This is a genomic window from Caballeronia zhejiangensis, assembly GCF_000698575.1.
Lineage (GTDB): Bacteria > Pseudomonadota > Gammaproteobacteria > Burkholderiales > Burkholderiaceae > Caballeronia > Caballeronia zhejiangensis.
Map to the genome: position 1 here is coordinate 57,672 of NZ_JFHD01000008.1, position 55,876 is coordinate 113,547.

Sequence of the window (55,876 nt, forward strand, 5' to 3'; positions counted from 1 at the left end):
TGCCGCTCGGCACGCCCGCGCTCGACGGCTTCACGCCCGGCGCGCCCGTCGCGCTCGAATTCGCGCCCGAGCATCTGCGCGTGTTCGCCTGAACTTCCCAACCGTAGGTCCACTGACAAAACCAAGTCGAAGAAGAGAGGAAACCATCATGAAGAAGTTCGCTTTGTGTTCCATGGCGGCGGCGCTCGCATGCGCGTCGGCGATGTCGGGCGCGGCGGAAATCACCGTCGTCAACTTCGGCGGCGCGAACGGCGACGCGCAGAAAGTCGCGTTCAACCAGCCCTTCGAGCAGTCGTCGAAGAACAAGGTCACGGCCGTCGAATACAACGGCGAGCAGGCCAAGGTCAAGGCGATGGTCGAAGCGAAGCACGTCAACTGGGACGTCGTCGAAGTGGAATCCGGCGATCTCGGCCGCGGCTGCGACGAAGGTCTCTATGAAAAGCTCGACTGGTCGAAGATCGCGAAGAAATCCGATCTCGTGCCCGAATCGCCGCAAACCTGCGGCGTCGGCTTCTTCGTGTGGTCCACCGCGCTCGCCTACAACGGCGACAAGCTGAAGACCGCTCCGGCCGGCTGGGCGGACTTCTGGGACACGAAGAAATTCCCCGGCAAGCGTGGCATGCGCAAGGGCGCGCGCTACAACCTCGAATTCGCGCTGATGGCCGACGGCGTCGCGCCGAAGGACGTCTACAAGGTGCTCGGTACCAAGGCGGGCGCGGATCGCGCATTCAAGAAGCTCGACGAACTCAAGCCGTCGATTCAGTGGTGGGAAGCGGGCGCGCAGCCGCCGCAATTCCTCGTCGCGGGCGATGTCGTGATGTCCACCGCGTACAACGGCCGTATCGACGCTGCGCGCAAGGAAGGCAAGAACCTGAAGGTCGTCTGGAACGGCAGCATCTACGACCTCGACTACTGGGCGATTCCGAAGGGCTCGCCGAACAAGGACGTCGCGCAGCAGTTCATCGCGTATTCGGTGTCGCAGAAGCCGCAGGAAACCTATGCGAAGAACATCGCGTACGGCCCGGTGAACAAGGCCGCGATCGCCGCGCTCGACGCGAAGACCAAGGCCGACATGCCGAACTCGCCTGAGAACGCGAAGAACGCCGTGCTGCAGGACATGGCGTTCTGGACCGATCACGGGGACGAGCTCGAGCAGCGCTTTACCGCGTGGGCGTCGAAGTAAGCACTGGCTGGCGCGACGGTCGCGCGTCGCCAGGAGGCGCGACCGTCAAGAAGGAGACACAAGCGTGAACACCATGACGATCCCCGCGGAAGAATCGCGCGAATCGAGCGCGCGTCTGAAGCGCGAACTGAAGATCGCCGATGCGAAAAAGCGCGCGATGGCGCTCGCGCTGATCGCGCCGCTCGCCATCTTCCTGTTTCTGATTTTCGTCGTGCCGATCGGCGCGCTGCTCACACGCGCCATCGAAAATCCCGAAGTGGCCAATGCGCTGCCGCACACCGGCGCCGCGCTCGCGAAATGGGACCGCAAGACGCCGCCATCCGATGAAGCGTATGCCGCGCTCGCGCAGGATTTGACCGCGATTTCCGAAGGCGAATCGATGGGCGCCCTCGCCCGCCGGCTGAACACCGAGATTCCGGGCTACCGCTCGCTCGTCGCGAAGACCGCGCGCGCGATGCCGCTCACCGGCGACGACGGCAAGCCACTGCCCGCCGCGCAGATCAAGTCGAAGATCGTCGAACTCGACGAGCGCTGGAACGATCCCGCCTATTGGCAGGCGATCGCGAAGAACGCCGGCCGCTATTCGCCGTTCTATGTCCTCGCGTCGCTGGATCACAAGCAGGACGGCTTCGGCAATATCGTCCATGCGGACCCGGATCAATCGATCTATCTGAACGTATTCGGCCGCACGTTCGTGATCGGCGTCGGCGTGACGCTGTTTGCCTTGCTGCTCGGCTATCCGCTCGCGTACTGGATTTCGACGCTGCCCGAACGCCGCGCCAACCTCGTGATGGTGCTCGTGCTGATCCCGTTCTGGACGTCGGTACTGGTGCGTGTCGCCGCGTGGATCGTGCTGCTGCAAAGCGAGGGCCTCGTGAACACGGCGCTGATCGGCGCGGGACTGATCGGCTCGCCGCTCGCGCTGCTGTTCAATCGTGTCGGCGTGTATATCTCGATGACGCATATCCTGCTGCCGTTCATGATCCTGCCGCTCTACAGCGTCATGAAATCCGTGCCGCCGACGTATCAGCGCGCGGCCGTGTCGCTCGGCAGTCATCCGTTCGCCGCGTTCTGGCGCGTGTACGTGCCGCAGACGTATCCGGGCATCGGCGCGGGCGTGCTGCTCGTGTTCATTCTCGCCATCGGCTATTACATCACGCCGGCGCTCCTCGGCGGGCCGAACGATCAGATGGTCAGCTATTACATCGCCTACTTCACCAACGTGACGATCAACTGGGGCATGGCGTGCGCGCTCGGCGCGCTGCTGCTCGCCGCGACGCTGCTGCTCTACGTGGTCTACGGCCGCTTCACGCGCGCGAACGTGAGCCTGGGGTAAAGAAGATGAAACTCGCCAAACCGATGTTCGCGCCGCACACGTCCGCGATCGAGCGCATCTGGTATTTCGCGCTGCGCATCCTGTGCGTGCTGACGCTCCTGTATCTGATCCTGCCTGTGCTTGCAATCGTGCCGCTGTCGTTCTCGTCGAGCACGTTCCTCGTCTATCCGATTCCCGGCTGGTCGATGCGCTGGTATCACAACCTCGTCATGTCGCAGGAATGGCGCATGGCGGCGAAGAACAGCTTCATCGTTGCACCTTCGGCAACGCTCGTCGCGACGATCCTCGGCACGCTCGCCGCGGTCGGACTGACGAAGGCGAATTTCATCGGCAAGAGCGTGCTGATGGCCGTGCTCATCTCGCCGATGATCGTGCCGGTGATCGTCGTCGGCGTCGGCATGTATCTGTTTTTTGCACCGCTCGGCATCGCGAACACGTATTTCGGGCTGATTCTGGCGCACGCGGCGCTCGGCGTGCCCTTCGTCGTGACGACCGTCGGCGCGACGTTGCAGAACTTCAACCACAATCTCGTGCGCGCGAGTCAGTCGCTCGGCGCGAGCCCGCTCAAGACATTCTTCCGCGTGACGCTGCCGGTCATCGCGCCGGGCGTGATTTCGGGCGCGCTGTTCGCGTTCGCCACTTCGTTCGACGAAGTCGTGGTCACGCTCTTTCTCGCCGGCGCCGACCAGACGACGCTGCCACGGCAGATGTTCACCGGCATCCGCGAAAATATCAGCCCGACGATAGCGGCGCTCGCAACGATTCTCATCGTGTTCTCGACGAGCCTGCTGCTCGCGTTGGAGTGGCTGCGAGGCCGCGCGGCGGCGCGCGCCGTCGCGTAAATTGGCCGGTCCGCGACGCGCATCGAGGACTATGCGAAGGGCCCATCCCGCGAGGCTCCGATCGGGGCCTCGCTGTCGCTCTCGCATCCGCGCCAGGTGCTCTTGCCGTACAAATCGCGCAAAACGCTCGCGAACGAGGAAGATTCCGGTCGGTTTTTCGGTCTGCACCGGCCCGCGAGGGAGCTTACGAATCGCTTAAACGCCCGCCCACCAAGGCGCGACGAAGGGTCGCTTGTGTTGCCGCCCGATTATTCGCAGCAACGGGATAGTGTATTCACTGATGCGGTATTTATCGGAATATGCTTAATGACGTACGTTCTAGGTCGAGTCAAAGCCTGGAACAATGCCATGACAGCTTTTACGAAAAGAGCGGACCCGTGGTCACAGACGGTTCACCTGCTCGAGGCGATGCCCACGGATATCGCCCGCACCGCACCTTCCCAGAAATCCGCCCGCGCGGAGAGCGCGTTTCTCGAACGCCTGACGCGCGACTGGAATCGCACGCATCCGCATCATTCGGATGATCGGCTGCCGTTTCCGCAAGCCATCGTGCGCGTGATCGAGCGCCCGAGCAGCGCGACGGCGCTCGTGTACTGGTCCGATCCCGGTACGTGCCACTACGGCTATCAGGGCTGGCGCGCAACCACGGCGACGGCCGAAGGCGTGTGCTCGCTATCGGGAATGCCGATTCATCGCGGGGATCAGGTTTATCGGCCGTCGCAGCGCGATCCGAAGCCGCAAAACGCATCCGCGATGATTCTGGCCGCCGCGATGCCCAAAGACGCCGAGCAAATGGAAGTCGATTTGCACGGCTGACGGCGTTCAATATCCGATGGTGATGCGCTGTTTGATGTGCGATTCGCGTTCGAACTCGTTCAGAAACGCGATCGCGTAATCATCGAACGAAATCCAGCTACGGCCGCTGCCGTCGACGAGCAATTCGTCGACGCCGAGCCGGAATTTCTGCGTCCGCGGACCCGGTACGAATTCCGCCGACGGCGAGATGAACGTCCAGTCGACGTCGCGTTCGCGCCGCAACGCGTCGAGAAATGCCGCGCCCGCCGTAGCTTCCGGTTTGTACGCCGGGGGGAAATCGGGCAAATCGAGCACGCGCTGGCCGGGCGCCGCGTACAGGCTGCCCGCGCCGCCCACGACCAGCAGGCGCCGCACGCCCGCCCGCTTCACCGGCTCCACGATGGCCGGCTCGGAGACCGTGGCGAAGCGCGTCGCGCTGAACACGGCGTCGTGTCCGGCGAGCGCGGCGGCGAGCGCGTCGGCATCGAGGGCATCGACGTTCAGCGGAGTGAGGCCATCGCGCTGCGCGAGCCCGGACGTATCGCGCGCGATCGCCGTGACCGTGTGTCCGCGGCGCAACGATTCTTCCACCAGACGGCTGCCGACATTGCCCGTCGCCCCGATGATCGCGATTCTGCTCATTGCCACTTTCTCCTTTGCATGTGCGGCAGGCGCGCCGGCGTGATCCGACCGCGCGGTTGATGATAGAGCGAAATAACCGGCGCCACAGCCGACGCTTTCGATGGAGTTTGTTTCCGGAGAATACCGATTCGTAGAATCGAATAGCGTGCGGCGATGATTAAAAACTTACCTGATAAACATGGACTCATGCAATTTCCGGGCCGAATTCGCGAGGCGGGCGCAATATCGGCATGCGATCGTCATAATGAAACGGCGCTTTCGGAGGCGCGCCGCACCATTAAACTAGAGGCCCCGCACTCTTTCGAGATGCGCGACAGCGGCGATTACCGGCGCGCCGCCCGCAGCAGTTTCGGAGCGAGTTTCCAAATCGAAGTCGCCAAAATGTCATGACATTGGTTTATATTGCAGTTCCTCGCCGCTCCATTACCGGAAGGAGTTAACCGTGAAGAATCCGCAATTGCAGGGTGCCATCGAAGGACGCGACAATCCGGCAGGCGAAACCGCCTACGAACCGATTCCGGTTCACGCTGTCCCCAAGGAGTCCGCCGACGAACCCGGCTACTCCGATTCGCTGGACATCCCGCTCAATTACGGCATTGTGATGGACGCAGTCAGGGACGCCGTACGCGCGAATCCCTGAACGTTCTAAACGTCATACGAAACGCCCCATTCGGGGCGTTTTTTTTGGCCTTGCGAAACCCTTTGAAGCGGCGTTTCGATTGCCTGTCGGCCGTTGCCTGCGGGAGATAAATGCCCCGCAACGCGTCCGATTGCGTTTAGGCCGTTTAATCAGACAAAACAATGGCTTAGTTCACGCCGTGGCTGCGCCGTTTCGCGAAAAGTCAATCGGTGTGATTCAGAGCCAACGCTCTGATTTTGCTCATTAACGAGATGGTACACTTCCGCCGCCGTTGCGGGCGAGCCCGAATCCGACTTCGGAATAGCGCGCGTCTGTCGATATTTCGTCCATCCTCGCGAGGGCCGAACGCCCGAATTGGGTCGTCTGCTGCGTCCTGATCGCCCGATCCGACAAAAAATCCTCTGCTAGTGTTTCTACTGGCGAAAACAACTGCATTGAAGTAAGTTCAGACGTGTCATAGCGCCTGGACAAACGTCCGGATCCATCGTCGCGGTTCGGCAGTCCCCCGCGAGAACGCAAACAAGTCTGCAGGACCGATCAACCACGCGCGGCGGCTCACGCCCTGCCGAACAAAACATGGCCGCTATTTTCGATTATCTGTTGGACAGTCAGATTTCCAGACAATGGCGCGGCCTTTTGGCAGCGCTCGCGGAGGAGTTCGAAGCGCAGATCGGGCGCAACGAACTGCGTCAACTGATGCACAACGTCGGCAGCCGCTTCGCCGAAGCCCGGCCGCTGCCGCCCTGCGATTCCACGTCGGCGCTCGCCGACGCGCTCAACGCGCTGTGGCACGACACCGACTGGGGCTTCGTCGAGCTCTCCGACGAGCGCGACTATCTGAGCATCGTGCATTTCTGCGCGCCGCTGCCCGCCTTCGGCGAAAGCGCGCTCGCATGGACGCCCGCGTTCCTCGAAGGCGCGTATCAGCGATGGCTTGCCGGGCTCGGCGCACAAGGACTCGCGATCCGTCAGGCTAGCGACTTCGGCGACGACGCGGCCATCGAATTCAGGCTCGCGCGCGTCGCGGCCTGAAGCATCTTCAGCACATTGCGACCGCCGCCTCGACGCGGCGGCATCGACCGCCCCGAACGGGCGGCTAAAAACAGGCAGCACCGGCCAGGCATCAAGAACAGGCACGACGAGGAAGCGGCATCATGAATACTTCGCGCGATATCGAGAAGCTCTTCGATCATTTCGGCGGCAATGCAGGCGACTATCAGGAAATCGGCCGGGAGAAGGAGGCCACGACGGCCCGCACCCGCTGGCCGCTGCTTGCCACGCTCGACTTCGCGCAGCCGGCGATTCCGGAGATCGCGCCGCGCCACGACGTGCAGCCGAACGCCGCGCGGGCGCGCCCGGACGAAGCCGCCGCCCCGCCCGCCGCTCACCATGCCGACAAGCCGACGCCGATCCATCGCGGCAGGCAGCCTCTCTTCACGCGGCCGCATCGCCGCACGATTCCGGCCGTCAATCCGCCGGCGGCGGAGTCGTTGAGCGCGCTGCGCTTTTCGGTGCTCGGCGAATCGGCGCCGGCGCAAACGGAAACGATTCCAGATTCGGCGACCGTGTCCAAGACGAACGCAGCGCCGGTTCATACAATGGTCCCGCCGGTCGAATCGAACGCTACTGAACTCGCGCGCCCCGCCGCCTCGTTCGGAACGGACTTCGCGGCGCGCCGCACGCCTGCGCAAGTCGCGCCGGTGACAGCCGCTGCGCCCGCCGCGCCGCAATCGATCCTCGGCAAGCTCTTCAAGCCGCAAACGCAGAGCGCGCCGAGCGCGTCCGCGAACTCGCTCGACGCCATGTTCGAGCGCCTGCGCCACGCCCGTCCGCAGGGCGACGAATTCACGAACGCGCACGCTCGCGCGAGCCGCCTCTCACGCTCATGAAAGTCATCACGGTAGTTTCCGCGAAAGGCGGTGTCGGGAAGACGACGCTCGCCGCCAATCTGGCGTCGGTGCTCGCCGCGCGCAATCGTCGCGTGATCGTGCTCGATCTCGATCCGCAGAACGCGCTGCGCCTGCACTTCGGCATTCCGCTCGACAGCATCGACGGCATCTCGCGCGCGACGCTCAGCCGCGATCCCTGGCAGACGGTGATGTTCGATGGCGTCGACGGCGTGACCGTGCTGCCTTACGGCGCGGTGACCGAAGACGACCGCCGCCGCTTCGAGGCGCTCGTCGATAGCGATCCGGCGTGGCTCGCGCATGCGCTCGGTTCGCTCGCGCTCGACCCCAACGACATCGTGATCGTCGATACGCCGCCGGGCTCGTCCGTCTACACGCGCACCGCGCTGACGGCGGCGAACTTCGCGCTGAACGTCGTGCTGGCCGATGCCGCGTCCTACGCCGCGATCCCCGGCATGGAGCGCATGATCGACGCCTACGCTGCGCCGCGCGCCGATTTCGCGGGTCAGGGCTACGTCGTGAATCAGGTCGATCAGTCGCGTCAATTGAGCAAGGACGTGCTGAAGGTGCTGCGCAACATGCTCGGCACGAAGCTGTTTCCGGGCGTCATCCATCAGGACGAAGGCGTCTCCGAATCGCTCGCGTGCGACACGACGCTCATCCACTACGATCCGCTGTCGCAAGCCGCCGCCGATTTGCGCGCGTGCGGCGAGTGGCTCCTCTCGGCCGTCGATGCGATGGCCGCTTCGCCGAGGAAGCTCGCATGAGTTCCGCCAAGATCCCGTCGCCCGAGACCGAAGTGAGCGTCGCGACCTCGCGCCTCGAACGTTTCGTCGATGCAGGCATCTGGAGCAGCCGGATCGTCGTGATCCTGCTCACGCTCTTCGCCGCGTTCGCGCTTTACTTCGTCGTCACGGTGCCGCTCGCGTTCGGCCAGCAACTCGCGTTCGCGACGATCTGCTTCGTCTGCGCGCTCGGCTTTCGCCGCCTGCAAGGCCAGTACGCGACGCTCGTGATGATCATGCTGTCGATCGTCGCGTCGGGCCGCTACATGTTCTGGCGGCTCACGGAAACGACTTACTGGGAACGTCCGCTCGACGCCGCCTGGGGCATGTTGCTCGTCGCCGCCGAAGTCTACGCGACCCTCGTGCTCATGCTCGGCTACTTCCAGACCGCGTGGCCGCTGAAGAGAAAGCCCTTGCCGCTGCCGGCCGACCGCAGCCAGTGGCCGACCGTCGACGTATTCATCCCGACGTACAACGAGCCGCTTTCCGTCGTGAAGCCGACGATCTACGCGGCGCTCGCGCTCGACTATCCGTCGGACAAGCTCGCGATCCACGTACTCGACGACGGCCGTCGCCCCGAATTCAAGACGTTCTGCGAGGAAGTGGGCGTCAACTGGACGATCCGCACGCATAACCGTCACGCGAAGGCGGGGAACATCAACGAGGCGCTCAAGATCACGAAGGGCGAATTCCTCGCGATCTTCGATTGCGATCACATCCCGACGCGCTCCTTCCTGCAAATCTGCCTCGGCTGGTTCCTGCGCGACAAGCTGCTGTCGATGCTGCAGACGCCGCACCATTTCTTCTCGCCCGATCCGTTCGAACGCAATCTCGGCACGTTCCGCAAGGTGCCGAACGAAGGCGAACTGTTCTACGGTCTCGTGCAGGACGGCAACGATCTCTGGAACGCGACCTTCTTTTGCGGCTCCTGCGCCGTGCTGCGCCGTTCGATGGTCGAGGAAATCGGCGGCATCGCGGTCGAGACCGTGACCGAAGACGCGCATACGGCGCTCAAGCTGCATCGGCTCGGCTATACGACCGCGTACCTCGCGATTCCGCAGGCCGCCGGTCTTGCCACGGAAAGTCTTTCAGGGCATATCGGGCAGCGCATCCGCTGGGCGCGCGGCATGACGCAGATCTTCCGCATCGACAATCCGCTTACCGGCAAGGGCCTCAAGATCGGCCAGCGGCTGTGTTATCTCAACGGCATGCTGCACTTCTTCTACGGCGTGCCGCGTCTCGTGTTTCTTACCGCGCCGCTGTCGTATCTGTTCTTCGGCGCGCATGTGATCGAAGCGGCGGCGAGCACCATCGCGATCTTCGCGCTGCCGCACATGATGCACGCGAGCATCACCAATTCGCGCATGCAGCGCAGCTTCCGCCATTCGTTCTGGGCCGAAGTGTACGAATCGGTGCTCGCGTCGTACATCACCGCGCCGACGCTGCTCGCCGTCATCAACCCGAAGCTCGGCAAGTTCAACGTGACGGCCAAGGGCGGGCAGATCGCGAAGGATTACTTCGACTGGTCCATCTCGCGGCCGTATCTGTTCCTGCTGCTCCTCAATCTGCTCGGCTTCGTCGCGGGCATCGTGCATATCGCCATCAACTGGCATGTGCGCAGCGAAGTGAACACGACCATCCTCAACCTCTGCTGGACGGTCTACAACATGCTGATTCTCGGCGCATCGGTGGCGGCGGCGAGCGAGCGCAAGCAGGTCCGCGCGACGCATCGCGTCACGATGAAAATGCCCGTCATGCTCAAGTTCTCGACCGGCCGCACGCTCGCCTGCGAGACCATCGATTATTCGGAAGGCGGCGTCGGCGTCGCGTTGCCGAGCAAGATCGAAGTGCCGATGCACGAGCGCGTCACCGTCTCGCTCTTTCGCGGCGACGAGGAATACGCGTTTCCGGCGACGGTCGGCTATACGGAACCCGGACGCGTCGGCCTGCGCTTCTCGCAACTCACGCGCGAGCAGGAATACGACTTCGTGAAGACCACTTTCGCGCGCGCGGACGCCTGGACCGGATGGTCGGAGGGACGCCGTCCGGACACGCCGTTGCGCGGCCTGTCGCATGTGCTGCTCGTCGGCACGCGCGGCATCGCGGGACTGTTCGAGCACTTGTACAGCGACCTTCGAACCTGGATGAACAAGCGCCCGGTCGATGTGAAGAAGCTGAAAACCAAAGACCAATAAAAATGGGCATCGGTATGTCGAAGTTGCGCGTTGAAAAAGAAACGGGCGAGCGCGCGCCGCGTTTTTGCGAACGACCCTTTGCACGCGCGCTGGCCGTCTTCGTGGCCTTGCAGACGGCGTTCGCCGCGCCCTTCGCGTCCATCGCGGCGGCGGCCGAAAGCGCTGCGGCAACCGGCGGCGCGCAGCAGGCGACCGGCGTCGGCGCCGTGCCCGCGCCGAGTCCCGCCGTCGTCTACAACCCGGCGTCGATTCAGCAAGCGCCGCTCGCGATGCCCGTGCCCGCGTTTTCCGGCAAGCCCGAGAAGCCGCTCACGTCGCGCATTCCGACGACCGCCGATCCCGGCACGCTGGTTCCGGGCGGCCGCCGTCAGACGCTGACCTTCGCCGATTACGGCGCGCTCGATCCGCTGCAACTGCGCGGCACCGATGGCCAGAACGGCATCGCGTTTTCGGTGCGCGGCGACGAAGTCGTGACCGGCGCGATCCTGCATCTGATCTATAGCTATTCGCCGTCGCTGTTGCCGTCGATTTCGCAGTTGAAGGTGCTCATCAACGGCGAAGTGGCCGCGACGCTGCCGGTGCCGAAAGAACAGGCCGGCACGCTGGTCGCGCGCGACGTGGCGATCGATCCGCGCTTCATCACCGAGTTCAATCACCTCAACGTGCAGTTGATCGGCCACTACACGCAGCAGTGCGAGGATCCGTCGAACTCGACGCTCTGGGCGACCGTCAGCAACGCGAGTTCGCTCGATCTCACGTATGCGTCGATCGCGAACAAGCCCGATCTCGCCGCGCTGCCGACTCCGTTCTTCGACCGGCGCGACGTGCGCCGCCTCGAACTGCCTTTCGTGTTCGCGGGCAAGCCGAGCCTGCCGACGCTCGAAGCCGCCGGCATGGTCGCGTCGTACTTCGGCTCGCTCGCGGGCTATCGCGGCGCGATCTTTCCGGCGCAGACGGACAACGTGCCGCTGTCGGGCAATGCCGTGGTGTTCGCCATCGGCGATGCGAAGATCGCGGGCGTCGACATTCCTGCTGTCTCCGGTCCGACGATCGCGCTCGTCGAACGCGACGCGAACGCGCGCGGGCGTCTCTTGCTCGTGCTCGGCCGCGACGACAACGAGCTGAAGACCGCCGCGAAGGCCCTTGGCGTCGGACAGAACACGCTGTCCGGCACGAGCGCGACGATCACGCAGTTCAACGACCTTCAGCCGCGCCGCCCGTACGATGCCCCCAACTGGCTGCCGACCGACCGCCCGGTGCGCTTCGGCGAGCTCGCGGAAGCGCGCGACCTGACCGCCTACGGCTACGACGCCGATGCCGTGCGCGTGAATCTGCGCGTGCCGCCCGATCTCTTCATGTGGCAGACGAAGGGCGTGCCCGTCGATCTCGGCTATCGCTACACGGTGCGGCCCGCGCCGGATCGCTCGTCGCTCAATATCAGCGTCAACAATGGCTTCGTGCAGTCGCTGCGCATTCCGGCCGTATCCACATCGACGTTCGATCTCGGTCACTACTTCAGCCGCGTGATGCCGGACAAGACGGTCGCCGCGCGCCGCGAGATTTATCTGCCGCCGCTGCTCATCACGCCGCGCGCGCAACTGCGTCTGCATTTCTATTACGACATCCCGAAGACCGGCGAATGCCAGGGCCGCGTGCTCGATAACGTCGTCGGCGCGGTCGATCCGAATTCGACCATCGATCTCTCCGGTTTCCCGCACTACATGGCGCTGCCCGATCTGGCCGCGTTCGCCAACGGCGGCTTCCCGTTCACGCGCATGGCCGATCTTTCGCAGACGGCGGTCGTGCTGCCGAACGAGCCGAACTCGGCCGACTACAGCTTGTATCTGCTCGAAATGGGCCGCATGGGCGCATCGACGGGTTATCCGGTGACGGGCGTGACGGTCACGAGCGCGAACGACGTCGACCGCTTCGCCGACAAGGATCTGCTGATACTCGGTTCGCCCGGACGCCAGCCGCTGCTGCAACGCTGGGCGAAGCAGATGCCCTTTTCCGGCGACGGCGACGCGCGCACGTTCCAGCTTTCCGATGTCGCGTTCAAGCTCGTCGACTGGTGGCATGGCGAGCAAGGCCCGGAACGCTCGCCCGCACGCGCGGATTTGTCGCTCGTCAGCTCGAACGGCGATGCGCTTCTGACCGGCTTCGAATCGCCGCTCAAGAGCGGGCGCAGCGCGGTGGCGCTCATCAGCGCGGCGGGCCAGTCCGACGCCGATCTTTCCGCGGCGCTGCTCGACAACGACCTGCTGCCGTCGATTCAAGGCGCGATGGCCGTGATCCACGGCCGCACGGTGACGGTCACGTCGAACGGCGAGGCGTACTACGTCGGCCATCTTTCGCCGATGCACTACATGCGCTGGGCGCTGTCGTCGCATCCGATTCTGCTGGTGCTCGCCGGCGTGCTCGCCGCGCTCATCATCGCGGCCCTGTTCTACCGTACGCTGCGCTCGATCGCCGCGCGGCGCCTGAGGGACTGATATGCGGGTATCGACCGCCAAGATTTTCGCTGGTGCAACGATTGCCGCGTCCGTGACGGGCGCAAACGCGGCGCAGCAATGCGACTGGTCCGCGTATCGGCTGTTCGTGGAGCGCGTCGTTCAGGCCGATGGCCGCGTGATCGACCGTTCGACCGAAGCGCAGCAGACGACCTCCGAAGGCCAGTCCTACGCGCTGTTCTTCGCGCTCGTCGCCAACGACCGCGCGACCTTCGACCGGGTGCTCGGCTGGACGCGCACGAACTTGTCGGCCAATCAGTTCGATTCGAATAACGTGCGTCTGCCCGCATGGCAATGGGGCAAGAAACCGGACGGCTCGTTCGGCGTGATGGACCCGAATTCGGCGTCGGACTCGGATGTGTGGATCGCGTACGACCTCTTCCAGGCCGGTCGCCTGTGGAAGGAACCGGCGTACACGAAGCTCGGCTACGCGCTCGCGACGCAGATCGTGAAGCAGGAAACCGTCGACCTGCCCGGCCTCGGACCGATGCTTCTTCCCGGTCCGCAAGGCTTTCGCATCGGCGACGTGACGCGGCTGAATCCGAGCTATCTGCCGCTGCCGGTTTTGCGCGGGCTCGCGCACGACATGCCCGACGGCCCGTGGACGAAGCTCGCGCAGAGCGCCGCGAAAACGATCAAGGTGACGTCGCCGCGCGGCTACGCGCCGGACTGGGCCGCGTATCAGAACGGCCGGTTCGTCGTCGATCCGAAGAACGGCGATGTCGGCAGCTACGACGCGATCCGCGTCTATCTGTGGGCCGGCATGACGTCGCCGGGCGATCCGCTCGCGCGTCCGTGGCTCGATGCGCTCGGCGGCATGCGCCAGAGCGTCGCGCAGGCGGGCTTTCCGCCGGAAAAGGTCAACGTGACGACCGGCGCGGCGACGGGCGAAGGTCCGCTGTCTTACTGGGCCGCGCTCGCGCCGTACTTCAAGGCGCTCAACGACGACCGCGGCCTGGGCCTCGCGCGCGCGCATCTCGAAGCGCTGACCGCGCCGCCGGGCGCGGGACGCGAGCCGGTCTATTACGATCGCGTGCTCGGTCTCTTTGGCGGCGGTTTCATCGACGGTCGATATCGCTTCGATGAAAACGGCCGTCTCGTGCCGAACTGGAGAAGCGCATGCTGATCCAGACCAGAAAACGCGTGATCGCGGCGCTGATCTGCGCCGCACCGGCGATGGCCTTCGCGCAGGCCGCCGCCGATCCGCTGAACGTGCTCATCGATCAAGGCAAATACTGGCAGGCGCACAAGCGCGGCGATCTCGCGGAACAGGCGTGGCAGAAGGTGCTGCGCATCAATCCGAAGCAGCCCGATGCGCTTTTCGGCATGGGCATGGTGCTCGCCGATCGCAAGGACGGCAGCGGCGCGCAGCAGTATCTCGCGCAGTTGCGCCAGGTCGCGCCGAGTTATCCGAACATCGATGAACTCGGCCGGCGGCTTGGCGAAACCAGTTCGCGCGATCAGACCGTGAACGACGCGCGGCGTCTCGCGCAAAGCGGACAAAGCGCGTCGGCGGTGCAGGAATACAAGCGCGCGATCGACGGCAAGCCCGCGACGCCCGGACTTCAGCTGGAGTATTACCAGGCGCTCGCCGCCACGCCGCAAGGCTGGGACGAAGCGCGGCGCGGCCTCGAACAACTGGCGCGCGAGAATCCAGACGAGCCGCGCTATCAGCTCGCCTATGCGCAGCATCTGACGTATCGCGATACGACGCGGCGCGACGGCATCGCGCGGCTCGCGAAGCTGTCGGGCGACAGCGCTGTGGGCGCCGACGCGAAAAAAAGCTGGCGGCAGGCGCTCTTGTGGCTCGGCGCGCGCGCATCGGATGCGCCGCTTTATCAGGCGTATCTGCAAGTCGCGCCCGATGACGCCGCCGTCAAAGCGCGCTTCGATTCGATGGTGCAGCAGGACAAGTCGGCACGCGAGCGCTCGCAGGCCGACGCCGCCGTCGATGCGCGCGGACGGACCGTCGCGGAAGGTTTCACCGCGCTCGATCGCGGCGATCTCGTGACGGCGCGCGCGCGTTTTTCGTCGGTGCTGGCGAGCAATCCGAACGACGCCGATGCGCTCGGCGGCATGGGCGTCGCGTCGTTGAAGCAGGAGCGTTTTTCCGAAGCGCGCACGTATCTCGAACGCGCGTCGCGGGCCGGCAATGCGGCGCGCTGGAAAGACGCGCTCACGAGCGCGACCTACTGGACCTATACGAGCGATGCCATCGGCGCGCGCAGCAACGGCCAGATCGCGCAAGCGAAGGCGCTGTTCGAACGCGCGATCGCAACCGATCCGTCCGAAGTCACCGCGCAAGTGCTGCTCGGCGAAATGCTGCTCGCGAACGGCGACCCGCGCGGCGCGGAAGCGGCGTATCGCATGGCGCTGCGCCGCCAGGCCGACAATCCCGATGCGATTCGCGGACTCGTCGGCGCACTGGCCGCGCAAGGGCGCGGCGACGAAGCGCTCGAGTTCGCCAATCGGCTGAACACGGAACAGCAGGCGAAGGCCGGCGGCATCAACAAGCTGCGCGGCGAAGCGCAGGCGGCACAGGCGCGCGCGGCGGAAGCACGCGGCGATCTCGGTGCGGCGCGCAGTCTCTTCGAAGACGCGCTGCTCAACAATCCCGACGATCCGTGGCTGCGGCTCGATCTCGCGCGCATCTACGTCCGTCAGGGCGCGGTCGGCAATGCGCGCAGCATGATGGACGGCCTGCTCGCCACGCATCCCGACATGACCGACGCGCTCTACGCGAGCGCGCTGCTCTCCGCCGAAACGCAGGACTGGCCGGCCGGGCTCGCGCAACTCGACCGCATTCCGGCCGCGCAACGCACGCCGGCGATGACCGCGTTGCAACATCGCCTGTGGGTGCATCAGCAGGCCGATCTCGCGACGCGCGCCGCTACGTCCGGTCAGCGTCAGCAGGCGTTCGCGATTCTGCGCCGCGCGGAACCCGTTGCGGCGGGCAATGCGGAACTGATGGGCGCGGTGGCATCGGCCTACGTCAAGGCGGGCGATCCGGCGCGGGCGTTGTCGCTCGTGCGCGGCGCCATCGCCAATGCGCCGAACGATACCGGTCTTCTGCTGCAATACGCGGGCATTCTGTCGGCGACGCAGCAGGAAGCCGAGCTCGGCTCGGTGATGCGCCGTCTGCAATCGATGCCGCTCACGACGCAGCAGCGCGCGGACTTCAACAATCTGAACGTGGGCATCGTCATCGCGCGTGCGGATGTCGTGCGCCGGCAAGGCGATCTCGCCGCCGCCTACGACGTGATCGCGCCGTGGCTCGCCGCGATGCCCGACAACGCCGACCTGCAGGCGGCGCTCGGCCGCATGTACACATCGGCGGGCGATGACCGCAACGCGCTCTCGTGCTATCAAAAAGCGCTGTCGCGCCGTCCGGACGATATCGGCTTGCAGACGGCGGCGATGTCGGCGGCGAGCGGCGTGCGCGATTTCAAGCTCGCTCAGACCTACGCGAATCAGGCGTACGAAGCCGCGCCGAACGATCCGGGCGTGCTCGCCGCGATCGGCCGGATGTATCGCGCGCAAGGCAAGCTCGATCTCGCCGCGCAGTTCCTGCAACGCTCGCTCGTCGCCGCGAATACGCCCGCGCCGGCGGCGTCGGCGCAGGGACGCGGCAATGTCCCGCCCGGCTGGGAAACCGCGATGAGCCGTGTCGGCTTGAATCCGCTGCCCGGCACCAATCCGTTCGAAGGCAAGACGGCCGTCGATACGGCGTCGAACCCGGCGCTCGCATCGGACGCGTCTTATCGTCAGGCCCTTCCTCAAGGTTATTCGCAGCCCGTGCCGAACTATCTGCCGCCTCCTCAGCCCGCGCCGTATTCCGTGCCTTACGTCGCGCCGTCCTCCGCTCCGATGACGATGCCCAACGCCGCGCCGCGCCCGGTGCCGAGCGGCGGCTACGGACCCGACGCGTATGGCTCGGGTCAATCGGGCGCGCCGTTGCAGCCGTATCCGGGACAGGATGGCGGGTATCAGCCGGCTTATACGCAGCCGCAGCAGTATCAACCGCAGCCGTATCAGCAGCAGCCTTACGCCGCGCAGGATCCGTATGCCGAGCCCTGGCCGATGTCGCCCGGCGCGCGCGAGGCGCAAGCCAATGCGTACAACGCGCCGCTGCCCGCCAGCTCGAAGAAAAAGCCGGCGTCATCGCCCAAGACCGCGACGACGCGTCCCGCCGATCCGTACGCCTACGGCGCGCCGCCGCCGCAGCAGCAGCCTTATTACCAGCAGCCGCAACAGTACGCGCCGCAGCCATACGCGCCGCCGCAGTACGCGCAGCAGCAGTACATCCCGCAGCCGCCCGCGGGCTACGCGCAGCCTTATTACCCGTCGCAGGCGCAACCCGCGCAGCGCGCCGCCGCAGCCGCGACGATGAGCACGGGCGGCGTTCCCGCGCCGGTCGCGAATTCGCAGACGGCGGGCGTCGCGGAGGAACTCGCGCAGATCAATCGCGAGCAGGCGAGCACGATTTCCGGCGGCCTCATCTTCCGCAGCCGCGACGGCGAGGACGGCCTCTCGAACCTGACCGATATCGAAGCGCCCATCGAAGGCCGCATCAAGGCCGGCAACGGCCACGTCATCGTGCGCGCGACGCCCGTCACGCTCGACGCCGGCACCGCGAGCAGCGAGCCGAACACGCTCGCGCGCTTCGGCTCCGGCCTCGGCGCGACCGCCACGCCGCCGACCAACAACTACGGCTCGCAGACGGCGACGGGCGTCGGGCTCTCGCTCGGCTACGAGAACCGCAACTTCAAGGGCGATGTCGGCACGACGCCGCTCGGCTTTCGCGAGACCAATGTCGTCGGCGGATTGCAGTATCAGAACGCGATCACCGACAAGGTGTCGTATTCGCTCGCCGTCGCCCGCCGCGCCGTCACCGACAGCCTGCTTTCGTACGCCGGCGCGCGCGATCAGGGCGCGAACCTCGAATGGGGCGGCGTGACATCGACGGGCGCGCGCGCCGACCTCGGCTGGGACGACGGCACGAGCGGCGTCTACGTGAACGCGGCGTATCAGTTCCTCGACGGCAATCAGGTCGCGACCAACAACGCGGTGAAGGGCGGCGGCGGCATCTACACGCGTCTCATCAAGGATGCCGACCAGACGCTGACCGTCGGCGCCAACACCACGCTGATGCACTACGACAAGAACCTGTCGTACTTCACGTATGGCCAAGGCGGCTACTTCAGCCCGCAGCAGTACGTGATCCTGAACTTCCCGGTCGAATACATGGGACGCACGGGGCTTTTCACGTACGACCTGAAGGGTTCGATCGGCGTGCAGCATTATCGGCAGGACGCGTCGGACTATTTCCCGACGAACGGCACGTATCAGGCGCGAGCCGCGAGTTCCGGCGCGACGCCGGATGCGGGCGCGATCTATCCCGGCCAGAGCAAGACGGGCGTGTCGTATTCGCTCAGCGCGACGGGCGAATACCAGCTCGCGCCACAACTCGCGTTCGGCGCGACGGCATCGTTCGGCAACGCGTATCAGTATCGCGAGTGGCTCGCCGCCGTTTATGTGCGCTACAGCTTCACGCGTCAGGGCGGCGCGCAGCCGGTGTTTCCGCCGCAGGCGTTCAGCTCGCCGTATCTGTCGCTGTCGAACTGATGTTCTTGCGCGTGCGCCGCGCTTGCGGCTAGGCTTGATCCACTGCCGCAAGCGGGCCAACATCGTTCGAATGAAAACGCAAAGCGCGCTCGTCGCGAACAACGACCAATTCCTGCGCGACTTGCAGTTGTTCTGCATCGTCGCGCGGCGTTCGAGCTTCATCGCCGCCGCGACCGAGACCGGCATCTCGCCGGCGCACGTCAGCAAGCGCATTGCGATGCTGGAGACGAGTCTCGGCGTCAGGCTCTTCACGCGCACGACGCGCCGCGTGTCCATCACGAGCGACGGCGAAGCGGCGTTCCAATGGACGCAAAAGATTCTCGACGACGTCCAGGGCATGGCCGACGCCTTCGCCGGCCTCGACGATCCGCGCGGCGTCTTGCGGATCGGCACGAGTCTGCGGCTCGGGCGCGAGCATGTTTCGCCCGCGCTCACCTTGCTACGGCGTCGCCATCCGGGGCTGGAAATCTGGCTCGAACTGCTCGACCGGCGCGTCGATCTCGTCGGCGAGAACTTCGATATCGACATTCGCGTCGGCGAAGTGCTGGAGCCGCATCTGATCGCGCACAAGATCGTCGACAGTTTTCGCGTGCTCGCCGCCGCGCCCGCGTATCTCGAACGGCGCGGCACGCCTAGAACGCTGGCCGAACTGGCGCATCACGATTGCCTGCTGTTTCGCGGGCGCGATCAGCGTTTCGGCGTCTGGCGGCTCGCCGGGCCGAACGGCGAGGAAAGCGTCAAAGTGACCGGGCCGATTGCTTCGAACCACAGCGACATCGTGCGGCAGTGGGCCGAGGAAGGTTTCGGCATCGTGATGTGCTCGATCTGGGACGCCGCCGGCAGTCTTCAAAACGGCCGTCTCGTGCCCGTTCTGCCGGCTTATCGGCAGCGCGCGGACGTGTGGGCGGTGACGTCGGCGCGCTCGTCGCATTCGGCGAAGATTCGCGTGTGCATCGAGTTTCTCAGACAGCAATTGACGAGCGGACCTTACTCGCTCGTTACATCGGGCGTCGCGGGGTTCTGAAGCGCTTCGTCGTAGCGTCGTTCTTCATCGCCTGCTGCTCGCCCGCTCGATCCCGTCCAGCAAGCCTTCAGCGGCGCCGCCCAAGCGCCAAAGCCAACCTTACATAATCTTACGTTGCGCCACCGTCACAAAAAGGGGCAAAAAGACCCGTCGCGAAACTAGGATATTTCCAAATGTTTCTGAGACATGTAATGATACTGATTCGCATTTAACATGATCGCGCCGATAGGTTGACTCAATGAAGCCCGTCGAGCGCGACGTGCGCTCTCAGGGCGCCGCCGCCGGTTCTTTCTCGACGACGTCGCCCGCCTTCGCCTCGATCTCGGATCGGTCAACGTCGGCAGTCGAAAACCCGCTTCGCTGCCGATTTGAATTTCACTAACAAGCATCGGGAAAACGACATGTTGAGAAAGACGCCGCTTGCTGCGGCATTGGTGACTATTGCCGCCGTGCCCATGGCCGCGCCGCTTTACGCCCAGACCGCACCGCAATCCGCACAAGCCGCACCGCAAGACACGCCCCCCGCCGCCGCACCCGAAACCGCGACCCTGCCCGCCGTCAAGGTGACGGGTCAGGCCGACGCGCCCGACTTCCAGCCGGAGATGTCGAGCGTCGGCGCAAAGGTGCCGACCGCCCTGCGCGACATTCCGCAAGCCGTCGTCGTGGTGCCGAAGGCGGTGCTGCAATCGCAGGCCGTGAGCTCATTCTCCGATGCGCTGCGCAACGTGCCCGGCGTCACGCTCGGCGCGGCCGAAGGCGGCCAGATCGGCAATAACATCAACCTGCGCGGCTTCTCGGCGCGCACCGACATCTATCTCGACGGCTTCCGCGATCGCGGCCAGTACTATCGCGATACGTTCAATCTGGAATCGATCGACGTGCTGTACGGGCCGTCGTCGCTGTACTTCGGGCGCGGTTCGACGGGCGGCGTCATCAATCAGGTCAGCAAGCAGCCGACGCTGAATCCGCGCGCCGATGTCTCGCTGCAAGCCGGCACGCACGACCGCTATCGCACGACGGTCGATATCAATCAGCCGATGACGGATACCTCCGCGTTCCGCATCAACGCGTTCGGCCAGTCGATGGGCTCGACGCGCGACGAGATGATCAACAAGGACTACGGCATCGCGCCCGAAGTGAAATTCGGCATCGGCACGCCGACGCAGGTGACGTTGTCGGCGCTGATCCAGCACAACCGCGATCAGCCCGACTACGGCATTCCGCCGTTGAACGGCCATCCCGCGCCCGTCGATACGAAGACCTTCTACGGCTTCACCGACGACCGCACGATTCAGGATGTGCAGACGGTTAACGCGCGCATCGAACATCGCTTCGACGACATGTTCACGCTGCGCAACCAGACGCAGTTCAGCCACTACAGCACCGAAGCGCGCGCGACCAACGCGGCGGCCGTGCTGACGGGCCCGCTCGGCACGTCGCCCGCGCTCTCGAACGGCAATTACACGACGCTGCCGCTCTCGTCGCTCTTCGTGCGTCTGCAAGGCAAGGACCGCACCATCAACGATCACTCGGTCTACAACACGACCGACGTTCAAGGCAAGTTCGCGACCGGCCCCTTGAAGCACGACATGCTCGCGGGCGTCGATCTGAGTCACGAAACGTATAGCAACCAGACCTTCACGGCGACCACGCCGGGTCTGCCGTCGAACACGCTCGCCATCGTGCCGCTCGTGGATCCGGCGTATGTGCCGCGTCCGGCGAACTATCGCGAAGTGGCGACCAATCTCGCGGAGTCGAGCGCGAACGGCATCGGCGTCTATTTGAACGACACCATCTCGATCGGCGAGCACTGGAAGTGGATCGGCGGCGTGCGCTGGGACCGCTATGAAGCGGCGATCAACAACTCGATCAATCAGCCCGGTTACGCGACGCAGACGAACTATTTCACGAGCGTGCGCACAGGCGTCGTATGGCAGCCAACGGACTGGCAGTCGTACTACGTCTCTTACGGCACGTCGTTCGATCCGTCGCTCGAAGCGCTCACGCTCACCAACGGCCAGCAAAACCTGCCGCCCGAGCACAACAAGTCCTATGAAATCGGCTCGAAGTGGGATCTGCTGAACGGCGGCCTGTCGATCACGCAATCGCTCTTCAACATCGAGAAGACCAATGCGCGCACGCTCGCTTCGGACGGCAGCTATTCACTCGATGGCGACGTGCGCGTGCGCGGCTATCAGCTCGGCATCGCCGGCCACATCACGCGGCAATGGCAGATGTTCGGCGGCTACACGTACATGGATGGCACCATCCTGAAGGCATTCGACGGCACGCAAGGCAACACGCCCGCCAACACGCCGAAGCACATGTTGACGCTGTGGACGACGTACGACTTCACGCCCGTATGGCAGATCGGCGGCGGGCCTTCGTATGTATCGTCGCGCTACGCGGCGAACAACAATCTCGTTCAAGCGGGCGGCTACGTGCGCTGGGACGCGATGGCCGCATATCATCAGAAGCGCTACGATATCCAGTTCAACGTGCAGAACCTGTTCGACAAGAAGTACTACGACGCCCTGATTCCGTCCGATGGCGGACGCGCGGTGCCGGGTCTCGGCCGCACGTTCATCGCGACGTTGAATTACCGCTTCCGTTGATGTGATGTGATGCGAATGCGCGCGCCATGCGACTCATGGCGCGCGCTCGCGAAGGCAATAACAATGATCCTCTCGATACCGAACGTGCTCTCCCCCGAGGACGCCGCCGCAATGCGCGCGCGTCTCGAAGCAAGCGACTCATGGGTCGATGGCCGCGCGACCGCGGGCTATCAGGGCGCGCCGGTCAAGCGCAACATGCAGATCGCGGAAGGCTCGCCGATCGCGCTCGAACTCGGCGACGCGCTCGTCGGCGTGCTGGAGCGTCATCCGCTTTTCATCAGCGCGGTGCTGCCCAATCGCGTGTATCCGCCGCTTTTCAATCGCTATGAAGGCGGCATGCATTTCGGCAGTCATGTCGATGGCGCGATCCGCATCGTGCCGGGGCATGGCGCGCGCGTGCGTACCGATGTATCGATCACGCTCTTTCTCACGCCGCCCGACGAATACGACGGCGGCGAGCTCATCATCGAAGACACGTACGGCGTGCAGGAAGTGAAGCTGCCCGCGGGACATGCGATCGTCTATCCCGCGACGAGCCTGCATCAGGTGCGGCCCGTCACGCGCGGCGCACGCGTGTCGAGTTTCTTCTGGGCGCAAAGCCTCGTGCGCGACGATGCGCAACGCGCGCTGCTCTTCGATCTCGACAACTCCATTCAACGCCTGAATGCGACCAACGGCGACGAAAGCGCGAAACGCACGCTCGTCGGCTGCTATCACAACCTGTTGCGCATGTGGAGCGATACGTGATTCACGCGGCGCGCAGAACCTTCGATGGCGTTCGGCCCACTTCCGCGAGCAACGCTTCATCGCGCGCGATCACGTCGGGAAGATGCGCGCGCAGGAATTCGACCCACGTACGCGTCTTCGCATCGACGAACTTGCGCGACGCATAGAGCGCATAGAGATTCGTGCGCTGCAGCGTGTGCTGCGGCAGCACGCGCACGAGCGAGCCATTGCGCAAGCCTTCGATCGCAGCATAGAGCGGCAACATGCCGATGCCCATGCCTTCGCGAATCGCGACGACGAGCGATTCCGCGATGTTCACCTGCACCGTTCCGCTGATCTGCATCGTCTCGCGGCCTTCCGGCCCTTCGAGCGTCCACTCGCGCGCGGGAAACGCGGGCGTCTGCAGCGTGAGGCAATCGTGTTGCGCGAGATCGGCGGGCACGTCGGGCGCGCCGCGCGAACGTATGTATTCCGGCGACGCGCACAGAATGCTGAAGGTCTCGCCCAGCTTGTGCGAAATCACTTCAGAATCCGACAGCGCGCCCGCCGACACCACCGCTACGTCGCTGCTGCCTTCGAAGAGATCGGGCATGCGCTGCGATAGCGTGAGTTCGACTTTCACATCGGGATAGAGCGCGCGATATCGCGCGATCGCAGGCAATATGTAATGTTGTCCGACGCTCGCGAAACTGGACATGCGCAACGTGCCCGTCGGATGCTCATACGCGCAGCTTGCTTCTTCTTCGGCGCCGTCGATATCGGCGAGAATCTGCCGCACGCGCTTCAGATAACGCTCGCCCGCCGATGTCAGCGCGAGACGCCGCGTGGAGCGGTTCATCAGGCGCGTGCGCAAATGGGCTTCGAGTTCGGATACGGCGCGCGACATCGCGCCGGTCGTCGAGTTCATCGACTGAGCCGCAGCCGTGAAGCTGCCGGCTTCGATCACGCGAGTGAAAACCCGCATGTTCTGTAGGGTGTCCATCAAACCGTCACATTCACTTCGGAAGCGCTATTGTCCGCCTTGGCGCGCGATCGATTGTTGTTGAATCAGGAAAGAATGTTCCCTGATTTGCACATTAATCCGCCCGGTCCGCTTGCCTACAATCGGCGCCTTCATGACGAGAGGACTATCGGCGGTCAGCATGTCGCTCCAGCAAGCACGCCTGTCGATGCGCGACTGGCTCGTCACCGATGGCCACGTCTGGCTGCATCTCGCAAAGACCTTGCTGGCCGCGTTCATCGCGATGAGCATCGCGATGCGGCTGGAATTGCCGCAGCCGCGCGTCGCGATGACGACCACCTTCGTCCTGATGCAGCCGTTCTCCGGCATGGTGCTCGCGAAGAGCGTCTATCGTTTCGCGGGCACGGCGCTCGGCATGATCGCCGCGCTCGCGCTCGGCGCCGTGTTCGTGCAACAGCCCGAGCTCCATGCGCTCGCGCTGACGATATGGGTCGCGGCGTGCACCGCGCTCGCCGTGCGTTACCGGCACTTTCGCTGGTATGGCTTCGTGCTCGCGGGCTATACGGCTGCGCTGATCGGCATTCCCGCCGTCACCGATCCGAACAGCCTGCTCATCGCAACGCTCACGCGCGGTGCGGAAGTGATGCTCGGCATCGTGTGTTCGAGCGTGGTGAGCGCGCTCGTGTTTCCGCGTCATGCGAGCGCGACGCTCACGCAGTCGCTCGATGCGCGCCGGATGCGTTTCGCCGCATTCGCCGCCGACGTATTGCGCGGACGTCTTTCGCGTATCGCGCGCGAACGCCGCTTCGCCGATTTCGTCGATGAGATCGTCGGCTTCGAAGCGACGCGTGGTTTCGCCACGTATGAGTCGCCCGCGATGCGTCAGGGCAACGGCAAGCTGGCGCAACTGAACAGCGCCTTCATGGACGCGTGCGCGCGCCTGCATGCGCTCGATCAATCGATGAAGCGCCTGCGCGCGAGCGATGCACTCGCGCCCTTCTTCGAAGAGCTTGCGCAGAACTTCGAAAGCGAAGCGCTGAAGGAACATCTGGAGCGCTACAAAGCGACGCTGCCGAAACGCCTGCGCGATGCACAACGCGCGCTCCCTCACACCGATCACGCGACGCAACTCGATTTCACGACATCGGCGGAGCTGCTGTATCGCTTCATCGCCGATACGATTCGCTATCTGTCGATTCCGAACCATCGCGCGGCGCCGCGATACGACGCGCGGACCAGCCGCTTCGTCGTCGTCGCGACCTTCATGCGTACAGGCATCGTGATCGCGGCGACGGCCTGGTTCTGGATCGTGACGGCGTGGCCGAGCGGAGGCTACGCCGTCATCGGCGCGACGCTCGCGTGCGCGTTGTCGTCGGCATTGGCGCGGCCTTCGAAATTCATCGCGCAGATGGCCGCGGGTGCGGCGCTCGCGATCGTCATCGGATATGCATATCTGTGTCGCGTGTATCCGGCGATCGACGGCCTGGCGCTCCTGTGCGCGATGCTCGCGCCGCCGCTCGCGGCAGGCGCTTTTCTCGCGATGCGTCCGTCGAGCGCGGGCTATGGCATCGGCTTCTGCGTGTTCTTCTGCCTGCTCGCCGCGCCCGACAATCGCATCGTCTACGATCCGGGCCTGTTGCTGAACAACGGCGTTGCCGTTCTCGTCGCGATGCTCGGCGCGGCCATCGCGTGCGCGGTCATCGTGCCGCCACGCACGCGTTGGCTCGTCGGCAAGACGCTCGCGCAATTGCGCGCGCAAGCGGCGCTCGCATGCGAAGGCAAGCTCGCGGGACTCGGCGAGCGCTTCCATTCGGGCACGCACGATCTGATGTCGCAATTGCGCGCCTTGCTCACGCGACGCTCGCGTGAACATCGGCATGCGCTTTTGTGGATGCTCGTCACGCTCGAAGTCGGACAAGCGATGATCGATCTTCGGCGCGACTCCCGCGCGCTGCATACGGCGTGCATTCCCGATGCATTGCGCATCGCGTGGAGCACGTCGCTCGCGCGTGTGTTGCGCGATATCGCCGTGCTGTTCCGCACGCCGGATAGCCGGACGCTGCGTCGCGCGATAGCTTCGGTCGTCGCGTCGATCGTGATCGCAGAAGACATGCTCGAACGCACGCGCGACGAACGCAGCAGGCGGCGCGAGGTGCAGCGCGTGCTCGCGTGCCTGCACTTCGTCCGCACGGCGCTGGTGGATCCGGATGCGCCCTTCGACGCGCATCGCTGAACGCATCCTTCCTCGCCATGCAAAGCTGACTTCCTGGTCCGGCGATTAATCCACGGCGTCGCGCGTCTTATAGTCGAATCGATTTTTCGCCAGCGCGCTCTTTTGCCGCACTTTCATGGCGCGTGCGAACGCGCTTGCGTGCATCGATTTGGACAAAGCGCAATGTCGCACGGCATTGGAACAATGTCTTTCAACGTTGCGATTTCGACGGCAAACCGCGCTACCTATAATCGCCTTCGGTTAAACGAAGCTCTTGAAGATAGACGTCGATGTACGAAGATCGTATTCGCTGTGCCGCGTTGCGCGGAAAAATCACCACGGCCGCCGAAGCGGCTCAACTCGTTCGCGACGGCATGATCGTCGGCGCAAGCGGCTTTACGCGCGCGGGTGACGCGAAAGCCGTGCCGCTCGAAATCGCGCGCCGCGCCCGCGAGGAAGACGAACCGTTGCGTATCACGCTCATGACGGGCGCATCGCTCGGTCATGACACGGACCGCATCCTGACCGAAGCCGGTGCGATTGCGCGACGCCTGCCGTTTCAGGTCGACACGACCTTGCGCCGCGCGATCAACCGCGGCGACGTAATGTTCGTCGATCAACACCTGTCGGAGACGGTCGAACTGCTGCGCGCGAATCGCCTCGGCAAGCTCGACCTCGCGATCGTCGAAGCAGCCGCGATCACCGAGAGCGGCGGCATCGTGCCGACGACCTCGGTCGGCAATACCGCGAGCTTCGCGATCCTCGCCGAACGCGTGATCGTCGAGATCAATCTGGCGCAGCCGCTCTCGCTCGAAGGCCTGCACGACATCTGGATTCCCGAGCGCCGTCCCGCGCGCGAAGCGCTGCCGATCGTGCGCCCGCATGACCGGATCGGCGCGGCCGCCATCGAGATTCCGATCGAGAAGATCGCCGCGATCGTCATCACCGACAAGCCGGACAGCGCATCCACCGTGTTGCCCGCCGACCAGGACACGGCGTTGATCGCCGGTCATCTCATCGAGTTCTTTCAGCATGAAGTCTCGCGCGGGCGTCTGCCGAAACAGTTGCCGCCGTTGCAGGCCGGCATCGGCACCATTGCGAACGCTGTGCTGTCGGGGTTCGCGGCGTCGCCGTTCGAAGCGCTGACGATCTATTCCGAAGTGCTGCAAGACTCGACCTTCGATCTGCTCGACTCAGGCAAGGCGACGTTCGCATCGGGCGCGTCGATCACGCTGTCCGCGCAACGGCAGGAGAAAGTGTTCAACGAGATCGAACGCTATCGCGACCGGCTCGTGCTGCGGCCGCAGGAAGTGAGCAATCATCCTGAAGTGATTCGGCGCCTCGGTCTCATCGCGATCAACACGGCGCTCGAAGCCGACATCTACGGCAACGTGAATTCGACGCACGTCGGCGGCACGCACATGATGAACGGCATCGGCGGCTCGGGCGACTTCGCGCGCAATGCGGCGTATGCGGTGTTCGCGACGAAATCGATCGCGAAGGACGGCCGTATCTCGAGCATCGTGCCGATGGTGCCCCATTGCGACCACAACGAGCACGATGTCGATATCGTCGTGACTGAACGCGGGCTCGCCAACCTCACCGGCCTCGCGCCACGCGAACGCGCGATGAGCGTGATCGAGCACTGCGCGCATCCGCTCTATCGCGATCTTTTGCGCGACTATTACCGCGATGCAGCAGCGCTCGGCGGACATACGCCGCATCGCCTCGATCAGGCGTTTTCGTTCCACACGCGCTTCGCAGCGAGCGGTTCGATGCTGCCTTGATGCACATTCGCGCGCGCGTTGCTGCGCCGCGAAAACGAATGCGGGGCGACAACGAAGCCGCTAAACGAAGATTAGGCGCACAATGGCGGGAGCCCGCTTGGGCTGGCGAACAGGAGGAGCATCATGACCGCCATCACCTGGGTTCTCGCCGCCGACGGCAGCCGTGCCCGGATCTTCGAAACGCAGGGATTGAAGCTGGATTTGCGGCAAGTCGAGGACCTCAGGAACCCCGCGCCGCGCGCGACCGAAACGGCAGAAATGGATCGTGAGAAGTTCGCGCGGACCGTCGCGGATTATCTCGAACGGAGCCGCTTGCATCAACGATTCGACCGGCTGCGTCTCGCGGTCGAGCCAAAATTTTTGGGCCTCTTGCGTCAATATCTGAGCGTCGAAACGCTCAAACTCGTCTATGAAGAAGCCGATAACGACGCGTCGAGGTTCGGCACGCGCGATATCGGCCGTCAACTGAACCGGCCCTGAACGACGCTTGCGGTGCGTCGTGTTTCATCGCGAAACACGACGCACCTGCCGTCACGCCGCCGGCGTGATGTTCTGATTGCTGCGGAACAGGTTATCCGGATCGTAGCGCCGCTTCACTTCGGCGAGCCGCTCGTAATTCGGACCATACGCCGCTCTCACACGGTCTCCTTCTTCTCCCGTCATGAAGTTCACGTAGACGCTGCCGATTGCATGCGGCGTCATCGCGGAGAACATGTCGCGCGCCCACTTCGTGCACTTCTCGTCGTCCGCGGCCTCGCTCCAGCGGCCGTGAATGTTGATCGTGTAGATCGAATCGCGATTCGCATAAGCGGTTGCATCGACCGGCACGCGATTCGTCTGGCCGCCCATCGCGCCGATGAAGACCTCGCACTGCGTCGACGGAAGCGACTTCACCGCATTCGTCAGGATGTCGAAGGTTGCGTCGTTCAGACTCGCGAAGTTGTGCGATTTCCAGTAGTTGCGCTCACCCGGCGTGAGCAGCGGATCGAATGCCTTCTGCCATGCTGCGAACGGCATCGCGCCGAGATGTTCGCCATAGGGCGCGCCGAAGCTGCGTACGGGCGCGAGCGCCCTTTCGCCGTTTTCGACCGGGCCGACATAGCAACTCGCCAACACGACCACGGGCTTGCCGTGCGCGTCCTCGGGAAGAAACGGCAGCGGCGGCGCGAGACGCAGCACGGCCCACACGGTGAGCTCGTCGGGACATTGCGCGACGAACTCGCGATACTTCGGCAGAACCTCATTCGCCTGTTCGAGCGGAAAGACGACGAGGCCGCCGTATATCTGCGGACCGACTTCATGCAGCTGATATTCGAAGAGCGTCACGACGCCGAAGTTGCCGCCGCCGCCGCGCAATGCCCAGAAGAGATCGGGCTCGCTGTCCGCGCTCACGCGGCGCCAGGTGCCGTCGGCCGTGACGATCTCCGCTGCGACGAGATTGTCGACTGTCACGCCGAACTTGCGGCTGATCCAGCCGAAGCCGCCACCGAGCGTGAGACCGGCGACGCCCGTCGTCGAGTTGATGCCGAGCGGTGTCGCGAGGCCGAATGCCTGCGCTTCGTGATCGAAGTCGGAGAGCAGCGCGCCGGGCTCGACATAGCCGCGCTTCGCTTGCGGATCGATACGCACGGACTTCAGCGCGGAGAGATCGATCATCAAGGCGTCGTCGCTGACTGCGCTGCCCGCGATGTTGTGCGATCCGCCGCGAATCGAAACGAGTACGCCCTGCTCGCGCGCGAACGCTAGCGCGGCGATGACGTCAGCCGCGCCGGCGCAACGCACGATGAGCGCGGGGCGCCTGTCGATAGTCGCGTTCCAGACCTTGCGCGCTTCGTCGTAATCGGAATCCGACGGTGTGATGAGCCTGCCTCGCACCGACGCCTTGAGGGTGTCGATCGCTTCGCCTGAAATGTTGCTCATTGTGAGACCTCGCTGCTATATGAAGCGCCGCGACGTGTCCGACCCTGCCAGTTGGTACGCGAAAGCGCAAGGAACCCGCCATCGGATCGTGCGTGGCATGTCGATCGGATGCACGTCGGAGAAATCACGAGAACGGGGATGAATTGCAACAAGCGGACGCTTCGGCCCGCCTGTTGATTTAATGCCTTGATTTACGCGATGTAAAGTGCCCGAGCAGTTAAATCGTGCATGCGATCTAGCATGTATCGGACAAAGTTGCCGATGCGGCGAGCGAGTGGATACAGTGCTTCATGGCTTTGCTGTGTATTCCTTATTTAACGATCATCTATTAAGGAAACGACGGTTTAATCGGCGAAAAAAAACGCGCCGATGATTCGGCGCGTTGTCGCTTCTCGCGTTATGTCCCGGTCAGTCCGTTCCGTATTTCGGCGAGCGTGGCCCATACAGCAGACCGTTCGATCCACCCGTTGCCAGCAAGCGCTGACTAGTGAGTCCCGCAACGGCCCATGACTTGTCGCTGGTGACATTCACGACATGCGTGACAGCAGCTTGCGCAAGCGCGCCAATGAGACCGGACCCGACGCTCACGTTCGTGCCGACCTCGTTGCCATTCGCCGTGGCCGAACCGCTCCAAAGCGTTTCGCCTGAGCGCAGATCGACGAGCTTCGCCGCGGCCGTGACCTGAGTCGTGCTCGCGACCACTTGATACGACGAGCCGTATGCGGTGATCTTCGTGTACAACGCTGCGTCCGCGCCGAAAATGCTGCGCAGCTTCGCCGCCGAAACGTCCTGAATGTCGTTTGCAGTCGTCAGACCGTTGTGCCTGAAGGTCTCTTCCATCTCGGCGACCGGCACGACGTAGTAACCGCCCTCGGCGAGCGGCATCGTCATCTGGGACAGCATGCCGTAGGTCGCGCCGACATCCTTCGAGTCGTTGACAGGCGGAAGAACGAGAATCGAACGCGGCTTGCTGTTGCGGAACGCCGTGTAGTCCGTCTGGCTCGGCGAGCGCGAAGCGCATGCGGTCATCGTCAAGAGGATCGACAGCACCGCGATGAGTTTGCGGGAAATATTGAAAGTCATGGTCGGTGCTTACTGAAGTTTGCTCAACAGAAAATCCATATACGTAGACGACTCGGGAAAGCGCTCCTTTTCCTCGGTCAATTGCTGACGAGCCTCGGCGCCCTTGCCCACGGTCGCGTACAACATGCCGAGATGCGCGCGAAAGCCCGGAGGCAATGTCTTGTCCTTTGCGAAGACCTTCTCGCGGGCCGCTTCGAGTGCGGCGATCTGGTCGGACGGACTCGTTTGTCCCTTGAAGTATTCGTAGACCTGCGGCTGATAGCCGTCCCATTGATAAAGCGACGTGGTCTGTGTTGCGCAACCCGTCAGCAGCGAGCACGCCACCGCGACCGGCAGCGCGAAGCCGGTCAGTTTGTGAATCTTGACGATCATGTTGTTGTTCGGATGAAAACGAGTGGAATTACTTTGCGGCCGGCAGGGCGCCGGCATCGACTTGTTCGGCCAGGTGATTGACCGCTTCGCTGATCGCAAAATCGAGCACCTTGCCATTGAGCGTGGAGTCATAGCTCGACGTTCCGCCGAAGCCAATCACTTCGCGGCTCGACAAACTGAATTCACCGGCGCCCTGGCTCGACGTCACGATCTCGGACGTGGCGATATCGACGATATTGAGGCTGACCTTCGCATAGGCCACCTGAGTCTTCCCGCGTCCGAGAATGCCGAACAATTGCTGATCGCCGACATCCTTGCGGCCGAACTCCGTCACGTCGCCGGTGATGATGTAATTCGCGCCTCGAATCGACTGCGCCTTGTTCGCGAACCCGGCTTCCTGTTTCGTTTCGCCAAGGTTGTCGCGATCCAGCACGGTGAAGCGTCGGCTTTGCTGCAAGGCCGTGGCGAGGATGGTCTTCGCCTGACTGCCGAGGCGATCGACGCCATCCGAGAACACGCCACGCATGTAATTCGAGCGATTGTCGAACTTGCCGATGGCGACGGGCACGGGCTTGCCCGCGAACGGCTTCTGGGAACTCGCGACGGCGGGAACCGCGACCGAGTGCGACGCCTCGGTCGCGCATCCGCCAAACAGAACTGCAACGGACGCGACCGCAACCGCGATCGCCAGGCGCCCTTTGATAACGCTCATGAATTGCCTCCAAAACGTCGAATCTTGAAAACACCTGCCGTCAGACAGGTGCTTTCGAAAAATCGACAATTATTTGGCAATTCAAATCTTTCAAAAAGAAGGACAGTTCCTAAAAATGAGTGCCGAGGGGAACGCCTGAGACGATTTGTTGAGAATTGATAAAAGGCCGCCAATCCCCACGGTCCCTACGCTCTCTCCAGCACCGCCATCTCCCTCACGACCACCAGCAGCATCGACAAACTCGCGCCGCCGCTCGCCCGCAATTCGGCCAGCAAGCGCGTGTACCGATCCAGCGCGTCCTGCCGTTTCGCGCGCCAGCTCTCGACAATGACATCCGGCGCATCGATGCCGCGCGACTGTTCGAGCGCGCTCACCGTCAGCGCGCGCTTCAATCGCGCGAGCTCTTCCAGCGCCGCCGCGCGCGCGAGCAAGTCCCAGTGCGTCGTGATCGGCAGTGCCATCGCCCGTTCGGCGATGCCGCGATAATCGAGCAACGTGCCGATGCCGAAATACACGCTCGCCACAAGTTCCAGGCCGCGCCCGGAACACGCCGCCACTTCCGCGCTGTCGAGCACGGCGGTCGCGATCTCGCCGCTCGCGACGCGCGCCGCGAGACTGCTCTCGACGCCCGCATCCTCCAGATCGCGCCGCCGCGCGTACCACGCGTCGAGCTGCGTCGCGGGCAAGAGCGCCGGCAGTTGCGGCGCGAGTCGAAGCGCCGCCTCGCGGCAACGCGCGAGCAAACCCTTCGCCTCGTTCGAGCCCGATCCGTTGTGCTTCAGATGACGCAGGAACCACAGCGACGTATCGTCGAGCAGACGCACGACATCGACGAACATGCGCGCCTGCACTTCATCCGCGACGATGTTGTCGAGTCCGTCGATGCTGCGCCACAAATCGTCGAGATCGAAGACATCGCGCGACATCAGCGCCGCGCGCACGATATCGCTCGGGCGCGCATCGGTCTCTTCCATCAGCCGATGCACGAACGTACAGCCCACACGATTCACGAGCGCGTTCGTCAGATGCGTCGCGAGAATCTCGCGCTTCAGCGGATGGCGCTGCATCGTCTCGCTATAGCGCTGCTGCAAGGGCTTCGGGAAATACTCGGGCAGCATGTCCGCGACGAGCGCGTCTTCGGGCACGTCCGATTCGAGCAGTTCGTCGTAGAGCCACATCTTGCCGTACGCGAGCAGCACCGCGCGTTCTGGCGACGTCAGCCCCGACTTCGCCGCCGCGCGCTCGTTGATGTCGTCGTCGTTCGGCAGGAACTCGATACGCCGCTTCAGGCGCCCGGCGCGTTCGAGGAAGCGCATCATGCGGGCTTCGGCGTCGAGCGTTTCGGCGACATGGCGCTTTGCGATCGACAGCGCCTGCGTCTGCGCATAGTTGTCCTTCAGCACGAGCAGGCCGACTTCATCGGTCATTTCGGCGAGCAGCGCGTTGCGTTGCTTCTCGGTCATCTCGCCATCCGCGACGACGAGGCCGAGCAGAATCTTGATGTTGACCTCGTGATCCGAACAGTCGACGCCCGCCGAGTTATCGATGGCATCCGTATTGATGCGGCCGCCCTTCTGCGCGAACTCGATGCGCCCCAGTTGCGTGAGCCCGAGATTGCCGCCTTCCGCGACGACCTTCACGCGCAGTTCCGCGCCGTTCACGCGCACGCCATCATTCGTTCGATCGCCGACTTGCTGATGCGTCTCCGCGCTCGACTTCACATACGTCCCGACGCCGCCGTTATAGAGCAGATCCGCCTCGGCCAGCAGGATCGCGCGGATCAGTTCGTTCGGCGCGAGCACCGATGCGCTGATGCCGAGCGCCGCCTGCACTTGCGGCGAGATCGGAATCGACTTCGCCGTGCGCGGATAGACGCCGCCGCCCGTCGAGATCAATGCGGGATCGTAGTCGGCCCAGCTGGAGCGCGGCAGCGCGAAAAGACGCGCGCGCTCATCGAAGCTCGTGGCCGCATCGGGCGTCGGATCGAGAAACACATGCCGATGATCGAACGCCGCAATCAGCCTGATATGGCGCGACAGCAGCATGCCGTTGCCGAAGACGTCGCCGGACATGTCGCCGATGCCGACCACGGTGAAATCGGTCGTCTGCGTATCGAAGTTCATCTCGCGGAAATGCCGCTTCACCGATTCCCACGCACCGCGCGCCGTGATGCCCATCTTCTTGTGGTCGTAGCCGACCGACCCGCCGGACGCGAAGGCATCGTCGAGCCAGAAGCCGTATTCGTGCGCGATCGCGTTCGCGTAGTCGGAGAACGTGGCCGTGCCCTTGTCGGCGGCGACGACGAGATACGGATCGTCGGGATCGTGGCGCACGACATCGGGCGGCGGCACGATGCCATCGGGCGTGCGGTTGTCGGTCACGTCGAGCAGGCCGCGCAGGAACATCTGATAACACCCGATGCCTTCATTGAGAAACGCTTCCCGATCCGATACGGGCGGCGGATTCTTCACGACAAAGCCGCCTTTCGATCCGACCGGCACGATTACCGTGTTCTTCACCATCTGCGCTTTCATGAGGCCGAGCACTTCGGTGCGGAAATCCTCGCGCCGGTCCGACCAGCGCAGCCCGCCGCGCGCAACGCGTCCGCCGCGCAAATGCACGCCCTCGACGCGCGGCGCATAGACCCAGATTTCGAACATCGGCTTCGGCTCGGGCAAGCCCGGCACTTTCGACGGATCGAGCTTGAACGACACATACGGACGCGGCTGGCCTTGCGCATCGCGATGGAAATGATTGGTTCGCACCGTCGCCGTGATGACGCCCAGAAACTGACGCAGGATGCGGTCTTCGTCGAGATTCGGCACCTTGTCGAGCGCGGCTTCGATATCGGCGAGCACGCGTTCGGCGGCCTTGTCGCGATCTTCCGCCGAGCCGCCGCGCGCCGGATCGAAACGCACCATGAAGAGTTGCAGCAGCTTCTTCGCGATCAGCGGATTGCCGATCAGCGCGCGCTCGATATACGCATCGCTGAAGGTCGAGCCAACCTGCCGCAGATACTTCGCATAGGCGCGCATGATCGTCACGTCGCGCGCGCCGAACTCCGCGCGCAGAACGAGACGGTTGTAGTCGTCGTTCTCGATCTCGCCCGACCACACGCTCGCGAACGCGTTTTCGAAGAGCGGCTTCACGCGGTCGATATCGAACTCCACGTCGTCCTGCAACTCCAGCCCGAAATCGTGGATCCACGCATTCGGCGCGCCGGTCGGCTCGATCAGATACGGCCGCTCTTCATCGACACGCACGCCGAGATGCTCCAGCATCGGCAGGCTGTGCGACAGCGCGATCGGATCGCCGACGCGATACACCTTGAAGCGAAACGCGCGGCGTCCGGCTTCGATCGGCCGGTACAGGCTCATCGACAAGCCGCCGGGCCGCGTATGCGTCGCCTCGATCAATTCGATGTCGCGCACCGCCGTGCGCGCCGGATAGTCCTCGCGATAACCCGCCGGGAACGAATCGGCATAACGCTGCAGGAGCCGGTTGCCCGCTTCCTCGCCGTGACTGTCGATGAGCGCATCGGCGAGATCGTCCTGCCAGCGGCGCGCGACCTGCACGACGCGCGCTTCGAGTTCGCGGGTATCGACTTCGGGCATCGCGCCTCTGTCCGCACGCACGACGATATGAATGCGCGCGAGCGGCGATTCGGACAGGAGCGGCGTGAACTCGATGCTCTTGCCGTTGAACGCTTCCATCAACACACGGCTGATGCGGCGGCGCAAGTCGGTGTTGAACTTGTCGCGCGGCACGAAGACGAGGCACGACACGAAGCGGTCGAAGCGGTCGCGCCGCACGAAAAGCCGCGTGCGCTGATGTTCCTGCAAACGCAGCACGCCGATGGCGATATCGAAGAGCACGTCTTCATCGGCCTGGAACAGTTCGTCGCGCGGATATTGTTCGAGCACCGTGATAAGCGACTTCGCCAGATGCCCCTTCGCGAGAAAGCCCGCGCGCCGCACGATGTTCGCGCATTTGCGGCGCACGATCGGGATCTCGGACGTGGGCACGAGATACGCCGTCGACGTATAGAGACCGAGGAAGCGCCGTTCGCCGATCACCTTGCCATCCGGCGACGTGCGCTTCACGCCGACATAGTCGAGATAGCCCGGCCGATGCACCGTCGCGCGCGAATTCGCCTTCGTCAGAAAGATCGGCGCCGCGCCTTCGATGATCGCGGCCGCGCCCGGCGGCAGCGGCGTCACGTCCCCGTCGGACGGCGCGCGCAAGGTTTCGCGCAAAATGCCGAGGCCCGAGCCGGCCACGCCGCGCAGCGCGAAGCCGCCTTCATGCTCGACGAGTTCGTAATCGCGGCAGCCGAGGAACGTAAAGTGATCGGCGACCATCCATTCGAGGAACGCGCGGGACTCGATGCCGTCGGGCGTCGTATCGCGCGCCTTCAGATCGTCTATCGCTACACGCGCGGCCTCGGTGACTTTCGGCCAGTCTTCGACCGCCGCGCGCACGTCGCCGAGCACGCGCGCGATGTTCTCGCGCACTTCGTCGAGACGCTCGCCGTCGCCGCAGCGATTGACTTCGAAATGGATGAACGATTCGAGCTCGGAGTTGCCGTCGCCCGCTTCGGCATGACCCTGACCGATGCGCTCGATCTCGCCCGTATGCGCGCCCTTGCTCGCGCGCCAGACGCGAAACACCGGATGAATCGCCGAATGCAGCGCGAGCCCCAGGCGGTTGAGTTCCATCGTCACCGAATCGACGAGAAACGGCATGTCGTCGTTGACGATCTCGACGACCGTGTGATCCGAATGCCAGCCGTGCTGCTCCAGATTCGGGTTGTAGACGCGCAGCACCTCGCGCCCCGGCACGAACTTCTGCGCGGTCTGCCAGTGCGCCATCGCGGCGCCGTAGAGATCGGCGACATCGCGGCTCGCGATATCCTCGACATCGACCTGCTCGTAGTAATAGCGAAGCAGCGGCTCGATGACCTTGAAGCTTGGCTCCGGCAATCGCCCTCTCGCGAACTCGAGAAGATCGTTGATGAGATGTTCGACCCGCGCTTCGTTCTTGACCAGCATGGTGTCCTCCCGAGGCTTTCGGTTGCGGTGCGATTGCGGCTCGCGCTTCGAATCAAGGAGATTATGCGCCGCCCCGGCGCATCGCTCGCGGGTCGGGCATGTGCGGTTGCACAAAGACGGTGCGCGCATTCCGGCTACGTTAGCCGCATCGCATGACCTTTGCGCGACATCGGCTTTCGACTATTGTCGATAGCTGAAGAGCGGCTCACGGAGGCATCGCCATGCAGGATTTCACTGAAGAGACAGCGCAGCAGACGGTCGTCACGGTGCGTCCGAAAGAGCAACTCGCGACGGTTCAGCATCTGCCGTATTTCATCGGGCTGTCGGCGAAGACGGCGGGCACGCGCGGACTCGCGATGCATATCGTCGTCGTGCCGCCGGGCGGACGCGGCGAGCCGCACATCCACGTTGGCTACGAGACCGGCATCTACATACTCGAAGGACGCATCGAGACGCGCTATGGGCCGGGACTGGCGGAATCGGTCATCAACGAGCCGGGCGACTTCGTATTCATTCCGCCGGGCGTGCCGCATCAGCCGGTCAATCTGAGCGCGACGCAAGCAGCGCGCGCCGTGATCGCCCGCAACGACGCCAACGAGGCGGATCGCGTCGTGCCTTACGATCCGTGGGAGCCGTCCGCGCCCTAGTAGCCGGGCGCGCCCATGCCCGGCAGATCGACGTAACCGCTGTCGGCGAAGCGCGCGCCGCCGAACGCGCCGCCCGCGAGTTTGCCGCGCACCGCATACGACACCTTGCTGACGGTGTCGCCGCTCGCGAAGCCGAACGCCTGGCGCGCCATCGAGAATGCCGATACCGTCACCGGCACGGACAGCACCGTTTCGCCGAAACGCGGCACCGTTCCGCGCTGATCGCTGACGCCGCTCGCGAATGCGCGGCCGTTGAGATCGAGATCGAGCGCGACGCCATCGAAGTCGATCGGCGCGTCGTTCGGGTTCTGAATGCGCAGCTTCACGGCGAAACGCATCTCCAGCCCTTGCCCTTCGAGCGGCTCGATGCCCGCGACGCTCACGCGCATCGCGTCGCGATTGAAGAAGCCCGCGCAGCCGCCGAGCGCGAGCATCGCGAGAAAGGCGGCAAGGAAGTAAGCGAAGCGGTTGCGCATGGGATTCGGTTGCATGAGAACGTGACTCCTCGCGATGTCGTGCTAGATATGTAGTGCGTTCAGCAGCATGCGGCCATAGACATGATGAAACCAGACATCGTCGACGACGAAAAGCGCTGCAGCCCACGCAGCCGCGACGATGATCAGATCGCAATGGCCGCTCGTCCATAGATTGAGCGAATGGCGCGCGGCGATCCAAGGCACGCCGAGCGGGTTCGGCCAGTCCGCGAAGAGATGCATGAGCCCGCCGCACGCGAAGCCGAACGCGACGGGCGCCGCCGGATGCCGGCCGAGAAAGTGATACGAAAGCGCGAGCAGCGCAACCCAGCCGATGCCCCAGTGCGTGAGCGTGCGATGCGTGATCCAGAGCTTGCGCGCGCGCGTCCACCACGCGACTTCGAGCCAGTCCGGCGCGGTCGCCCCGGCGACGCCCGCGAGCAGCGCGAAAACGCCCGCGAGCATGTTCGCGCCGCCCGCCGTGGCCGGATGCGTCACGATCGCCGCCGCGATGATGCCTGCCGCCCATCCCGTCGCATGATGAGCCTTGCTCGATGCCATGAAGAAACCGCCTTTGTCGCCCTTGCCCGAAGAGGGCGCATGTTCGCACGGTCGCTGGGGTCGAAACCGGCCTGAAACATAAACTTACGCAATTGCGTGCGTCGAAACACGCTTGTGCGAACGGCGTCGGCGAGGCCGCGCGGCGTTGACTAAAATGATTGCTGAATCGCTGCGCAAATCACGCTGCGGACGCTGCCCGATGCGTCCCACGCCCGCCTGCGCACGCAGGCATTTTTATCGAATTTGGCCGTCATGCAACACCTGAAATACCTGAGCGCCTACCCGAACGTGCTGCAGGACAAGGTTCGCCGACTGATCGCCCAGCAACAACTGGGTTCGTATCTCGACGCGCGCTATCCGAACAGGCACGCCGTACAGTCCGATCGCGCGCTTTATGAATATTGCTCAGATCTGAAGCAGGAATTTCTGCGCGTCGCGCCTGCAATCGACAAAGTCTTCTACGACAGCAAGCTCGACGTGCTGCGTCACGCGCTCGGCCTGCACACCGCCATCTCGCGCGTGCAGGGCGCGAAGCTCAAGGCGAAGAAGGAAATCCGCATTGCGTCGCTTTTCAGGGACACCGCGCCCGAGTTTCTTCGGATGATCGTCGTGCATGAACTCGCGCATCTGAAGGAAAGCGATCACAACAAGGCCTTCTATCGCCTGTGCGAGTTGATGCAGCCCGGCTACCATCAGATCGAATTCGACTTGCGGCTGTATCTCACGCATCGGGATTTGCTCCGCACGAAAGTGGCGTGAGCGTCGCTGCGGCGCATCAATAGGACCAGGCTAGCGCGGCAGCGTATCCGTCGGGCGCGGTGAGCGAAATAGCGTCGAACGCGCCCGCGCCGCGCGTCACCGCATAGCGAACGTCCCTGCGCGGAAGAACCGAAAAGCCGTGCATCGCGACATCCGTGCTGCCGATGCCATCGCCGTGCGCCTTCAGCACCGCCTCTTTCGCCGTCCAGCAGTCGAAGAACGCGCGGTTTCGGGCGGCATCGTCGGGCAAGGCTTCGATTTCGCGCCGGTCGATATCCCCGAGCACCGCGGGCGCGAGATCGCGCCAATCGAACGTCGCGCGCGCTTCCTCGATATCGGCGCCCACGCGCCTTTCTCGCGACATCGCGATCAAGCCATAGCCGCCCGAATGCGACACGTTGAAATCCGGCGCGTTCCGGTGAACGAGAAACGGCCTGCCGCGATCGACGGCATCGAACGCGAGACGCGCGGGATCGTCGCCCGTTTCGGCCGCGAGCAGATGCCGCAGCGCGCAACGCACCGCGCCGAAACGCGCGCCATCCGCGTGGCGCAGAAAACGCGCGGCGCGCGCGCGTTCATCCGCGTTCATCACGGCGTAGGCGGCGCTGTCGAGCGGCATCGAAAAATCGATATGAAGCAGCCACACGCGCACGTCACCGGGCGCGTGATCGGGAAGCGGCATCGGGCGGACATCGAAGGGAATCGTTGCTTCGGTCATTTGGGAGCGTACTGCGCCTCGCCGTTGCCGAAGGACCAGTTCTCCTTCTTCACTTCGACGAGGCTGATGAAAACATCCTCGCGCCGCAGCTTGAGACGTTCGTGCAAGCCATCGGCGACCGCCTTGTAGAACGCGCTCTTTTTCGCGAGGTCGCGGCCTTCGTTGAGCGTGACCTGGATCACGACGCAATCGTCCGTGCGGCTGATGCCGAGATACGTGCGATCGACGATGAAGTCCGTCGCGCCGTGCTCCGCGACGATCTGAAAGCGATCGTTCTCGGGTACGTCGAGTGTCGAGCGCATCGCGTCGTACACGACATCGCCGATAGTCGTGCGATACGCGCTGTCCTTGCCTTTCTGCAGATCGATGCGAACGAGCGGCATGGGTTTCTCCTGTTGGTTAGTTTCAGCGATGATCCGGATGCAGCAGCAATTCCGGCACGCCCGCGCGGTCGACATACACGACGGCGTTCTGCGCGAATTGCGTCATCAGCGTATTGGCGGTGTCGCGGGTCGCGCCGAGCGCGAAGAGGCTCGCTTCGGCCACCCAGACATGCTGCGGATCGACGCCCGCGCCCGGCAGCGCCTGCAATCCCATCTGTCCGACGCGTTCGATCAGCGCCCGCTGGCGCAGCGCATTTTCTTGCGGCGTGAGCACATGACCGAACGGATTGAACGCCGTGACGAACACCGCGCTTGCGACGCCATGCTTTTCGAGCAAGGCAACGACATCGCGATTCCCGACGCCGATCTTCATGTCGATGTCCGGCTGCGCTTCGATCCGATAGATCGCCGCGCGATACGCATCGAGCGTCGCGGCGGGCAATGCGCGCGTAAGCACGATCGGCTGGCCATGCGGCGTGGCGCGCGCGGCCTCGTGCCATTCGTCGCGCCGCTGCGCAAGCATCGCGTCGCTCACGCATCCCTTTTCGGCAGTGAGGCGTTCGAGCGCGCTGAGCCAATGCGCGTAATACGTGTCGCCGTGATCGGGATCGCCCGCCGCCTGCGCGTCCTCGATCGCGATGCTCAACGCGTGCGCCCACTCCTTCCAGGTGAACACGCCGCGCTCGTGCAACGCGAGCGCCATCGCGAACGCCTGCGCTTCCCACGGCGCGCGAAACACGGGACCGTCGCCGTCGAAAGGCAGTTCGGGCAACGCGGCGCGCAGTTCTTTCAGCTTCGATTCAGCGTCGGTCGAGGTCATTCGAGATACGGCTCCCAGCAATCGACACACACCGACGACGCGGTCGTGTCCGCGCCCCACAAGTCTTTCGCCTCGAAACGCACGGTGTAGAGCCATTGCGGATGCTCGCCGTGACCGAGCGCGTTTTCATCGGGAAAGACGTGCGTGCCGCGCACCGCGACGACGCGCCCGAGCTTGCCGCGGCAATAGCGCGGCAGACGCGTGTGCGTCGGCGGATTCATCAGTTTCGTGCGGACTTCATCACCGATGGAAAAGCGCGCCGCCGACGCAGCCGGACGATCGACCGGCGCACCGCGCAACAGGGCGGCGCTTACGTCCTCCGCTTTCAGCACGCGCACGTTCGGCTTCGCGGCGGATTGCGAACGGCCGCTCGCGATCTCATCGGCGCTCGCGAGTCCCTTCGCCGTCAAGAGTTTCTTCAAGCCTTCGAACCAGATTTCGTAATAGCTGCTGCCGAGATACTGCGCGGGCGGCAGGCTTTCGCGCGCGGCACGGGACGTGTCGATGTTCCATTGGCCCGTCGCGCCCATCGCGAGCGTGACGGCCAGCACGCGGCGCTCCCATTCCGCGTGAAACGGCGATGCGCCCGGCGCGTCGCAGGCATCGATTTCGATGGGGCCGAACGCCTGCATGCCGCCCATGTCGTGCGCCGCGTTCATGCCGATGCTCCCGTTGCCTGCGACGGCGCGAGCGCGACGCCCGTGCCGATCATCGAATCGCGTGTGACGAGATCGGCGAGCGCGTCTTCGTCGAGATGATCGGTGTCGGCGGGACGCATCGGCACGACGAGATAGCGCACTTCGGCGGTCGAATCCCATACGCGCAACTCGACCTGTTCCGGCAATTCGACGCCGAAATCCCGCAGCACGCCGCGCGGATCGATCACCGCACGCGAGCGATACGGCGCCGACTTGTACCAGACCGGCGGCAGCCCGAGCACCGACCACGGGTAGCACGAGCACAGCGTGCAGACGACCATGTTATGTACGTCCTCCGTGTTCTCGAGCGCGACCATGTGCTCGCCTTGCCGGCCGGTGAAACCGAGCGAGGCGATGGCGGCGGTGGCATCGTCCAAAAGCCATGTGCGAAACGCGGGATCGCTCCACGCCTTCGCGACGACGCGCGCGCCATTGCGCGGCCCGACCTTGTGCTCGTAGGTTTCGATGAAGACGTCTAGCGCTCGCGGATCGATATACCCTTTTTCGACCAGCAGCGATTCGAGCGCGCGCACGCGCAGGTCCATCTCCGGCAATTCACTGCCGGCGTGATCGTGATCGTGGTCGTGGTCGTGATGGTGCGGATGATCGTGGCTCATGAGCGGGCTCGCGCGTGGCACAGACGTCACACGTTACCGGAGTGTGCGCGCGCGCGCAAACCTCGTCACCGTGACGCGGCGCGCCGCCTATACTGGATTCAGCGTCTCATGCGAGGAGGATGCCATGACACGCAAGTACATCGATTGTCGCGAGTGCCCGAGCGACGTGAAATGCAGCGTCGTCCTGTCCGCCGACAGCGAGGACGAGTTGATGGAAGCGGCCGTGCAGCATGCCGTCGCCGTCCATCAGCACACGGATTCGCCCGAACTGCGCTCGCAACTTAAGACCTTCTTTCACGACGGCACGCCGCCGGCCTGACCGGTCTTTGGCGTTCTCAGCCGAGCTCGAAGGTCGTTACACCGAAGACACGCGCGAGCGGCACGTCCGGGGCCGCACGCGTGTACATGCGCGCCGTTTCGAAGACGCTCGTCATGTCGTGTTCGACCGCCAGCGCCACCGCCGCAGGATTGATTTCGGGCACGTCGAGGAACACGGTCTCGCCGGGCAGCACGGAAACGAGCCCACGATACAGCGCGCGCGCCGTGCTCAGATCGTCGGCGAAGAGCGGACCGATCTTGTGGCCCGCGCCGCAACGCCGGATCACGGCGAGGCCGCTCACCGCGTCGCCATCGAGCGCGGCGAGTGCGCGCGCGTGCGCCTGCGGTTGCGACAGCCACGCTCGCAGGAACGCGGTGCGCTCGCACGCGAACACGCGGGTGTCGTAATCGAGAAGCCGCGCGAAGGGGATGTTCAGCGCATCGGTGATCGTGGCTCCATCGGCAGGATCTTCATCCGCCGATGCGATGCCTTCATAGCGCACGTTGCGATACGCCAGCACGAAGCCGGATTTCCGATAGTTGGGCTGCTGCGCGAGCACGCCATCGAGCCCGATAGTGCGCGCGCCGAGATACGCCATGCCTTCGTTCCACAAGCGCATGCCGAAGCCCTTGCCGCGCCATTCCGGAACCACGATATAGAGGCCGATGAAACCGAACGCATCGCCGTATGCGACCGCCGAGATGCAGCCGACCGGCGCGCCGTCCCACGTGCCGACGAAAAATCCGTGCGGATCGGCGGCGAAGAACGAGCGGGCGTCGTCGAGACCGGGATTCCATCCTTCGGTCGCGGCCCATTCGAGCGCGACGTCGACATCGCGCGGCGTCATGCGGCGTATTGCGAAACGGGGATTGTCGGGTGTCGCGTGCGAGGGACAGGGAACGGACGGCATGGGACGCGCCTTGTCGGAATGCGGATGCGTTCAGTGTCGCGCGTTTCCGGTGCAGGCGAAAGATGCAGCGAGGCGTGGGTGCAACGAGGGGAAAAAAGAACGGTGGGACGATAACGGGGGCGAGCGTGTGCCGCCCCGATCAGGAATACCCTTGACGCCGCTCGCTGCGGCTGAAACTCTGGCGCGAGCGCCAGTCTTCCGAGCGCAGGACGTGTTCGCCGTCCTCGCGTGCCTCTTCCTCGGATCCGAAGCCTTCGTCGCTATACGCGACGACCTTCATTCCGCCTCCCGCCGCTCGCTCGACGGTGATGCCCCAATGCCACCCTCCTTCCTGATGAAAGACGTGCAGCGTCGGTTGCGACGATGTGGTCAGTTCCATATGTGCGGCTCCCTCAGGCTGACGACCGTAATGCTTACCGGCCCGCCCGATGAAACGCTCTGTGCTTGCCGGCGTTTGATTGTTCGTGTCGATGCTCGAATGCGTGCGGCGGCGGCCTGTGCCACCTGCCAGGAACAGCATACGCAATGGGATGCTGCGTTGCAACACGAGATTTCCCCTATGCGTCGCGCGAAACGCACGTCCGTTACATGCGCTAACGGGAAATTCGTGACGGTTACATGACGAAGCATGGAAGGCAGCGACGACGGTGTTCGCCATCGTCGTGCCTGCTGTATTTCTATTCGCCGTCCCAGTAGTGCAGCGAATCGCTTGCGCGAAACACGGCGCGCAAGCCCTTCACGCCCGGCTCGTCGGCGACGAGCACGGCCTGGCGGCCCGTATCCGGATACTCGACCACTTCGGGCGATTGCATCGTGCTGACCGCAAGGTAGCGCAACGGTTGCGCGCCCGTGTTGACGATCTGATGCGCCGTCGATGCATCGCCCGGCGGGCAGGCGATGACGTCGCCCGCGCGAATCGCATGCGTCTCCTGGCCGATGCGGACTTCGCCCTCGCCTTCCACCACGAAGAACATCTCCTCGTTCACGCGATGATGATGAAACGGAAACGCGCGCTTGCCCGCTTCGAGCACGATGAGGCTATAGCCGAGCTTCCTCGCGCCGAGCATGCCGCCGATACGCGCAATGCGCGGCGCGTAACGTTCGGCGGCGGCACCCGTCGGCGCGAATTCCGGCGGCAGCGGTTGCGGTTCGAGCGCATCGAGATTGATGATCGGCGGTTTCATATTGACCTTGAAACAAATGGGTGTCATGCATTCGTCACTGAAACGTCACGCGTGCGCTTGCGCTCGTCGAGCCACGCGGCGATGGCTGCGCACGTCCAGTTGGCATCGTCGTGAGGCAGATCGTGGCCCGCCCACGGATGCACCGCGTGCGAGGCACGCCATTGCGCCGCGATGCGCAGCGAGCATATCGGATCGACGAGCCGGTCCGCCGCCGACGATAGCAGCAATACGGGACATGGCGGTGCATCGACGCGCGCGCGAAAGCGCGCCGCCGCCGCGAGTTGACGCAGCGCGTTCGCCGCGCTCGCGCCATGCGTGCGCCGAAGATGCGCCCAGTGCGCGATATCCGCGTCACGCGTGTCGATACGATTGCACGTCAGCGCGTGGATGAGCGTTTCACATCGCTCAGGCTGCGTCCACGTCATTGCGATTCGCGCGAGCATCGGCCACGCATTGGGACGCAGGCGTTCGGACACGCCCGCGAACGGGCGCATGCTGGTGTTGATCAGCACGAGCCGCTCGATCTCGCCGGGATGATGTTCGGCCCACGCAGTGGCGACCATCGCGCCGAGCGACATCGCAAGCACGCGGCACGGCATGCGTATGTTCAGCGCGGCGGCGCGCTCGCGAACGAACGCCATCATCCTGACGACGGAAAGCGGCGCCCCATGCGCGCGTTCGACGCCATTGCCCGGCAGATCGATGCATATCGCGCGCTCGCCCGCGCCTGCGAGCCCATGCGCGGCGAGCGCCGCATCGAACGCGCCCCAGTGACGCGCTTCACGCGTGAGGCCGCGCAGAAGGATCCACTGGCTCATCGCAGGGCCGTGCGTTGCCAGTGCTCGCGCGCGCGCCGCAGCACGTCCTCGCGGAATTCGCCGCTCGGCAGCCAGCGACGCGACGAGAACGCCGCGCGCGTGAGGAAATCGAAGAAGTTCGGATGACGCCGCAGCACGCGCCTCGTCCGGTGCGCCTTGATCGGATTGAAGATGCCGAGGCGCGAGAAAAGCTGCATCGGATTCTTTCGAATCCAGCGCCACGAGCCGAGTTCGAGCGTCATCGGAAGGAAGATGTTGGGTGCGCGCGAGCGGTCATACGCGAAATCCCACAGATCGCCGTGCAGCAGGTATTGATGACTCTGCGGCTCGAACGCGTAGCCATGATGCGGATACGACTCCTCGAACATCGTCTTCAGCAGAAACATTTCCGGCAGATGCGCCATTTGCCGCTCGGTGCGCGCGTAGGGAAACCAGATGCTGTCGTCCCAGCCGAAGCCCGAATGACAATCGAGCGCGAAGCTCAACGGCCGCGACATCAACTGTTCCTCGACAACGGAAAGCAGCGCCGCGCTCTCCACTTCCATGCGGCCATCGGCCGGGCCGCGATACCACGGCAGCCACGGCCCGATGCGCTGTCCGCCCGCGAGAAACGGCACGCGTCCTTCGGCGCTTTGCGGCGCGTTGCGCATCAGATCGACGCCATTCGGATTCGCGCGGGTGCGCGCGAACATGCCGCCGGGATTGACGATCGGCATGAAGATGAGCCGCACCGCGCGCAGTTGATGATGCAGCGTGTCGTCCCATTCGAGCCGTCGCAACAGCGCGCGCATGTATTCGAGGACGAGTTGCGTGCCGATGCATTCGAGCCCATGCACGCCGCCGAAAAAGCCGATGGCGGGCGCTTGCGGATCGTCCGAGCCGATCGCCGCGGTCAGGATCGGAAACATATGCTCGCGTGCGCGCACTTCGCCGATCGTGTGCCACGCGAAGCGCGCGCCGCCCGCGACGCGAATCGCTTTCAGTTCGTCCATCTCCGGAAAACTGCTGGTGATGGCAACGCTCGACGTGCTCATGACTGGGCCTGTTTGTCGTGTATTCGTTGGCTCAGGCTATGGTTCTATGAATCGCCGGAACGCCCCGCCCGAAGAAATCGAGTATAGGGCGGTTCGTCAGCACACGACATATGAAACGCGACGCGCCGAACGCGAACAACGTGTTCTGCGCGTTTTCGTTCCGTCACCTAGAATGAAATCGCCGTGCTACGCGGTGTGAGGTATTCGTCATGACATCCATTTCCCGCATCATCCTCGGCGCGCTCGCTTTGTGCTGCGCCGCGTCCGCGCTCGCGCAACCGCCGGCGCAAACCACCGATCCGAACGCGCCGAAAACGCGCGACCAGGTCCGGCAGGAATTTCTGCTGTGGCGCTCGGTCGGCTACGATCCGAACGACTGGCTGGACTACCCGGACAACGCGATGCGCGCGAGCCGCATCATCGCGCAACGGCAGGCTCGCGGCGAAACCCGCGTGCAGTAAGCGCGCATTCGTCAGGCCGATTCGCCGCGCGGCTTCGGCCCGCGCAGGATGCGCCGCGCGATGCTCCATCGATGCACTTCCGACGGACCGTCGTAGATACGGAACGCGCGCATGTCCGCGAAAATCCGCGCGACGACGGTTTCGTGCGTGACGCCCTGCCCGCCGAGCACCTGCACCGAGCGGTCGACGACCCGCCACAGCGCCTCCGACGACACCACTTTCGCGATGCTCGATTCGTGCTTGCCGAGCACGCCCTGATCGAGCACCCACGCGCAATGCCAGATGGCGAGACGCGTGACGTGCAGATCCATTTCGTTATCGGCGAGCATGAAGCCGACGCCTTCGTGCTCGCCCAATGCCTTGCCGAACGCCTGACGCTGCCGCGCATGCGCCGTCGCGACATCGTGCGCGCGCCGCGCGGCGCCGAGCCAGCGCATGCAGTGCGTGAGACGCGCCGGCGATAGCCGCACCTGCGCGTAGCGAAATCCTTCGCCCGGCTCGCCCAATACGTTTTCCTTCGGCACGCGCAGGCCCTCGAAGCGCACGACGCCGTGGCCGCCGGGAAAGCACGTATCGAGCGAATCCATCGCGCGCTCGATCACGATGCCGGGGCTCGACATATCGGCGAGGAACATCGTCGCGGGACCGTCGGCGAACTTCGCCATGATGATCGCGACCGCCGCGCCTTCCGCGCCCGTGATGAACCATTTGCGTCCGTCGATCACGTAGTCGTCGCCGTCCTGCACGGCGATGGTCTGCAGCATCGCCGGATCGGCGCCCGCACCCGGCGGCGGCTCGGTCATGCAGAAACACGAGCGAATCTCGCCCGCCGCGAGCGGACGCAGCCAGCGCTCCTTTTGCTGCGGCGTAGCGATGGCTTCGAGCAGATGCATGTTCCCTTCGTCGGGCGCGGCGATGTTCAGCGCGACCGGACCGAGCGGCGAATAGCCCGCCTCCTCGAACAGAATGGCTTTCGCGACGTGATTCAGGCCCAGGCCGCCGAATTCGGGCGATACGTGGCTCGACAACAGCTTCGCCGCGCGCCCTTTCGCGATCAACTCGGCGCGCAGCGCTTCGTTCGGGCCATGCGGCGTGCAACGCGGATCGCGCTCGAACGGCACGATCTCTTCAGCGATGAAAGCGCGCACGCGCGCCTGCAGATCGGTCAACTCCGGCGAAAGCGAAAAGTCCATCGACAATCCTCTAAGGGAACGGGCTGAACGCCAAGCTTAACCGCGCGGGCGCATCGTGCGCCAGTGGCGTTCGTCCGGGTGTCAGTCGTCGTACTCCGTGTACTTGCGCGCGTCGCCCTTCACTTTGTGCGCCGGATATTTCGACCGGTTCAGCGCCATCTTCTCGATCAGCGCGCGATGCAGATCGACGTCGAGGGAGTCGGCGAGCATCACGAGATAGGCGAGCACGTCCGCCATTTCGTGGCGAATGGCTTGCAGCTTCGATTCGTCGAGTTCGGTTCTGTCGCCGGTGGCGAGCCACGTGAACGGTTCGAGCAACTCGCTCGCTTCCACCGACAACGCCGCAGCCAGATTCTTCGGCGAATGAAAGCGGCTCCAGTCCCGCTCGCGGACGAACTCGCGCAGCATGTCGCGCATTGCGACGAGCTCGCTCGCGGTTTCCCGCTGATCCTGTTGCTCCATGGGGTTCCTCTGAAGATGTCGGGTGTGCGCGAAGGTGCTGCCTTCGCCGGACAGAGTGGCGCGGTGAACCGGCTTAGGCCGGATAGAGCCCGAGCGTGCGCGCATGCAGGCGTGCGAGCCCGAGAAGCGCATCGGTGAACGGCGTCGGCACGCCGGTCATCGCGCCCAACTCGCGCACGGACGCGACGAGCGCATCGAGCTCGACCGCCTTGCCCGCCTGAACGTCCTGCAACATCGACGTTTTCATCGCGCCGAGCTTGAGCGTCACGGCGTGGCGATCCTCGGGCTTCTGTTCGATGGGAATGCCGAAGCGCGCGCCGATTTCCTTCGCTTCGAGCATCACGTTCGTGACGAAGCCGCGCACGAGATCGTCGCTGAGAATGCGGTCGGTGGTCGCGCCGGTAATCGCGCTGATGGGGTTCATCGTCATGTTGCCCCATAGCTTGAACCAGACGTCGCGTTGAATCTGCGCGGAGAGCGTGGCGTCGAAGCCCGCCTTCGAGAAGAGCGAAACGAGCGATTCGGTGCGGGCGGTCGGTGCGCCCGTCGCCTCGCCCAGAATCAGCCCCTTGCCCTGATGATGCCGGATGACGCCCGGCGCTTCTACGAAGCAACTCGCGTGCACGACGCAACCGACCGTCTGCGTGCCCGGAATCGCCGCGGCGATCTTGCCTTGCGGATCGACGGACGAAAGACGTTTGCCGGTGAATGGTTCGCCAAGGCCGTCGCAGAACCACCAGGGCACGCCGTTCATCGCGGTCAGCACGGGGGTTTCATTCGACAGCAGCGGCGCGATATGCGCGGCGACGGATTCCATCGCGGGCGCCTTCACTGCAACCACGACGAGATCCTGCACGCCGAGATCAGCGGGTTCGGCGCTCGCCGCGACCTTCACGACATGCGTGGCGTCCTTTTCGACGAGCCGCAACCCTTCCGTCTTCAGCGCATCGAGGGTCGCGCCGCGCGCGACCACGCTGACATCGCAGCCCGCCTGCGCGAGCTTCACGCCGATCCATCCGCCGATGGCGCCCGCGCCATAAACGCATACTTTCATCGTTCCCGTCCTCGCTCGTGGCAATCATCCGATCGCCATTGTAAGAGCGGGACGGCGCGCTCGTGCGTTCAGTGCGCGATACCCGTGGCGAGCTTCGCCACCGTCAGCAGCGTCAGGCCGAATGCGCCCGCGAGCATCACGGCGATGACCGGCAATAGCGGCAACCTGACCTGCGCGAAGTCTGCGTTGTGCGAAGCGCGCTTGCGCACGCCGAAAAAGCTCCAAAGCACGATGCGCAACATCTTCAAGAGTTCCATGAGCGGCTCCTTCGCCTGAATCCGTATCGATCTTTCACGCGATGATGATGCCGGCTTCATGAGATGAAAAACAGCAGCAGTTGCGCTGTATTCGACGGTAGCAGAACGACCTGCAAGAAGCGCATTCGGACGGATGTAAGCGCGCTTCGGCTTCTTTCAAGAGCCGCCCGGAGAAAAAAAATTGCGCTTGAAACATAGCGCGGCGGTATTGAAACGATAGCCTTCGCTCCTACTTTCGATGCACTGACGGCGATAACCGCGTCGTCGATTCAACTTCCTGTTGCAGGCCGCGCTGGCCGCACTATCGGAGACTGGACCATGAGTGACTTTTATTTCAGCGGCGACGTTTTCTCTGAACTGGACCGCATGCAGCGGCAGATGTCCTCGCTCTTCGGCAATCTTCCTTCGAGCATGCGTTCGAGCCGCGCGGATGCTTTCCCGCGTCTGAACATCGGCAGCACGGACGATGCGATTCATATCGTCGCGTTCGCGCCGGGCGTCGAGCCTGCATCGCTCGATGTGACCGTCGATAAAGGCACGCTCACCATTAGCGGCGAACGCAAGGCGCAGGCAACGGTGGAAGGCGCGCGCACGTATGCGAAAGAGCGCTTCACCGGCAGCTTCCGCCGCGTGATCGAACTGCCGCAAAACGCGGACGCAGACAAGGTCGAAGCGCGCTATGAGAACGGCACGTTGTCCATCACCATCGGCAAGCGCGAAGCATCGAAGCCGCGTGCGATCACCATTCAGTAAGAGGAAGCACATCATGACCGAGAACACTCAAGTCGCCGCGCAAAACACGAACGACGCTGCGCGCAAGAACGAAGACAATGCACGCCGCGCAACGGTCACACCCGCGGTCGATATCGTCGAGGATAGCAATGGCATCACGCTGTGGGCCGATCTGCCCGGCGTGTCGCGCGAGAAGCTCGACGTGAAGGTGCACGATGCGCGCCTCACCATCGAAGCCGAAGCATCATTGCCTGTGCCGGGCACGGTGCGCGTGCATCATGCCGAACTGCGCGCGCCGCGTTTCGTACGCGCCTTCACGGTGAGCGAAGACTTCGACACGACGAAGATCGACGCGAATCTCAGCAATGGCGTGCTGAGACTCACGATTCCGCGTCGCGAGCAAGCGCGTCCGCGCCGCGTCGAAGTACGCGCGGGTTAAGCATCGGAAAAGTTATCAGTTTTGCCTCGAGCGGCCGCGATTTTTCGCGGCCGCTTTTTCTTTTGCACTGCGCGCACGCCTCTATAATCTTCAACGGCGGTTAAATTCGCCACCATTCGAATACTCATAGAAAGAAGGGACTATCGTGAAGAGGCTGGTAACGGTGTTGTTGGGTTCGATGCTTGCCGTATCGATCGGAGCGCATGCAAAAGAGTGGTCGACTATCCGCTTCGGCGTCGATGCGAGTTATCCGCCTTTCGAATCGAAAGCGCCCGACGGCACGCTGGTCGGCTTCGATATCGATGTCGGCAATGAACTATGCCGGCGTCTCAACGCGAAATGCGTATGGGTCGAAAATGCATTCGACGGCATGATTCCCGGCCTCAAATCGCGCAAGTTCGACGGCGTGCTCTCCACGATGTCGATGACGCCCGCGCGCGTCAAGCAGATCGCGTTCTCCAGCAAGCTCTTTCACGTGCCCACGCGCCTCGTCGCCAAGCGCGATTCGAACATCCAGCCGACGGCGGAATCGCTCGCGGGAAAAGCTGTCGGCGTCGAGCAAGGCTCGATGCAGGAAACGTATGCGAAGGTGCATTGGGGCGCGAAAGGCGTGAAGGTCGTGTCCTATGCGGATCAGGATCAGGTTTATCAGGATCTGCTCGCCGGACGGCTCGATGCGTCGCTGCAAAACGCGGTGCAAGCCGAACGCGGCTTTCTCGAGACGCCGCGCGGCAAGCCCTACGGTTTCGCGGGCGGCGCGCTGGAAGACAGTGCGATCTTCGGTCCGGGCACGGCAATCGGCCTGCGCAAGGAAGATACGGACCTGAAGGATAAGCTCGACGGCGCCATCGCCGCGATGATCAAGGATGGCACGTATAAGCGCATCGAACAGAAGTACTTCGACTTCGATATCTACGGCGAGTGATTTGGAATACGTTGCCCGCGAACGATCCATCCAATGCGGATAACTTCGTGCGCGGGCGGCGAGGTTATCCCGCTTGCTTCGCTCTCGCCTAGACTCACATACATAACCGACAACAAGGAGACAACGATGGCGACGCTCAAGCAGATGCAGGCGAAGTTGAAGAAGCTCCAGGCGCAGACCGAGAAGCTGATCGCGAAACGCGCGCAAGCCGTACTCGACGATATTCGCGCGCTGATGGAAAGGCACGGCCTCACGACCGCGGATATCGACCGTCACGGCAAGAAGGCCAAACGCGCGGGCAAGCCGCAGGTCGCGTACCCCGCGCCCGCCGGCCGTCACGAAGCGATGACCAAGCTCGCGAAGAAGGGAAAGCTGCCCGCGAAGTATCGCAATCCGAAGACGGGTGAAACGTGGAGCGGCTGGGCGCGCCCGCCCGCGTGGATCGCGAACGTGAAGGATCGCAGCAAGTTTCTGATCGATGCGGAAAGTGCGGAGAACGCGGTCAAACCGAAGGCTGTAGCGAGGAAAGCGGCGGCGAAAAAAACTGCTGCGAAGAAGAAAGCAGCGGCGCCGGCAGCAAGGAAATCCGTCGCGGCGAAACCGGCAGTGGAACCGGCGGTGAAGCGCAGCGCGCCCCGCAAACGCGCGGCAAAAGCCGCATTGCCGGAACAAGGCGGTGCCGAAACATCGCCATCCACGACAACGGGCGATGCTTCCGTATGAAACCCTGACGTCATCCCATTGTTTGAGATCGACGAAAACTCAATTGGCTTTTCGTGCGATTAAAAAAAGGCTCAGTCCTTCTACACTGCGTTCACATGTCGGGGGCGTTTCGTAGCAACGATTCGCTTCTCCGATTGCAGTTGTCGCTTCAGACAACCGCATCTCCTCATATCTTCGTTGGAGCGTCCTCGTGAACAAGCGACTCGTAGTGGGCTTTGCTATTGCATTGAGTTCTCTTTTCGCCGGCTCGGCATTTGCAAGCGGTTATGGACCGGCGCCGCATTATCGTCCCGATGTCGGAGCGCCGGCTTCGCAGCATGGCGTCAGCGCGCAGACCTTCGCTGCGGAAGAAGCCGCACAAGGACGCGGCGATTTCGGCAATACGGAACGCACCGCGCAGATTCAACGCGGGCAAGTTTCGGCTTCCGCTTCTTCGCAAGTGGCGCAATAAATATCCGATTAACGGACACGATGATGCGAGTTTGTCGTGTCCGTTTTAAAAGCCTTTTATCGTTCTTTCCAGAAATGTCCAAAGCGCATCGTCCACGGAATAAGGGACGTTGAATCGAAAACATGCGCTTTGAGCATCGTCCGGACGGAAATAAGAGCCGGGCGCGAGCCATATGCCGTGCTGCAATGCGCGTGTCGCGACGTCGCTTCCATCCGCCGGATCGATCGGCAACGCGCCCCACAGGAAAAGCCCCGCGCGCGGACGCCGGAACAACTCAACGCCCAGCGCATCCATGCGTTCTTCGACGAGCGCATGCGCATCCTTGAGCTTTTCCACGACGAATTCGACATGCCGCGCGTAGCGCCCTTCCGTCAGCACTTTCTCGACGATGCGCTCCGTCGCCTCCGATGACGTCAGCCCGACCGCCATCTTCGTGCGCGCCAGTTCGCGCAATACGTCGCGCTCGGCGATGACATAACCGCAGCGCAACGCGGGCGTGATCGTCTTCGCGAAACCGCCGACGTAGAGCACGCGGCTGAGCCCTTCCATGGCGGCGAGCAAGGGCGCGCCGGGCGCGGCGAGCTCGCGGTTCACATCGTCCTCGACGACCCACAGGCCGTGCCGCTCCGCAATCTGCATCAGCCGAAACGCCGACGCCATGCCGAAGGTCGCGCCCGTCGGATTCTGCAAGGTCGTGTTGAGAAAGACCGCTTTCGGACGATGCTCGACGACGATGCGCTCGAACACATCGGTATCGACACCGGCCCCCGTGCGTGGCACGCCATGCACCTGCAAACCCGCGAGCCGCAGAATCTGCAGCAGATTGCAGTAGCCCGGATCTTCGACGACGACCGCATCGCCCGGACGCAGCAGCGTGCGCACGATGAGATCGAGCGCCTGCGTCGCGCCCGCGGTCAGCAGCACGTTCGATGCGGCGTCGATCGGCAAGCCGTGGCGGTCCATCTGCTCCGCGATCCGCTCGCGCAGCGGCGCGAAGCCGTACGGATGCCCGTAATCCGCGATGCGCGCCGCCGGTACGCGGCTCACCGCGCGCAACGCGTGCTGCAGACCGCTCTCGTTGACCCATTCGTTAGGCAGCCAGCCGCAGCCCGATTTGATCGGCACGGAATGATCGGCGAATACGTCCGACAAAAGCCACGTCGCGGTGAGGCTCGGCGGCTGCCATTCGACGGCGCACACGCGCTCGCTGCGCCCGCGTATTGCCACGCGATAACCCGATCCGCGCCGCGCCGTGACGAGGCCCATCGACACGAGCCTGCCATACGCTTCCGTCACCGTGAACGTGCTGAGACTTTCGGCTTCGGCAAGACGCCGCACCGATGGCAGAAGCGCGCCCTCGCGCAACGTCTGCTCCTCGATCGCCGAGGAGAACGCGCGCACGATTTGTTCGACGAGCGTCGGCGCCTGCCGCGCGCCGCGCTCCAGCTTGAGTTCGATCATGGCGTCCGAGAATAACGCGGAGAAAGTCCGCCGGCCAATACAGTTTGCAGCATTCTGCCAGCACAGTTGGCAGCGCAGTGAAGCAACTGTCTATGCCTTGCAATTTTGCCGGGGAATACAGTGGCCGTACTTCTTCAGGAGACCCCGTGATGACCGCTCGCCCCGTGATCGAAGACCTCTCGTCGTTCTGGATGCCGTTCACCGCCAATCGCCAGTTCAAGGCCGCGCCGCGCATGCTCGACAGCGCCAAGGGCATGTACTACCGCTCGACCGATGGCCGCGAAGTGCTCGACGGCACGGCCGGACTGTGGTGCGTGAACGCAGGCCATTGCCGCGACGAGATCGTCGATGCGGTGCAAAAGGCACTTTCGACGCTCGATTTCGCGCCGACCTTCCAGATGGGCCATCCGCTCGCATTCGAAGCGGCGACCAAAGTCGCGAGCCTGATGCCCGAAGGCCTCGACCGCATCTTCTTCACGAACTCGGGCTCCGAGTCGGTCGATACGGCGCTCAAGATCGCGCTGGCGTATCACCGCGCGCGCGGCGAAGGCCAGCGCACGCGTCTGATCGGCCGTGAGCGCGGCTATCACGGCGTCGGCTTCGGCGGCATTTCGGTCGGCGGCATCGCGCCGAATCGCAAGACGTTCTCGGGCGCGCTGCTGCCGTCGGTCGATCATCTGCCGCATACGCACGATCTCGCGCACAACGCATTCACGAAAGGCCAGCCCGCGTGGGGCGATCATCTCGCCGATGACCTCGAGCGCATCGTCGCGCTGCACGATCCGTCGACGATCGCCGCCGTGATCGTCGAGCCGCTCGCCGGGTCGACCGGCGTGCTCGTGCCGCCGCAAGGC

Annotated in this window: 55 protein-coding genes (2 of these 55 only partly in view); 30 read left to right on the forward strand and 25 right to left on the reverse strand. The window is 64.0% G+C overall.

Features of this window, described 5'->3' with window-relative positions; all coding sequences use genetic code 11:
- The 5 genes from BG60_RS13370 to BG60_RS13390 all read left to right on the forward strand — a co-directional run.
- On the forward strand, positions 1–92 hold the 3' end of the coding sequence (locus tag BG60_RS13370; protein ID WP_008353628.1) for an ABC transporter ATP-binding protein. 1,015 nt of this gene lie to the left of the window's left edge; the window shows 92 of its 1,107 coding nt (coding positions 1,016–1,107); its start codon lies off the left edge, out of view; the stop codon is at positions 90–92.
- A 56-nt stretch (positions 93–148) separates the two neighbouring features.
- Positions 149–1,183: an ABC transporter substrate-binding protein gene (locus BG60_RS13375; RefSeq protein ID WP_008353629.1), complete on the forward strand. Its 1,035-nt coding sequence runs from the start codon at positions 149–151 to the stop codon at positions 1,181–1,183.
- 64 nt (positions 1,184–1,247) lie between these two features.
- Positions 1,248–2,519, forward strand: coding sequence for an ABC transporter permease (locus BG60_RS13380; RefSeq protein ID WP_051079071.1), 1,272 nt, complete (start codon positions 1,248–1,250; stop codon positions 2,517–2,519).
- A gap of 5 nt (positions 2,520–2,524) precedes the next feature.
- The gene (locus tag BG60_RS13385) at positions 2,525–3,361 is read left to right on the forward strand and encodes an ABC transporter permease (protein ID WP_008353631.1); all 837 of its coding nucleotides are present in this window, start codon (positions 2,525–2,527) and stop codon (positions 3,359–3,361) included.
- A 348-nt stretch (positions 3,362–3,709) separates the two neighbouring features.
- The gene (locus tag BG60_RS13390) at positions 3,710–4,177 is read left to right on the forward strand and encodes a DUF3331 domain-containing protein (protein WP_144403834.1); all 468 of its coding nucleotides are present in this window, start codon (positions 3,710–3,712) and stop codon (positions 4,175–4,177) included.
- A gap of 6 nt (positions 4,178–4,183) precedes the next feature.
- Here the strand turns inward: BG60_RS13390 and BG60_RS13395 are convergent, their stop codons facing one another.
- Positions 4,184–4,798, reverse strand: coding sequence for an NAD(P)-dependent oxidoreductase (locus BG60_RS13395; RefSeq protein ID WP_008353633.1), 615 nt, complete (start codon positions 4,796–4,798; stop codon positions 4,184–4,186).
- A 153-nt stretch (positions 4,799–4,951) separates the two neighbouring features.
- On the opposite strand from BG60_RS13395, the gene BG60_RS13400 reads away from it, so the two are divergent.
- The 12 genes from BG60_RS13400 to BG60_RS13455 all read left to right on the forward strand — a co-directional run bounded on the left by BG60_RS13400 (position 4,952) and on the right by BG60_RS13455 (position 22,846).
- Positions 4,952–5,188: a hypothetical protein gene (locus tag BG60_RS13400; RefSeq protein WP_033537140.1), complete on the forward strand. Its 237-nt coding sequence runs from the start codon at positions 4,952–4,954 to the stop codon at positions 5,186–5,188.
- Between the two features lie 52 nt (positions 5,189–5,240).
- Positions 5,241–5,438: a hypothetical protein gene (locus tag BG60_RS13405; protein ID WP_008353634.1), complete on the forward strand. Its 198-nt coding sequence runs from the start codon at positions 5,241–5,243 to the stop codon at positions 5,436–5,438.
- A gap of 576 nt (positions 5,439–6,014) precedes the next feature.
- Positions 6,015–6,470, forward strand: coding sequence for a cellulose biosynthesis protein BcsD (gene bcsD / locus BG60_RS13410; protein ID WP_008353636.1), 456 nt, complete (start codon positions 6,015–6,017; stop codon positions 6,468–6,470).
- A 122-nt stretch (positions 6,471–6,592) separates the two neighbouring features.
- Positions 6,593–7,327: a cellulose biosynthesis protein BcsP gene (gene bcsP, locus BG60_RS13415; RefSeq protein WP_008353637.1), complete on the forward strand. Its 735-nt coding sequence runs from the start codon at positions 6,593–6,595 to the stop codon at positions 7,325–7,327.
- A complete protein-coding gene (gene bcsQ, locus BG60_RS13420; RefSeq protein ID WP_008353638.1) occupies positions 7,324–8,112 on the forward strand; it encodes a cellulose biosynthesis protein BcsQ in 789 nt (262 codons plus the stop codon). Before bcsP ends, bcsQ begins: the two co-directional genes overlap by 4 nt.
- Positions 8,109–10,325 (forward strand): UDP-forming cellulose synthase catalytic subunit, encoded by a 2,217-nt coding sequence (gene bcsA / locus BG60_RS13425; RefSeq protein ID WP_033537141.1) that lies wholly within the window; start codon positions 8,109–8,111, stop codon positions 10,323–10,325. The genes bcsQ and bcsA overlap by 4 nt, the downstream gene beginning before the upstream one ends.
- Positions 10,326–10,327: 2 nt before the next feature.
- A complete protein-coding gene (gene bcsB, locus BG60_RS13430; RefSeq protein ID WP_008353640.1) occupies positions 10,328–12,817 on the forward strand; it encodes a cellulose biosynthesis cyclic di-GMP-binding regulatory protein BcsB in 2,490 nt (829 codons plus the stop codon).
- 1 nt (position 12,818) lies between these two features.
- The gene (gene bcsZ / locus BG60_RS13435) at positions 12,819–13,961 is read left to right on the forward strand and encodes a cellulose synthase complex periplasmic endoglucanase BcsZ (RefSeq protein WP_034471838.1); all 1,143 of its coding nucleotides are present in this window, start codon (positions 12,819–12,821) and stop codon (positions 13,959–13,961) included.
- Positions 13,955–18,460 carry a cellulose synthase subunit BcsC-related outer membrane protein gene (locus BG60_RS13440; protein ID WP_034471841.1) on the forward strand — a complete coding sequence of 1,502 codons (4,506 nt, stop codon included), beginning with the start codon at positions 13,955–13,957 and terminating at the stop codon, positions 18,458–18,460. The genes bcsZ and BG60_RS13440 overlap by 7 nt, the downstream gene beginning before the upstream one ends.
- Positions 18,461–18,530: 70 nt before the next feature.
- Positions 18,531–19,484, forward strand: a complete 954-nt coding sequence (locus BG60_RS13445) for a LysR family transcriptional regulator (protein WP_008353643.1) — start codon at positions 18,531–18,533, stop codon at positions 19,482–19,484.
- A gap of 401 nt (positions 19,485–19,885) precedes the next feature.
- Positions 19,886–22,099 (forward strand): TonB-dependent receptor, encoded by a 2,214-nt coding sequence (locus BG60_RS13450; protein ID WP_008353644.1) that lies wholly within the window; start codon positions 19,886–19,888, stop codon positions 22,097–22,099.
- Between the two features lie 63 nt (positions 22,100–22,162).
- Positions 22,163–22,846, forward strand: a complete 684-nt coding sequence (locus BG60_RS13455; protein ID WP_008353646.1) for a Fe2+-dependent dioxygenase — start codon at positions 22,163–22,165, stop codon at positions 22,844–22,846.
- 1 nt (position 22,847) lies between these two features.
- Here BG60_RS13455 and BG60_RS13460 read toward each other — a convergent pair whose 3' ends face one another.
- Both BG60_RS13460 and BG60_RS39940 read right to left on the reverse strand, forming a co-directional pair.
- Positions 22,848–23,807 (reverse strand): LysR family transcriptional regulator, encoded by a 960-nt coding sequence (locus tag BG60_RS13460; RefSeq protein ID WP_033537142.1) that lies wholly within the window; start codon positions 23,805–23,807, stop codon positions 22,848–22,850.
- A gap of 27 nt (positions 23,808–23,834) precedes the next feature.
- The gene (locus tag BG60_RS39940) at positions 23,835–23,969 is read right to left on the reverse strand and encodes a hypothetical protein (protein WP_277621790.1); all 135 of its coding nucleotides are present in this window, start codon (positions 23,967–23,969) and stop codon (positions 23,835–23,837) included.
- Here BG60_RS39940 and BG60_RS13465 point away from each other — a divergent pair.
- The 3 genes from BG60_RS13465 (at position 23,968) to BG60_RS13475 (ending at position 28,265) form a co-directional block, all read left to right on the forward strand.
- Positions 23,968–26,019, forward strand: a complete 2,052-nt coding sequence (locus BG60_RS13465; RefSeq protein ID WP_008353650.1) for an FUSC family protein — start codon at positions 23,968–23,970, stop codon at positions 26,017–26,019. The genes BG60_RS39940 and BG60_RS13465 overlap by 2 nt on opposite strands.
- Before the next feature lie 269 nt (positions 26,020–26,288).
- Positions 26,289–27,785, forward strand: a complete 1,497-nt coding sequence (locus tag BG60_RS13470) for an acetyl-CoA hydrolase/transferase family protein (RefSeq protein ID WP_008353652.1) — start codon at positions 26,289–26,291, stop codon at positions 27,783–27,785.
- Positions 27,786–27,908: 123 nt separating this feature from the next.
- The gene (locus BG60_RS13475) at positions 27,909–28,265 is read left to right on the forward strand and encodes a host attachment protein (RefSeq protein WP_008353653.1); all 357 of its coding nucleotides are present in this window, start codon (positions 27,909–27,911) and stop codon (positions 28,263–28,265) included.
- Positions 28,266–28,316: 51 nt separating this feature from the next.
- On the opposite strand, the gene BG60_RS13480 is transcribed toward BG60_RS13475, so the two are convergent.
- The 5 genes from BG60_RS13480 to BG60_RS13500 form a co-directional block, all read right to left on the reverse strand.
- Complete coding sequence (locus tag BG60_RS13480; protein ID WP_033537143.1) at positions 28,317–29,705, reverse strand: FAD-binding oxidoreductase; 1,389 nt, start codon at positions 29,703–29,705, stop codon at positions 28,317–28,319.
- Positions 29,706–30,113: 408 nt separating this feature from the next.
- Positions 30,114–30,788, reverse strand: coding sequence for a DUF799 domain-containing protein (locus tag BG60_RS13485; RefSeq protein ID WP_008353655.1), 675 nt, complete (start codon positions 30,786–30,788; stop codon positions 30,114–30,116).
- Positions 30,789–30,797: 9 nt separating this feature from the next.
- Positions 30,798–31,160 (reverse strand): DUF4810 domain-containing protein, encoded by a 363-nt coding sequence (locus BG60_RS13490; protein WP_008353656.1) that lies wholly within the window; start codon positions 31,158–31,160, stop codon positions 30,798–30,800.
- A gap of 28 nt (positions 31,161–31,188) precedes the next feature.
- Positions 31,189–31,872, reverse strand: coding sequence for a CsgG/HfaB family protein (locus BG60_RS13495; protein ID WP_008353657.1), 684 nt, complete (start codon positions 31,870–31,872; stop codon positions 31,189–31,191).
- 185 nt (positions 31,873–32,057) lie between these two features.
- Positions 32,058–36,923, reverse strand: a complete 4,866-nt coding sequence (locus tag BG60_RS13500) for an NAD-glutamate dehydrogenase (protein WP_008353658.1) — start codon at positions 36,921–36,923, stop codon at positions 32,058–32,060.
- 221 nt (positions 36,924–37,144) lie between these two features.
- On the opposite strand from BG60_RS13500, the gene BG60_RS13505 reads away from it, so the two are divergent.
- On the forward strand, positions 37,145–37,570 hold the full coding sequence (locus tag BG60_RS13505) for a cupin domain-containing protein (RefSeq protein WP_008353659.1): 426 nt from the start codon (positions 37,145–37,147) through the stop codon (positions 37,568–37,570).
- On the opposite strand, the gene BG60_RS13510 is transcribed toward BG60_RS13505, so the two are convergent.
- Both BG60_RS13510 and BG60_RS13515 read right to left on the reverse strand, forming a co-directional pair.
- On the reverse strand, positions 37,567–38,061 hold the full coding sequence (locus BG60_RS13510; RefSeq protein WP_008353660.1) for an LEA/WHy family protein: 495 nt from the start codon (positions 38,059–38,061) through the stop codon (positions 37,567–37,569). The genes BG60_RS13505 and BG60_RS13510 overlap by 4 nt on opposite strands.
- A 27-nt stretch (positions 38,062–38,088) precedes the next feature.
- The gene (locus tag BG60_RS13515) at positions 38,089–38,604 is read right to left on the reverse strand and encodes a metal-dependent hydrolase (RefSeq protein ID WP_008353661.1); all 516 of its coding nucleotides are present in this window, start codon (positions 38,602–38,604) and stop codon (positions 38,089–38,091) included.
- A 252-nt stretch (positions 38,605–38,856) separates the two neighbouring features.
- Between BG60_RS13515 and BG60_RS13520 the strand changes: the two genes are divergently transcribed.
- Complete coding sequence (locus BG60_RS13520; RefSeq protein ID WP_008353662.1) at positions 38,857–39,363, forward strand: M48 metallopeptidase family protein; 507 nt, start codon at positions 38,857–38,859, stop codon at positions 39,361–39,363.
- 16 nt (positions 39,364–39,379) lie between these two features.
- Here BG60_RS13520 and BG60_RS13525 read toward each other — a convergent pair whose 3' ends face one another.
- From BG60_RS13525 to nthA, 5 genes are read right to left on the reverse strand one after another with little or no spacing between them, the layout of a single operon-like run.
- Complete coding sequence (locus tag BG60_RS13525) at positions 39,380–40,081, reverse strand: 4'-phosphopantetheinyl transferase family protein (RefSeq protein WP_008353664.1); 702 nt, start codon at positions 40,079–40,081, stop codon at positions 39,380–39,382.
- Positions 40,078–40,464, reverse strand: coding sequence for a tautomerase family protein (locus BG60_RS13530; protein ID WP_008353665.1), 387 nt, complete (start codon positions 40,462–40,464; stop codon positions 40,078–40,080). Before BG60_RS13530 ends, BG60_RS13525 begins: the two co-directional genes overlap by 4 nt.
- 22 nt (positions 40,465–40,486) lie before the next feature.
- Positions 40,487–41,284, reverse strand: a complete 798-nt coding sequence (locus BG60_RS13535; RefSeq protein WP_034471844.1) for a nitrile hydratase accessory protein — start codon at positions 41,282–41,284, stop codon at positions 40,487–40,489.
- Positions 41,281–41,943 (reverse strand): nitrile hydratase subunit beta, encoded by a 663-nt coding sequence (gene nthB, locus BG60_RS13540; protein ID WP_008353667.1) that lies wholly within the window; start codon positions 41,941–41,943, stop codon positions 41,281–41,283. Before nthB ends, BG60_RS13535 begins: the two co-directional genes overlap by 4 nt.
- Positions 41,940–42,599, reverse strand: a complete 660-nt coding sequence (nthA, locus tag BG60_RS13545; protein WP_008353668.1) for a nitrile hydratase subunit alpha — start codon at positions 42,597–42,599, stop codon at positions 41,940–41,942. Before nthA ends, nthB begins: the two co-directional genes overlap by 4 nt.
- Positions 42,600–42,723: 124 nt before the next feature.
- Here nthA and BG60_RS13550 point away from each other — a divergent pair, with 124 nt between their 5' ends.
- Positions 42,724–42,918, forward strand: coding sequence for a DUF1059 domain-containing protein (locus BG60_RS13550; RefSeq protein WP_008353669.1), 195 nt, complete (start codon positions 42,724–42,726; stop codon positions 42,916–42,918).
- 16 nt (positions 42,919–42,934) lie between these two features.
- On the opposite strand, the gene BG60_RS13555 is transcribed toward BG60_RS13550, so the two are convergent.
- The 5 genes from BG60_RS13555 to BG60_RS13575 form a co-directional block, all read right to left on the reverse strand.
- On the reverse strand, positions 42,935–43,828 hold the full coding sequence (locus BG60_RS13555; protein ID WP_051079073.1) for a GNAT family N-acetyltransferase: 894 nt from the start codon (positions 43,826–43,828) through the stop codon (positions 42,935–42,937).
- Between the two features lie 139 nt (positions 43,829–43,967).
- The gene (locus BG60_RS13560; RefSeq protein WP_008353671.1) at positions 43,968–44,207 is read right to left on the reverse strand and encodes a hypothetical protein; all 240 of its coding nucleotides are present in this window, start codon (positions 44,205–44,207) and stop codon (positions 43,968–43,970) included.
- A 298-nt stretch (positions 44,208–44,505) separates the two neighbouring features.
- Positions 44,506–45,012: a cupin domain-containing protein gene (locus BG60_RS13565; protein ID WP_033537144.1), complete on the reverse strand. Its 507-nt coding sequence runs from the start codon at positions 45,010–45,012 to the stop codon at positions 44,506–44,508.
- A gap of 23 nt (positions 45,013–45,035) precedes the next feature.
- A complete protein-coding gene (locus BG60_RS13570; protein ID WP_008353673.1) occupies positions 45,036–45,830 on the reverse strand; it encodes an alpha/beta fold hydrolase in 795 nt (264 codons plus the stop codon).
- Entirely contained in the window at positions 45,827–46,864 is a 1,038-nt protein-coding gene (locus BG60_RS13575) for a M14 family zinc carboxypeptidase (protein ID WP_033537145.1), read from the reverse strand. The genes BG60_RS13570 and BG60_RS13575 overlap by 4 nt, the downstream gene beginning before the upstream one ends.
- A gap of 209 nt (positions 46,865–47,073) precedes the next feature.
- On the opposite strand from BG60_RS13575, the gene BG60_RS13580 reads away from it, so the two are divergent.
- The gene (locus BG60_RS13580) at positions 47,074–47,325 is read left to right on the forward strand and encodes a DUF4148 domain-containing protein (protein WP_033537146.1); all 252 of its coding nucleotides are present in this window, start codon (positions 47,074–47,076) and stop codon (positions 47,323–47,325) included.
- Between the two features lie 11 nt (positions 47,326–47,336).
- On the opposite strand, the gene BG60_RS13585 is transcribed toward BG60_RS13580, so the two are convergent.
- The 4 genes from BG60_RS13585 to BG60_RS13600 form a co-directional block, all read right to left on the reverse strand.
- Entirely contained in the window at positions 47,337–48,518 is a 1,182-nt protein-coding gene (locus BG60_RS13585) for an acyl-CoA dehydrogenase family protein (protein ID WP_008353679.1), read from the reverse strand.
- An 81-nt stretch (positions 48,519–48,599) separates the two neighbouring features.
- On the reverse strand, positions 48,600–48,980 hold the full coding sequence (locus tag BG60_RS13590; protein ID WP_008353680.1) for a nucleotide pyrophosphohydrolase: 381 nt from the start codon (positions 48,978–48,980) through the stop codon (positions 48,600–48,602).
- A 73-nt stretch (positions 48,981–49,053) separates the two neighbouring features.
- Positions 49,054–50,034, reverse strand: a complete 981-nt coding sequence (locus BG60_RS13595; protein WP_008353681.1) for a 2-dehydropantoate 2-reductase — start codon at positions 50,032–50,034, stop codon at positions 49,054–49,056.
- Positions 50,035–50,102: 68 nt separating this feature from the next.
- The gene (locus tag BG60_RS13600; RefSeq protein ID WP_008353682.1) at positions 50,103–50,291 is read right to left on the reverse strand and encodes a DUF2970 domain-containing protein; all 189 of its coding nucleotides are present in this window, start codon (positions 50,289–50,291) and stop codon (positions 50,103–50,105) included.
- 318 nt (positions 50,292–50,609) lie between these two features.
- Here BG60_RS13600 and BG60_RS13605 point away from each other — a divergent pair, with 318 nt between their 5' ends.
- The 5 genes from BG60_RS13605 to BG60_RS13625 all read left to right on the forward strand — a co-directional run bounded on the left by BG60_RS13605 (position 50,610) and on the right by BG60_RS13625 (position 53,561).
- Complete coding sequence (locus BG60_RS13605) at positions 50,610–51,044, forward strand: Hsp20/alpha crystallin family protein (protein ID WP_008353683.1); 435 nt, start codon at positions 50,610–50,612, stop codon at positions 51,042–51,044.
- 13 nt (positions 51,045–51,057) lie between these two features.
- Positions 51,058–51,462: an Hsp20/alpha crystallin family protein gene (locus tag BG60_RS13610; RefSeq protein WP_008353684.1), complete on the forward strand. Its 405-nt coding sequence runs from the start codon at positions 51,058–51,060 to the stop codon at positions 51,460–51,462.
- 178 nt (positions 51,463–51,640) lie between these two features.
- Positions 51,641–52,387, forward strand: coding sequence for an ABC transporter substrate-binding protein (locus BG60_RS13615; RefSeq protein WP_284502730.1), 747 nt, complete (start codon positions 51,641–51,643; stop codon positions 52,385–52,387).
- Positions 52,388–52,513: 126 nt separating this feature from the next.
- Positions 52,514–53,110 carry an H-NS histone family protein gene (locus BG60_RS13620; RefSeq protein WP_008353686.1) on the forward strand — a complete coding sequence of 199 codons (597 nt, stop codon included), beginning with the start codon at positions 52,514–52,516 and terminating at the stop codon, positions 53,108–53,110.
- A gap of 190 nt (positions 53,111–53,300) precedes the next feature.
- On the forward strand, positions 53,301–53,561 hold the full coding sequence (locus BG60_RS13625; RefSeq protein ID WP_008353687.1) for a hypothetical protein: 261 nt from the start codon (positions 53,301–53,303) through the stop codon (positions 53,559–53,561).
- 45 nt (positions 53,562–53,606) lie between these two features.
- Here BG60_RS13625 and BG60_RS13630 read toward each other — a convergent pair whose 3' ends face one another.
- Entirely contained in the window at positions 53,607–55,022 is a 1,416-nt protein-coding gene (locus BG60_RS13630; RefSeq protein ID WP_034471847.1) for an aminotransferase-like domain-containing protein, read from the reverse strand.
- 149 nt (positions 55,023–55,171) lie between these two features.
- Here BG60_RS13630 and aptA point away from each other — a divergent pair, with 149 nt between their 5' ends.
- Positions 55,172–55,876, forward strand: partial view of an omega-aminotransferase AptA gene (gene aptA / locus BG60_RS13635; protein ID WP_008353690.1) — the 5' portion only. 624 nt of this gene lie beyond the right edge of the window; the window shows 705 of its 1,329 coding nt (coding positions 1–705); the start codon lies at positions 55,172–55,174; the stop codon falls past the right edge of the window.

Excerpts from the sequence above, each read along its gene's own strand:
- BG60_RS13375 (WP_008353629.1), top strand. The coding sequence starts at position 149 with ATGAAGAAGTTCGCTTTGTGTTCCATGGCGGCGGCGCTCGCATGCGCG.
- BG60_RS13385 (WP_008353631.1), top strand. The coding sequence starts at position 2,525 with ATGAAACTCGCCAAACCGATGTTCGCGCCGCACACGTCCGCGATCGAG.
- BG60_RS13390 (WP_144403834.1), top strand. The coding sequence starts at position 3,710 with ATGACAGCTTTTACGAAAAGAGCGGACCCGTGGTCACAGACGGTTCAC.
- BG60_RS13395 (WP_008353633.1), bottom strand. The coding sequence starts at position 4,798 with ATGAGCAGAATCGCGATCATCGGGGCGACGGGCAATGTCGGCAGCCGT.
- BG60_RS13400 (WP_033537140.1), top strand. The coding sequence starts at position 4,952 with ATGATTAAAAACTTACCTGATAAACATGGACTCATGCAATTTCCGGGC.
- bcsD (WP_008353636.1), top strand. The coding sequence starts at position 6,015 with ATGGCCGCTATTTTCGATTATCTGTTGGACAGTCAGATTTCCAGACAA.
- bcsP (WP_008353637.1), top strand. The coding sequence starts at position 6,593 with ATGAATACTTCGCGCGATATCGAGAAGCTCTTCGATCATTTCGGCGGC.
- bcsQ (WP_008353638.1), top strand. The coding sequence starts at position 7,324 with ATGAAAGTCATCACGGTAGTTTCCGCGAAAGGCGGTGTCGGGAAGACG.
- bcsA (WP_033537141.1), top strand. The coding sequence starts at position 8,109 with ATGAGTTCCGCCAAGATCCCGTCGCCCGAGACCGAAGTGAGCGTCGCG.
- bcsB (WP_008353640.1), top strand. The coding sequence starts at position 10,328 with ATGGGCATCGGTATGTCGAAGTTGCGCGTTGAAAAAGAAACGGGCGAG.
- bcsZ (WP_034471838.1), top strand. The coding sequence starts at position 12,819 with ATGCGGGTATCGACCGCCAAGATTTTCGCTGGTGCAACGATTGCCGCG.
- BG60_RS13440 (WP_034471841.1), top strand. The coding sequence starts at position 13,955 with ATGCTGATCCAGACCAGAAAACGCGTGATCGCGGCGCTGATCTGCGCC.
- BG60_RS13445 (WP_008353643.1), top strand. The coding sequence starts at position 18,531 with ATGAAAACGCAAAGCGCGCTCGTCGCGAACAACGACCAATTCCTGCGC.
- BG60_RS13450 (WP_008353644.1), top strand. The coding sequence starts at position 19,886 with ATGTTGAGAAAGACGCCGCTTGCTGCGGCATTGGTGACTATTGCCGCC.
- BG60_RS13455 (WP_008353646.1), top strand. The coding sequence starts at position 22,163 with ATGATCCTCTCGATACCGAACGTGCTCTCCCCCGAGGACGCCGCCGCA.
- BG60_RS13460 (WP_033537142.1), bottom strand. The coding sequence starts at position 23,807 with ATGGACACCCTACAGAACATGCGGGTTTTCACTCGCGTGATCGAAGCC.
- BG60_RS13465 (WP_008353650.1), top strand. The coding sequence starts at position 23,968 with ATGTCGCTCCAGCAAGCACGCCTGTCGATGCGCGACTGGCTCGTCACC.
- BG60_RS39940 (WP_277621790.1), bottom strand. The coding sequence starts at position 23,969 with ATGCTGACCGCCGATAGTCCTCTCGTCATGAAGGCGCCGATTGTAGGC.
- BG60_RS13470 (WP_008353652.1), top strand. The coding sequence starts at position 26,289 with ATGTACGAAGATCGTATTCGCTGTGCCGCGTTGCGCGGAAAAATCACC.
- BG60_RS13475 (WP_008353653.1), top strand. The coding sequence starts at position 27,909 with ATGACCGCCATCACCTGGGTTCTCGCCGCCGACGGCAGCCGTGCCCGG.
- BG60_RS13480 (WP_033537143.1), bottom strand. The coding sequence starts at position 29,705 with ATGAGCAACATTTCAGGCGAAGCGATCGACACCCTCAAGGCGTCGGTG.
- BG60_RS13485 (WP_008353655.1), bottom strand. The coding sequence starts at position 30,788 with ATGACTTTCAATATTTCCCGCAAACTCATCGCGGTGCTGTCGATCCTC.
- BG60_RS13490 (WP_008353656.1), bottom strand. The coding sequence starts at position 31,160 with ATGATCGTCAAGATTCACAAACTGACCGGCTTCGCGCTGCCGGTCGCG.
- BG60_RS13495 (WP_008353657.1), bottom strand. The coding sequence starts at position 31,872 with ATGAGCGTTATCAAAGGGCGCCTGGCGATCGCGGTTGCGGTCGCGTCC.
- BG60_RS13500 (WP_008353658.1), bottom strand. The coding sequence starts at position 36,923 with ATGCTGGTCAAGAACGAAGCGCGGGTCGAACATCTCATCAACGATCTT.
- BG60_RS13505 (WP_008353659.1), top strand. The coding sequence starts at position 37,145 with ATGCAGGATTTCACTGAAGAGACAGCGCAGCAGACGGTCGTCACGGTG.
- BG60_RS13510 (WP_008353660.1), bottom strand. The coding sequence starts at position 38,061 with ATGCAACCGAATCCCATGCGCAACCGCTTCGCTTACTTCCTTGCCGCC.
- BG60_RS13515 (WP_008353661.1), bottom strand. The coding sequence starts at position 38,604 with ATGGCATCGAGCAAGGCTCATCATGCGACGGGATGGGCGGCAGGCATC.
- BG60_RS13520 (WP_008353662.1), top strand. The coding sequence starts at position 38,857 with ATGCAACACCTGAAATACCTGAGCGCCTACCCGAACGTGCTGCAGGAC.
- BG60_RS13525 (WP_008353664.1), bottom strand. The coding sequence starts at position 40,081 with ATGACCGAAGCAACGATTCCCTTCGATGTCCGCCCGATGCCGCTTCCC.
- BG60_RS13530 (WP_008353665.1), bottom strand. The coding sequence starts at position 40,464 with ATGCCGCTCGTTCGCATCGATCTGCAGAAAGGCAAGGACAGCGCGTAT.
- BG60_RS13535 (WP_034471844.1), bottom strand. The coding sequence starts at position 41,284 with ATGACCTCGACCGACGCTGAATCGAAGCTGAAAGAACTGCGCGCCGCG.
- nthB (WP_008353667.1), bottom strand. The coding sequence starts at position 41,943 with ATGAACGCGGCGCACGACATGGGCGGCATGCAGGCGTTCGGCCCCATC.
- nthA (WP_008353668.1), bottom strand. The coding sequence starts at position 42,599 with ATGAGCCACGATCATCCGCACCATCACGACCACGACCACGATCACGAT.
- BG60_RS13550 (WP_008353669.1), top strand. The coding sequence starts at position 42,724 with ATGACACGCAAGTACATCGATTGTCGCGAGTGCCCGAGCGACGTGAAA.
- BG60_RS13555 (WP_051079073.1), bottom strand. The coding sequence starts at position 43,828 with ATGCCGTCCGTTCCCTGTCCCTCGCACGCGACACCCGACAATCCCCGT.
- BG60_RS13560 (WP_008353671.1), bottom strand. The coding sequence starts at position 44,207 with ATGGAACTGACCACATCGTCGCAACCGACGCTGCACGTCTTTCATCAG.
- BG60_RS13565 (WP_033537144.1), bottom strand. The coding sequence starts at position 45,012 with ATGAAACCGCCGATCATCAATCTCGATGCGCTCGAACCGCAACCGCTG.
- BG60_RS13570 (WP_008353673.1), bottom strand. The coding sequence starts at position 45,830 with ATGAGCCAGTGGATCCTTCTGCGCGGCCTCACGCGTGAAGCGCGTCAC.
- BG60_RS13575 (WP_033537145.1), bottom strand. The coding sequence starts at position 46,864 with ATGAGCACGTCGAGCGTTGCCATCACCAGCAGTTTTCCGGAGATGGAC.
- BG60_RS13580 (WP_033537146.1), top strand. The coding sequence starts at position 47,074 with ATGACATCCATTTCCCGCATCATCCTCGGCGCGCTCGCTTTGTGCTGC.
- BG60_RS13585 (WP_008353679.1), bottom strand. The coding sequence starts at position 48,518 with ATGGACTTTTCGCTTTCGCCGGAGTTGACCGATCTGCAGGCGCGCGTG.
- BG60_RS13590 (WP_008353680.1), bottom strand. The coding sequence starts at position 48,980 with ATGGAGCAACAGGATCAGCGGGAAACCGCGAGCGAGCTCGTCGCAATG.
- BG60_RS13595 (WP_008353681.1), bottom strand. The coding sequence starts at position 50,034 with ATGAAAGTATGCGTTTATGGCGCGGGCGCCATCGGCGGATGGATCGGC.
- BG60_RS13600 (WP_008353682.1), bottom strand. The coding sequence starts at position 50,291 with ATGGAACTCTTGAAGATGTTGCGCATCGTGCTTTGGAGCTTTTTCGGC.
- BG60_RS13605 (WP_008353683.1), top strand. The coding sequence starts at position 50,610 with ATGAGTGACTTTTATTTCAGCGGCGACGTTTTCTCTGAACTGGACCGC.
- BG60_RS13610 (WP_008353684.1), top strand. The coding sequence starts at position 51,058 with ATGACCGAGAACACTCAAGTCGCCGCGCAAAACACGAACGACGCTGCG.
- BG60_RS13615 (WP_284502730.1), top strand. The coding sequence starts at position 51,641 with ATGCTTGCCGTATCGATCGGAGCGCATGCAAAAGAGTGGTCGACTATC.
- BG60_RS13620 (WP_008353686.1), top strand. The coding sequence starts at position 52,514 with ATGGCGACGCTCAAGCAGATGCAGGCGAAGTTGAAGAAGCTCCAGGCG.
- BG60_RS13630 (WP_034471847.1), bottom strand. The coding sequence starts at position 55,022 with ATGATCGAACTCAAGCTGGAGCGCGGCGCGCGGCAGGCGCCGACGCTC.